The sequence below is a fragment of the Pseudomonas laurentiana genome, assembly GCF_014648275.1.
In the GTDB taxonomy this organism is placed as follows: domain Bacteria; phylum Pseudomonadota; class Gammaproteobacteria; order Pseudomonadales; family Pseudomonadaceae; genus Aquipseudomonas; species Aquipseudomonas laurentiana.
In genome coordinates this window covers 115,343-169,498 of the sequence record NZ_BMQU01000011.1, presented here as the reverse complement: position 1 = coordinate 169,498, position 54,156 = coordinate 115,343, and the positions used below count along the sequence as shown (strand labels likewise).

Genomic DNA, 54,156 nt, shown 5'->3' with positions numbered 1-54,156 from the left:
CATTCAGCCACCACAGCCAAACGGGTTGCGCTAACGCGCAACGCGCCATGCCTGGCGCACAACAAAAACGCCGGCTTTTGCGCCGGCGTTGGGGAGGATCTGCAGCAGTTGCTGCGCAGTGATAGGCATACGGTGTTCTCCAATGATGGCCGCGCTGCGGCCGATAGGGGTTAGAGCTGCACAACCTTGAGCGGCTTGGTCGCTTTCTTTTTCTTCCCGCCCTTCGCCTTGGCCTTGCCCTGTTTACCGCCGTTGCATTCGACGGTGGTGGACCAGCCGGACTGGGTAAACACCTGCTCGACCGAATCGACCAGGTACTCACCATCCAGTCCGGGCTTGAACTCCTGGGCGTTGATCATCCGCTCAGCGAACAGATCGACACGCCCCGCCATCTCTAGGCGCACACCTGCAGTACTGCGGCTGAATGCGGCCAGGCGCGCCTTGGCGGCCTGTTCGGCGGCAGACTTGTTCGGGTAGATATGCCGGTCGGTATGCACGGGCGGCAGGCCGTCAGGCGATTCATCGTTGCCCAGGTCGACCACCTGCAGCTTTCCGGTTTTCTTGTCCTGATGCTTGGTCTGCACGGCCTTGTGCGTGGTCTTGTCGCTGAAGCGGAATTGCCAACGGCTGACGTCGCTGCGCTTGATCACGACGACACCCAGCGTCTTGCCGCTCGCGCTCTGACCGCCCTGGCGGGGCATCACCATCAACTTGCCGTCAGCGACCTTGGCCGTGCAGTCATATTGCCTGGCCAGTCGGGTGATAAAGTTAAAGTCCGACTCATTGAGCTGGTCGACGCGGGGGACTTTGGTTTGCACTGAGCACACCGGCTGCCAGCCATTGCGCGCTGCAATGTCCCGCACGATCTGCTGCAGCGGCACACCTTCCCAACTGCCGCTGCGCGTGGTCTTGCCACTGCCGCGCATGTCACCGGCCTTGCCGCGTATGACAATGCTGTCAGGCGGGCCTGAAACCTCGACCTCATCGACGGTGTAACGCCCCAGGCGCGCAAGCGACTGACCGGCATAGCCCATGTAAACCTCAATGTTCGCGCCGCGTTTGGGCAGCGCCACCGCGCCGTCGCGGTCATCAATGCGCAGCTCAAACTCGTCCGACTCCATGCCGGGCTTGTCCGAGGTGCGCAGCAGCAACAGCCGGTCGTTGATCAGCGCGGTGATATCCTTGCTGTCTGCGACGATGCGGAAAACAGGTTGCATTGTTCAGGCTCCAGAAATGAAAAACCCCGCACTGGGCGGGGCTCCGTTACGCGTAACGCCGTGGCTAATCCCACAGCTGAATGACTGCCTCGGTCACCGCCTGCAGCTCAGGCAGGCGGATCAGCACCCCGGCCCGAAACGGTTGGGGCTCATCCGCCAGCCCTTGGTTGGCATCGAGCACCGCCTCGACGGAGCCGTTGAGGTGCCCGTAATAGTTCTGGCACAGGGTGTCGAGCAGATCCCCTTCAGACGTTCTGCATATCGTCGCCATAGGCTACAAACTCCAGGGAGAACCCTTGTTTACGCGGGATGCCACCCGCGAGCAGTGCGCTCTGGTCTTCGGCGACACTGAGCAGGCACCAGTTACCCAGCACCTCGCCGTAACCCGTGGTCAGGGTCAGCGGCTGCAGTTGCCGGCCAATGCTGCGCAGCGTGTCCAATTGCCTGATCCCGCCCTTGAACAGCGGATAGATCGCACCCTTGAGGCTCAGCTTGTCCTCGCCCTGCCCCACCGCCTGCTGGGCAATGCTGCGCGTCAGGCGCTCCTGACCCGCCCAGCGGAACGCGGTCTGTCGGCGCAGTTCATCAAAGGCTGCCGTGTCCAGGTTGAAGTAGTACGGCTGCGCCTCGGGCTTGAGCGGCTGAATGATCAGCAGGTGCGGGAACGGCTTCACCGCCTCAGCGGCCGGGGTCAGCTCGGTGGCAAAGCTGCCAGTCGGCAGGATGTTGGCCAGGGACGGACTGACCTTGCCGGCGATGCGGTTGATCGCCGCGCCTGCTCGGGCTGCCTGCTCCTTCATAGCCCCCATGCGCTCCTGAATCTGCGACATGGCGGTCGTAGCCCGCGAGTAGGTGGCCACCACCTGACCGACCTTGGCTTGCGCGGCGTTGATGCCGCGCATGGTCCGCTGCAATTTCTCGCCCAGTGCTGGCCCTACAAAAGGCACGTTCTCCAGCTCCGAGGCCGCGCCAGTCATGTCGCTGATGGCACCGTTCATGGGCCCAAGCATGTCGTCCATATTGCGGCGCCCTGCTTCACCTGCTGCCACCAGGGACTTGAGCGCCGACTGCATCTGCTCGGCATAGGCCATAACACCTCCTTAGCCCACATGCGGGGCATCAAACATTTGACGGGCTGCAGCCTGGCGACTGAAGTCATCGAACAGGCGCTGCAGGTGCGGCGATAGGTCACGAGCCAATTGCGCCGGGTCTTTCACATCGCCCTGAACCGTAACAGACAGCGCCGGGGAGAACGTGAACTGCTGGTCGATCTTGGGCGGCTCAGGCTTCGGCTCGGGCTTGCTCGCCTCCGGTGCCTTGAGGATCGCCGGTACCGCCTCGGCGGCAGGCTTGGTCACCGCCATCGACCGCACCACATCCCCCATGTTTGGCGTCGGTGGCCGCGATTCAGGCCGTACCGGAGCGGCGCCCGGAAACCTGACCTTGTTGTTCAGCGTGGGAAGCAGGAACGGATCTTTTGAGCCAGGGTCGCGCGGGTCATAGGACACCGGCGTTGAGGCAACGACGGGTTGTGCCACGGGCCCGACCGCATGGGCGGCAATCGGCCCGGCCTTCGGGGCAAAGGCTTGCGCCGTCGCACCAAGGCTTGGCACGGCTGGACCAACCTGAACCGGCTTGAGCAGCGAGATCGGTGCTGCAGCAGGTGCCTCAGCAGCCGGATCATCCTCGCCCCCGAACAGCTTTTTACCCAACCAGCCGCCGAGGTCCGTCCCACCCATGGAGCCCAGGATACCGCCGACAACACCGCCCACGGCGGTACCGATAACCGGCACCAGTGAGCCTACCGCAGCACCGGCAGCAGCACCCGCCAGAGTGCCTGCCAAACCGCCTGCAGCCTCGCCGTAACCCTCGGCTTTCTCGTCTCGGGTTTCGGCGTTCTGGTAGGTGTCGACGGCCTTCATGCCGGCATCAACGACCGCGACAACCCCTGCGCCCTTGACCACACTGCCGATGCTCAGACCACCGCCTGAGCGCCCCTTGCCGCCCTTGCTGCGCTTGTCACGCTTGCCGTCTGCGTCGCCAAGGTCGCCCGCACCGCTGCTGCCACCGCCCGCCGCTGGGGCGTTGGTGACGAACACCCGCTGCACGACCTTGGGGTCGCCCATCATCGAGCCACGGGCGACGTTGAGCATGCCCTTGCCGATCTTGAGCACGGCCATCGCGTTTTTCAGGGCGATGAAACCGGCGCCGAGTGCAGTAACCCCCAACACCAGCGGCGAGGCCGATTCAGTAACGCGGGTCAGCGAACGGGCCACCCACGTCAGGCCTTGGGCCGCCATGTCCGTTGCTGGGCGTATGGCATCGCCAATGGCACGCATGCTGTCATCCACCGCATGCCCCATCTCCTTCCACATCTGCGCCGAGGTTTCCCGGCGCTCGGCCAGGTTCTTGTCGAGAATGCCAGTGGCGTCTTTGGCGTCGGTTTTCAGCTTCTCGTACAAGCCCCGGTTGGCGGCGTAGGCGGTCAGCGCCGCCTTGACCTGCATGTCAGCGAAGATATCGCCAGTACGCAGAGCCTTTTCCAATGAGTCGAGCATGGCCTGTGCTTTGGCCGGATCAGTCTCCTTACTGATTTTGGCCGTCGCCTCGGCCATCTTCTTGGCCTGCTCGGGGTTGGTCGCCTCGACGTAGCGTTGCGCCAGGGCAAAGCTCGACTCCAGCGTCGACATGCCATCCTGTATGCCGGTGTTCAGCGACGCGTTGTAGTCAATGCCGGCGTCCTTGTAGGCCTTTACCACATCCCCGGAACCGATTTTCTCCATCCAGTTTTTCAGGTTGTTGGCCGCTTCATCCGAACTGCCGGCCGTCTTCATCTGCACCTGCAGCATGGCGCCAAGCTGGGCAACCGAATCAGGGCCACTGATACCCAGCTTATCCATACCGGCGAGCAGTTGCGGAAACCACTTGGCCATGTCGGCAGCTTCAAAGCTACCGGCCTGGCCCTGCAGCGCAATGCCCTCCAGGGCTTTCTCCATGACCTTGGGGTCGCTGATCTTGGCGTTCTGCTGCAGCGCCTGAATCATGTTGGCCGTGTCGACGCCGCTTGCCCCCTGGCCTATAGCGAACTTCGCCGCCACCGGCGCATAGGCCAGCGCCTTGTCCAGCTCCATACCGGCGCCGACCAGTTGGTTCACCAGGTCGGCAACGTCGTTGCGCCCCATCCCCGTATCCTGCGAGGTCTGGATAATGGCGCGGGTCATTTCCTGTTCTTGTGGCTTGTTGGCCACGTCGGCTTTGATCGCAATGTCGCGGATGATCGCCTGATAGCCCGCGCTGATCGTGGTCGGTACCGCCACTGCACCGACACCAGCCACGGCCTGGCCGATCCCCGACTTGAGGCTGGCCTTGCCCTGCTCGATCTGCTGATGACCTTTCATCTGCAGATCAACGCCCTTGGCTACCCGGCCAAGGGCTTGGTATTCCTTCGCCAGTCGCCCGACTTCCACGCCCTGCTTGCGCAGGCTATCCAGATTGGACTCCAGCTTGCGCAGCAGGCCACTGGCCGAGGCTGCACCGCTGTCATGCGCTTTCTTCCACTCATCACGCAAGCGCATGGTTTCGCCGATGGTGTTCTTCAACACCTTGGCGTTGTTGCCCTGCTGCTCCAGTTTTTTGATACGGCCTTCGACCGTGCTGAAGGCGGCGCCCACCGTCGCACTGACGGCGCCGCCGATCACCAGCCCTAACGCCAGCTTGTTCGCCATCGGAAACCCCTATGCGTGCGAAAGCAGGCTCAATCCGTGAGCCACCAGACCATGTCGGAAAACGACATGGTCATGAGTTCGGCGGCGGAAAAGTTCAGCTCCTTGGCGAGCCGCTTTGCCACCATCTTTTGCACGATCGGGTCAAAGTTCGTCGTCTTCGACCACACGAAAATAGCCTTCCTGCAGACGCTTATAGTTACGGAGGCCGATAGAATCCAGAGCGCTCTGTCCGACTTGAGTCAGCGATGAAAGCAGGTTCAGCTCGCGCACCTCGTCATCTCCGTTCGCCATCGCACTGGCTGCACGAATATCGCGCACGGTAGGCTCGCGCATGGTCAATTTGTCGACTGTGACACCATCGATCACGATTGGTTTTCGGAGCGTCACAATGACGCCGTCCTCGGTGATGTTCAGCCAGCTTGGAACGGGGACTTTCTTGCTCATGGCGTGTTTTCCTTATGTCAGATAGAGAGGGTTACAGGCCAAGGGCCGAACGTTGAGCGGCGAGCTGGTCGACGCCATTGATAACGCGCTTCATGCCAAGCGGGTCGATTTCGTACATCACGCGGCCTTCGATCTCCAGCTTGTAGTAGGTGACCGCCACGTTGTGTTTAATCTCGGCCTTGTCGCCGGCCTTCCAGTCGCCCATATCGACCTCTTTCAGCATGCCGCGCAGGGTGACCACGACCGGGGTGATCGCGCCCTTTTGGCCTTTGAAGGCCCCCCGGAACGTGCCGTTGAACGCCGTGGCATCTGCCAGGCCGAAGAACTTCAGCGACTCACGCCGAACGCCCGTGGTGACAAACCCGGCCTCCATCTTCTCCATGCCCTGGTCAAGCTCGATCCCCATATCCATGCCACCGGCACGGTGTTCCTCGGTCTTGAGGGTCAGTTTGGGCAGGGTCAGGCTGGGCACATCGCCATTGAAGCTGATGCCGTCGGCGAACAGGTTCATGTTCGCCAGGGTTTGAGGAATCATTGCCATTGGGTGCGCTCCTTAAGCGGCAGCATCGAGGACTTCGGTCAGCCATTGATTGGTGACCTCGACCCGGAAGGTTGGGTTTTCGGCAGGCGGCACGTCGGTGAAACGGATGTTCCAGAACACCTTGCCCTGCTCCAGCTGACTGGCGGTGTTCAGCTCGGTGTCCGCGAAGACCTCGAAATTGATGATCGCGCCTTGGTTCTTCAGGTCGCGCATGAAGTTCTGCAGGCCTTCTGTCACGTCCTTGACGTAGGTCGCGGTGATCGAGCGGTCGACCGCCCACTTGTGGCCGTAGAGGATCGCGTCCATAACGATGTCCATCGTCCGCACGCGGGTGACGAACGCCCATTTCGGATCACTGGACAGGGTGCGGTTGCCCCACAGGCGGTAGCCGTCATCCCGAATGATGGTGGTGATATTCGCGTTGTTGAGCAGGTTGGCCCGGCAGGTTTCGTCGCCGTCCAGAAACTCGACCGGGCGCGTGGTGCCGGTGATACCGACAAATTCCTTGTTCGATGGCGAAGCCCAAAAACCGTACTCGGCATCGGTCCAGGCGAACAGGCCAGCCACCCAGGCCGAAGCCGGCGCGTTGACCGTTGCGCTTTCCGTGGTATCCCAGTACTGCACACCGGGGTCGACCAGATAGGCACGCTTCGCGCCGAAGCTCTCGGCGTATTCCATCGCCGCTTCATCGGTAGTGTTCGGGCCGTCGAGGATGGCCAGGCCGCGCAGCTTGTCAGCCAGCGCGACCAGCGCGGTACCGACCGCCAGGGTCGAACTGTGTTTGGGGGTAACCAGCAAGCGCGGTTGCGCGTTGAAACGGCTTTTACCGTCCAGCAACGCCTGCAGGCCGGTACGGGTGCCGTCGAGTTTGACACCGCCGATGATCGCCGAGGTTTGCTGCGCGGGGTCTTCCAGCTTGGCCACGCCACAGGCGACGATCACCGCCTTGGCGCGGGTGTAGATGGCCTGGCAGGCCTTGGTGATGGCCGAGTCGGGGCCGAACGCCGCGATGGCTTCGCGCTCGCTGGTGATCAGCATCAGGTCATTGACCTTAGCGCTGAAGGCCGGAGCCTCGGTGAAAGTGTCGACCAGACCGATGATCGAGGACGACGGCTGCGCGATGGTGCGCGCCCCGGTGTCCACGTTCGTTACGGTAACGCCGTGAAAGAATCCACTCATGGATGTACTCCAGATACGAAAAAGCCCCGCAATGCAGGGCTGTAAGGGTTGAAGCCAGGAATAAAAACGCCCCGACAGTGCGGGGCGTTATGGGTGCTGCTCGGCGATCCAGGGCGGCGCCACGGGGCGGTGCTCGGCTTCGGGAAACTGCTCTGACTGGGGCCAGTCACGGAGCGCCTGCATGTAAAGCAGCAGCTCCTGGAACTGCTCAGCCGTGAGCGTGGTACTACCCCCGAGATCCTGCTGGTCACGGTGCCGGTCACGCAGCCAGACGACTGCCGCCAGCGCAGTGTCGCGCCAGGCCCGCTCGGTGACGGCCAGTTGCTCACCGCCAAAGGCGATCAGCTCGGGATCATCAGCGTCCAGCCACTCCTCGGCAAATCCCTCCTGCCGGTTGGCATACAAGCCGAAGATCCGCCCGTTCTCGTCGCGTTGTACATAAGACATCGGTCATACCTCCGTCCAGCCAACGGTGTGTAGGCTGGCAAGTATCACTTGATAGCCCGGATAGGCGTATGCCTGTACGACCACCTGGGCGCTTTGGTTGGTGAGCACTTCGCAGTAACCCGCGAGGTTTTCGCCGGCAATGCCGTCGTTGTTCAGGCCGATACCCCCCGCATAGGTTGACCCTTGGGGCCCCGCCAAAACTGCCGCGCTCGACTCGGGAGAGCGGACGAAGATCACCGCTGTCTCGCCGGCAATCGAGGCATACGTGCGAGCCCGAGCCCGAATGCCCGGCGGCACGCTGACGGCCACCGTGGTGCTACCCGGTGTAGCGTTCGTCAACTGCATGTCACGCTGCAGCGCCTTCCATTCCGTGGTGTTGCCGATATTGATGAATGGGATGATATTGCCTGCGGAATCGGTCTTGACCGCCCGTCCCTTCAGGCGCACGAACTTGCTGTAGCCCGCCGGTCTGTTGGCCGCGACCAGAGACGTGTCGAACCCGACGTCGACGCTGCCGTCACTGTCCTTACGGATCAGGAAGAAGTGATAGAAGGTGTTCGCCACCTTGGCACCGGGGAACAGCGCATTGCCGCCCGCGCCAGCAGACCAAGCGCCCGCCGCCTGAAAGCGCTTGGTCAAACCGGCAGCCAGGATCAGATCGACGGTGTCGGTCGAATCCCGCGCCCTGCCCACCTCAACATCGATATCCGTATTCGGCGTGGTCGCGTTGACGGCCAGCGACAGGCCGCTGATGAAACCCGGCGGGGCATGGCTGGCAATCGCCTGGGAAACCGCCAGCGGACTCATAAGGCGCTTGCTCGCGGTACCTTCCTCCGCCTCGGTCTTCGATGCATAGTGACCGGAGTGCTGCAGCGCACGCCATGGGTGCCACGTCGTGTTGTAACGGGAGCGGAAGTAGATTGAGTCCGCGCCCTCAAAAGACGTCGCATACGGATATGCCAGTTGCGTGAATGCCTGGCCGGCGTGATACATCACCTCTGGATAAAAATAGGAGCCAGCCGCGCCAGGGCCGCTCGGGGAGTCGCCCGGCGCAAGCTTCGGGTGTCGTCCGGCAGAAACGATCGTGTTCCAGTCCACTCCCACATCCACAGTGCCATCGGTCTTGTTGCGCACCACATCCACGATGGCCGCCTTGCCTGCCAAGATGTTGGTCATTGTGGTAGCAAAGTTCGGATCGTTGCCCAGCGCTGCTGCCAGCTCGTTAAGTGTGTCTAATGCAGCAGGTGACGAACTTACCAGTGCCGCCACAGCAGCCTGGACAAAAGCTGTTGTCGCCAGCTGAAGGGTGTTTGTACCTGGCGCAGCAGTAGGTGCAGTTGGAGTACCCGTCAACGCTGGGCTAGCCAAGTTGGCTTTTAACGCACCAAGTGCAGCCACAAACGCCGTTGTTGCCAACTGAAGAGTGTTCGTTCCAGGTGCTGCGGTCGGCCCTGTTGGGGTACCGGTCAGCGCCGGGCTGGCCAGCGGCGCTTTCAATGCCAGCGCATTGAGTATCGTGGTTGCAAAATTTGGGTCATTACCCAAGGCGTTTGCCAGTTCGCTCAGCGTATCCAGAGCCGCCGGCGAAGACGCGACCAGTGCCGCTAGTGCTGCTTGCACAAATGCAGTGCTAGCCAGCTGCAGGGTGTTGGTTCCAGGTGCAGCGGTCGGTGCCTTTGGAATACCGGAAAAATCAGGGCTGGCCAACGGCGCCTTGAGGGCCAAGGCCTGGTCAATTTGGGTCATGGTGTAAACGTCGGTCAGACCGTAACCCTCAACGGTGTTCGGGTTGGTCGCACCTACCACACGACCGCACTTATCCACGGTCACACTGCGATAGGTACCAGCCGCAACACCCGTGCGCCCAAAGGCCATTTCAAAGGCCAGTGCTGAGACGCCCAGGTTAATCGGCCCATCAGTGACCAACTGCCATCCCGCGTCACCGTTAACCGCCCCCTTCTCGACATGAACCAGCAGCCCCGGCGTGACCTTCGCGCTGGTGTCCGCATCCGCTCGACGCGCCCAGGCACCAGCCGCTACCACATAGAGGCCATTGTCCTTGGCTGCGACCTGATCCTTTACCAGCACCGCAGCACCCGCTGGCAGCACCACAGTATCAATGGTCTGCAGACCGCTAAGTACGATTGGCCCAGTGGTTGCCGCCAACACCGAGTGTTTGAAGTCCTGCTTGGCCAGCTCTTCAGTAACAAACTCTCGCGTCGCCAGCACCACGCTGGGGTCGATCTTGAGTTGAATGTTGGCGGTGCCACTGGTGGCGATGTGCATCCGCACCACTTGGTTGCGGCCAGAGCCTTGCACCAGCAGCGGCTTGTAGCTCGGTGCGCAGTTGGCCACTGCCGAGAACACGCCATCCACGTCCTCCAGGGCCAGCTCACGAATCCACCAGCCACCGACGTTGGGCGGCAGCACCAGCTCGGCCACCAGCACATTCGGATCGGTCGGTGACACATACAGATGATTCAACGGTGCGCGGTAGACCTGATTGATCAGTTTGGTCTGCCCAGGGTTCGGTACCGGATCAGCGCCATTGGCATCACCGATCAACATATGGCTTGGCTCCCACGGCACCCCGAGCGCGTCGCAGTTGGTTTTCTTGGCCGCGCCAGCCGTAGTCAGCATGCCGCCAAAGATCGAGTTTTGATTAACCATTCAGGTATACATCCTGTTCGTCGAGGGTGTAGTCATTCACACCTTGGAAGCCCTGCACCTGCACGTCGATATCAGGGTTTTCCCAGGGGTACACGTCGATCTGATCGCCGTCATACACCGCGATACCGACATAGCTGTTCACGGGCGTTTCGAGACTGATGTTCAGTCCCTTCATGTGCCGACTGACTGGCTTTGCGTCATCGATCAGCGCAGTCAGCTCGGCGTACATTTCCTCGCTGATGCCGGTATCAAGTACGCCCACATCCAAGGCAAAGGTGCCGGGCTCGTCCATGGGTTCGGTCTGCCACCACTCGGTGACCTTGAGCAGGTAGCCCAAAGGCTCGACCACACGGCGAATCGCGCCGATGGTGCCCTTTCGGGAATGCACATAGAACGCCGAGCGGCAGACGGAGCGCTTGACCGCCTCAGACCATGTTTCGTCCCAGCGGTCGACAGACCACGCCCATGCAAGCTGATGCAGCAAATGCGCTGGGCAGGTGTCTGGGTTGTACAGCGTCCGTAGTGGTATCTCGGGGCTTTCATAGGCAGCGGACTCAATCGCCCGCTCCAGTGATGTGCTGTTGGGCGGAAGAAGGCTTTTCATTTTTACCGCCCCCGCACAACATCAATGCCCGTACACCAGGCCGCTTGGGCTTTGGTGGGTTTCATATCCGCCCAGCCCGTCAACTCGACTCTCTCCACGCCATTGATGTGCAATTGCGCATCAATGGCCGAGCGCGACACTTCAACGCCCAACCGGCGCCGCGGATTGATCCACGCATTCAGGCGCTTCTTGCACTCGGCAAGAATGGCCTCGTTCTCCGAGCCGGTACCGGCCATGTAAACCACAGCATCAATGCGATACGGCAGGATCTCGGCAGACTGCACAATCACCCGATCACCCAGCGGCCTTACGTCTTCGTCACTCAGGCCGTCGCGTACAACGTCCAGCAGCTCGTCGTCGGCCACGCCATCACCGAGCAAGCCAAGCACCGTAACCACCACCGTCGCCGGTGAAGGGCTCTCAGCCGAAGCGTCGGCCACCAGGCCCGAGGCATTGCGCGCGTGCAGGATGTAGCTGTTGCGGGGCCCAGCCGTGGTCAGGCCTTCGTACACCAGCTGTATCCGCTCGCGCAGGGCGTCGTCTTCCTCCAGGACTTCGGCAACCGGTGGGACAGCCGTCAGATCCTCGGCCTGTACCACCAGCCGCTTGAGTCCAACGTTGGCGGCCAACTGATCAAGGTCGCCTCGTTTGGCATGAGCCAGCATCAGCGCCTTGGCGGCATCGTTGACCCGTGCCCGGTTGCCCAGTTTCCGGTAAGACCCGACCTCAAGCAGCTTGGTTACCGGATCGCTTTCCAGCGCCGCGCTCCAGTTATCACCCATGTGCAACCGAAACGTCGAAAGGTCCTCCTGATAGACCTCTTCAAAGTTGAGGTCTTCCAGCACCTGGGGCGCGGGCAGCGCCGACAAATCCACGGTACTCATGCCGTCACCTCCAAAATTGCACTGTCGCCCAGGTACTGCCCAGTCAGCTGGAACGTGATCTTGCCGCCCACTACTGCAATCACCCGAACGCGTTCCAACTTCAGGCGCGGCTCCCAGCGCCCCAGCGCCCGCGCCACCTCAGCCTGTACCGCGCTTTTCCAACCGTCGTTTACCGGCAGGTCGACAAAGCGCCGTAGCTTGCTGCCGTACTCCGGGCGCATGCGCCGACTGCCGAGCGGCGTGCTAAGAATGTCTTCGATGGACTGCCGCAGATGCTCGAGGCCAGACAGCGGTTGGCCTGTGCGTCGGTCCACTCCTATCATGGGATTACTCCTGCAGCGGCTTCAGGTCTGGGTGCTTGCCGAGGTATTCGAGGGCGACGGCGTCGTCAGGCTGTACCGATACCCGGCCACGGGCGACCGCCAACTGGCGACCGTCCGGCAGGATCAGCACTCGGGAGGTGTAGACCGTGTCACGGAACAGGCCGGTACTGCCTGGCTTCGGTACGCCCGCCGGAGCAGGCAGCCGCTCAACCGGCGCTGAATCTTCATCTGGTTTTGCCATGATTTCTCCAGGTAAGAAAAAGCCCGCACTTGGCGGGCTTGGGTTGATCTAGTGCTTATGGTTTGCGGTGTTGCCACCGGCGTCGATGATCTTTCCGTCGCCGTTGATGTCGCCCGTTACCCGTAACGATCCGTTGATCTGCACGGCACCGGTCAACGTGATGTTGGCGGCTGCAGCATCAATCGCGTTATCCGTAACAACCGCACTGCTGCCACCGACCTTGATGGCCACGGTGCCGCTGGGCACACTGATGGTGTAACTCTTGGCTTGCCAGTCGTAGACCAGCGAACCGCCATCATCGAAGCGCCACACCTCGACGTGGTCGCGGTTGTCCGGCGGGGGACCGGCGTTGCCGTAAAGCCCCGGCACGAAGGTGCCCTGCGCGGGTTCGCCGCTGGGACTGATCAAGGCTCCCTGCTCGCCCATACTTGGGGCTCGCCAATGGCGGGCTTTGCCAGCAGCCTGGCTGTGCCAACGCACCCAGGCACTGGTCCAGCCAGCACCATCAGAAACCCGCACCATTGCCGCAGCCAGATCAACACCGACCACACTGCACGGAATGATCAGGCCCGCGATCATGCGGTCATGGGCTGCGCCTGCGTAGCTCATTCCATCTGCTCCGGCGACTGATAGTTGCCTTCACTGCCAGGACCGGTATCAGGACTGAAGCCAATCACCAGCGAACCAGGCGGCTGATCAGGCCACGGCCAGTCCTCTTGGCCGAGCCAGATCGGCTGAGTCCACTCGACAACCCATACGGCGTAGCTATCCAGCTCCGGGCGGGTCCAGTCTTGAGTCGCACGAACGAACTCGGCATGCCCGACTTCCAGGCCCCAAGTCTGCATGCGCAATAACACAGCGAGTTGCGAGGCCGCGAAGGCAGCCTGCTGGTGGCACTGCTCACGGTCAGACCCGACAATCACCCGGGCCTCGAAACGAGCGATCAGTGCGGCTTCACCCGTGCCCTGATCCTCACCAGGCTCCAGCTCGGTCAACTCCAGCACCACTGCTGGAACAGCCACACGCTGGAGCATGTCCGGCATGGTCCCTACATAGGCCAGCCCCGCGATGGCATCGCTAATATGCTGTTCAATAGCGCCATACAGGGCCTCCAAACTAAACGGCTCATCAGACACGCTTTATCCCTCCGAGGTATTTCTGAAGCTCATAGTTCAGCTCCTGCTGCATGACCTCTAACAGCCGGTTGTGAGCGCGATTGGTCCACGATTCAAACTGGGGGCGCACGTCCTCCAACGAGACTTTGGCCTTGGCCAGAGGGAATCGACTGTCATTGCCGCCTTCAGAGATCCAACCCGTGCTAACCCCGTCCACCATCGACACATCGCTGTCGGGGTAGTCGCTGGCCCTGAAGTGTTTGCTGGCCGTACGGATCCAGATGTCAGCCTGACCGCCATAGACCTTCTTGTAGAACGCCCCTTTATAGCTGCGCCCCGCTACCGAAACCCCAGCGCGGGACTGCCTGGGACGGCCGGTACGACTGGCCTCGATGGGGTTGATCCCGAACCACAGCTTGCCCTGACCCTTGCCACTCATTGGGTATGCACGCAAACGCTGCCGCACAGCGGTGACCACAATCCGTTCCTTCTGGCTGACGGCCCGCGCAATGTGCGTACGCAGCCAGCGCAGGGTCTTGTTGATCGCTCGCCGTTGGGCTGCAGCAATCGCCTTGGGGGCAAGAACCGAGAAATCTTGGAACGTCTTGAGGTGTTCCGGATTAGCCTGCAGGGTGATCATGCCCTGGCTGGCTGACTGCTTGTAATAGCTGCCAACGCTCATGGGTTGATCCTCAGAATTAGAGCGACCAGCCCATCGCCACCGGGCTCAAGGCGGGTCAAGGTGTATTCGCCACCGCCATCATGGGCAGGCAGTTCAACGCGGACCTGCTGCCGTACCTGGACACCGGCTGAGTCTGAAACACGAATCACCAGGTGCGGCTCACGCAAGGCAGTGTTGATGCCGCCAAACTTCGGTTGCAGCCAAGGTGCCGAGAACATACCCAGCACCGCACGCCCCTCGATGTAGGCGGTATCGCCAAGCGCTTCAAACACCGCGCCATCGACACTGTCGATCAGGTCGCGAAAGCCCATGATCAGAGCGTCAGGCGAATAACTGCGCGTGGACGGGTGCAGATGTGCAACGGGTTGGACTGAGCCTCACCGGCAATACCCTTGCCGAACGGCAATGGTTCGAGCTTGCTGTAGTACGGCAGACCCTGGGTGTTGACTGTCTCCATGTAGTCAGCCGGTGCATAGGCCGAGAGGAACATCTCAGGAACGCCCTCGGGCACCAGGCGGGCCTCGTCGTCAGGAATGAACGCAATACCAGCGACCTTGCCGCGATAGCGCTCCCAGGTGATACCGCCGAACTCGAACGCTTCGCGAGCATCACCGCGCAGCGCTGCTGCCTGCTGGCTGCCTTTGTAGGTATCAACGACAGAAGGATGGGCGATCAGTTTCTTCCAGAAGGTCTTGCCGCAGAAAGCACGCGACGAGGTTGTGGTGACGTTGCCCAGCGCGTCTTCCTGCATGTCCAGCGCTTCTACGCACTGCACCTGCACGTTGGTATCGGGGACATTCAGCCCCATCGGCAAGGTCTGACGCTGGACACCAAAGCGATCGTAGATGTCCAGCAACACCGTGCTACCGTCAGCATCGAGCACTTTGCCGTTCAGCGCGCCCATCCGATGAAATTCGTGGGTGGCATCCAACTGGCGACGCGCCTTGTCGAGCCGCTTGTTGACCACATCCTGAACCGCCTGCAACTCGGTCTGGGTACCGAAAGCGCGAATACCCTGAATCTCATCTGCCTTGATGGTAAAGCGCTCGGGCAGGTGGACGGTATTGAATGGCAGCAAAATGCGCTTACTCCCGCCAACCACCAAGCCAGAGGTGCCGCGCTCACCAGCCGGTACCAGGGCCAGCTTGTCACCGTCCTTCTCGATCTGCACAGTCAGGGTGGTCACGCCCTCCTCTTCGAACAAGCCGAGGCTGGCCAGGCGACCAGGGACAAACTCCTGCTCATTGATGGCAGCGGTCAACGCAGCGACACCAAAGGCGTCGTCTTCAAAAATGGCGATATCAGCCATGGGGTACTCCAGAAAGAAGAAACCCCGCTCAGGGCGGGGTCTAGAAAAAGGTTTCGAGCGCGTCAGCGAACGATGATGAAGTTGGCGGCCAGGGCTTTCTCGGCATCCGGGTCCAGGCCTGTCAGCAAGACCTCGCTCACCTCGGCCAAGCGCACCACTGCACGACCGCGCCGCGTCACATCGGACTCACCCAGCGAGGCAAACAGGATGCAGGCGGCATTCTCGCTGCCATCCTCAGCAGCCGGGTTGTAAGGCGCGAACTCTCCCGTGGCAGCGACCATGCCGAGGACTTGACCGGCCATCACTGCAGGCCCCGCTACGACGTTGATGGCCTCGCGGGAGATCTTCCCGGCGCCTTCGCTCAGCAGGAACTCCCCGGCGTGTACCGGCTCTTGTTTGATGTTGCTCATGGACGTGCTCCTTTGCTGGGGTTGGATTTACCAGCCGTTGCCTGCCGACGGGCAGACCAGATCGAACTGGGATTGGGTAGCTGAGCCTTGACCTTCTCAGGCTCGTCATCGGCCGGTGGCAGGCTGTTGTCGATCTCGAAACCCTTACCGCCGCTGACCAGTTTGTCGAACAACCGTGCCTGCACGGCTTGCTTGTCCAAGCCAGCTTTGACGAACTCGACTGCCAACTCAGGCAATCGTGCCGCGACACACAGGTCACGCACGCTCTTGGCCTGGGTGATTGCGGCCTGAACCGTGGCTTCGTCGGCCAGCTTGGTCGAGGCAATCAATGGCTCCACCAGGTTGCTGATGCCGGCCTTGGCACAGGCCTGAGTGATCATCAGGGCAAGCTTGGCCGAGTTGGCCACGTCCGGGCTCGGCGGATCTTTGGGATCCGGTTGAGCCGGTGGGTCTGTGGGATCTGGCTCCGGCACCACAGCGTTGAGCTGGTCGAGCAACGCCTTGGGCGTCTGTCGGTAGCGCTGTATAGCGGCGCCCTGTCCAAGGCAGGCTTTGACCTCGACACCGTTACCGATCTCATCGGCCAGCCCCAAGGCCAGCGATTCCTGCGCCGTCAGCCAGGTCTCAGCGTTGACCATGCGCCGCAGCTCGGCATCGTCGATGTCAGGTGACTTCGCCTTATAGGCCGCAATGATGGCCTCCAAGGTCTGATCGAGCACATCCGCGACCTTGCGCAGGTCCTCGGCATCGCCTGCCGTATAGGTCCAGGGGTTGTGGATCATCAACATGGCGTTGGAGGCCATGACCATACGGTGTGCCCCGCACGCCGCTACGCTGCCAGCACTGGCAGCCAGCGCGTCAATGCGTGCCGTGCAACGTTCGCCCAAACGGCTCAGCGCATTATGGATGGCCAGGCCATCGAACAGATCGCCTCCGATGGTGTTGAACGCAACGACCACGGGAGATACACCGTCGTCCAGAGCCTTGAGATCCTGAATGAACTGGTTAGCCGTGATGCCCCAGCCACCGATCTCACCGTAGATGTAGATCTCGATAGTCGTTTGATCAGCCTGGGTTTCCGCCTTGATCCGGTACCAGTGTTGATCTTCGACCGGCAAGGCGGTCTTGGCCTTGTTGAAAATGCGAAACGGCATCAGCGGTTTCATGGTTTCTCCTTCTCGTCGGGATCCTCATCGAACGCCGACAAGGTGCTGTAGTTCAGGCCCAAGGCATGGGCACGCGCCGCATCGGCGGCGTTTTCTTCGTCCACGATCTCGGCATCGGTACCGGATCGCAGGCACATCTCGCTGCGAGAGGCCAAGCCGGCGTTGATTTCCATCGTCCGCGACTGCACGTCCTGAACGGGATGGATGTAGGCCCAGCCCTGTGGCACCCAGCGCGTGCGCAAGTACTCGCGCCGCCGCTGCGCGTAGTCATCCAGTGGCAGCGCGCCGGACAGCACGGCCATGTCGAGCCAGGCTGCCCGAACAGGGCGGCACAATTGATGCACATACACACTGAACTGCAGTTGCTCCAACCGGCGACGAAACTCGTTGAGCACTACGCGAATAGCCCGGTCGTTGACCTCGCGCATATCGCCGGTCATCAGTTCATAAGGCAACCCTGCCCCGGCTGCCGCAGCCATCAGTTGCTGCCGCATGAAGTCGGGATAGTTGTTGCCACCATCCGGTGGTGAGGAAAACTCGACCTCTTCCCCGGGCAGCAGCTCCTGCATGGTGCCGGGCTCCAACGCCACCATAGGCGTGAACCCATCAGCGCCTGTCTTAATCGGAGCCCCCGTGACCGGGTCCAACATCGGCGCGCCATCGGCAGAAGGCTTGCGAATGAAGCCGGCAAACAGGTTGGCCACCTCTTGGCGGAACAGCACTGCGTCGTCGTAGTTGTCCAGGCTACGCAGACGCTTGAGCACCGGCGCCAGTCGGGGCACGCCGCGCAACTGGCCGGGCTCGACGGGCTCAAAGATGTGCAGCATCTGGCTGGCCGGGATACGCACCAACAGGTTATGCCCCGCGTTGAGCGAGGCCAGGTCACTGGGGTGCGAGCGATATACCCAGTACGCCACTCGCTGTCCGAACCCGTTGAACTCGATCCCGGCGCGGATAACGTTGCCGTTGCTGGTGACCTCGAACTTATCGTGCGGCACAAACTCAGGGGCCAGACACTGCAGTTGCAGCGGTACCGCAAGACCGTCCTCTTGCCGACGTGGCCGCAGACGAATGAAACACTCACCCGACTGCTCGACAGTGCGTGCCACCAAGGCTTGCTGGCCATAGAAGTCGGTCAACTGGTCGGCATCGGACTCGTCGACCCAGTCTTCCCAAACCTCCTGCAGCAGCGTACGCAGCACCTTATCCGTCAGCCGAGGCTGAGGCGTGATACCGGTACCGATCAGGTTACTGACGCGGCGATCAATCGCGTTGGCCGCGTACGGGTCATTACGAACCGCTGCCCGAGAGCGTGAGCGCAGGTTGCGCAAGGCCGGCATGATCAGGCTGTTGACGCCCAGATCGGGCGCATCCCAGCTTGCAGAACGCCGCCCATCGGCGGCGCCTTCATAACTGGCCTTGAGACGCTCAGGCAGGAGGAACCCGGAGCGGGTCAGCGTGGGATAACGTGTCGTCACAAGCCCTTGCCTCCGTGATAGAGCCGAACCACGCGGGGGCGTGGCCCAGCGGCATTGGACAGGCTGGTACGAATGACGTCGCGGGCCTGGAGCAACTCGTCAACCGAGCGGTACTCCACGGTACGATCGGCGTAGCGCACGGTTTTTTCACCGCGTGCGATCGCCGCCTCGACGGCGTCGAGGTGCTTCTGGGTGTAGGCCATGGAATATCTCTCACAAAATTGTCCTGCACGCGACGCGAAGTCAGAGGAAATTCTGGTTCCGTGAATTGATTTCTTGACGGAAACTACCGCCTGCCAGGACGTGGGCCAGTGCTTCTGCAAGCTCGTCCGTTGACGTAGCAGGTAGCCGCAAGCCCCAATAAGTGCGTGCCCGGACCCAGTCCATCCTTCCAGTAAGCTGGTCCGCAATCACACGCCGCAGTTCACCCTGCAGTTCGGCAGCGGCTTTGATCTTTTCCATTTTTGACTCGGAGTTTTGTGACATGGCTGTCTCCAATATCGAGAAGTTCGATGACATCACCGGCAAAATTTTCGCCGCGCTGTACCAAAGTTTTCCTATCCCCCAGTACCTGATGGCGGAGGATTTCGTTGATGACGCTATGCGGTTCAGCGAGCAACACGGAATGGAAGTGTCTACCCCAGAGGCTGAGTTTTTTATCGCAACTGCGGTTTGGCTCATTGAGGCGGGCTATTTGAAAGGCAAGCCATACCCCTATCTCCGAATTGAGGATGCGGTCCTAACTGCCAAAGGCCTTGAGGTGCTCAAGGCGGTTCCAGACAGTGTCAGTTCGAAGACTTCAATCGGTGAGCAACTAGCGAACACCGCCAAAGAAGAGGGTCGCGAAGCGCTCAGAGGGCTGGTCGGCCAAGCCCTGGGGATTGGTGCACGAATCATCAGCCCAGTGTTGGGGCTGAGTTCCTGACTCAACGTCTCTTCAGATAGCCGCTGGTTGAAGCGCGGCGTTGCATGGGTTGCGATGTTTGACGTGGTGGCGGGCTAGCCGCGGCCGCCACCGGTGGCGGACTTGGAGCGGGCTGTGGTGCAGCAGGCTCGTCGTCCGGGACACGCTCCGCAGCCACTGGCTTGGCCTGGACCACGTCATCGAACAGGCTGGCCTGCGCCAGTGCCTGCCGGAGCCGGTCCCAGTCGTGCTCGCCGTAGCGGTGCAGCCCCAGGTAATGCGCCATGGCCAGGCTGTACACCATCAAGTCGAGCGCTTCGTTGCGATCCGCCTTGCCCTTGACCCACTCGATGCGCTTGTAGCCCTTCACGTACCGGGCAACTTTCCGCTCAGCCACGCATTGCGCAAAGAAGTCCTCTGGCAGGTCCTTGGCAAAGTGCAATGCACCTGGTCCCGACTCGACGACATAGCGGTTATAGATCCAGTCCTTGGCGGTGTCGGTACCGACGATCCAGAGCTCAGCGCCATTGCGTTCGGTCTGGCCCTTCCAGGTCACGTCGACCAACGACGGGCGCTGGGCAATCACCGGCTTGCCGGACTTGCTCGCGCCCTTCACCGCAAAGATGTTGCGCCAACGACGAATCCGGCAGAACTGGTACACCTCGTGGGTGTGGTGACCACCGGAGTCGACCGCCGTAGCGAGAATTGCGAGGCTGACGCCACAAGGGTGGCGATAGCGCTCCTTGAGTTTCTCGTCCAGCGCTGACCAGGTGCGTTCGTCCGAGGGGTCGCCCATGATCACCTGGTGATCGACCACCCAGCGCTCCATGCCAATGCCCCAACCAATGACGATCATCTCCAAGCGGTTGGCCTGGACGTCGACCGCAGCAGTCAGCGACAACACGCCAACAGCCAGCGTACCCAGCACGAAGTCTTCCTGCAGCGCACGGGCTTGGAGTACATCGGCTTTGGTCTGCTCTTGAGCACTGTCCCAGACCTTGGCCAGTCGGGTGTTGTAGAACACCTGCATGGGTTCAAGGTCGCCACGGTCCTGGGCTTTCTTGGCCTTCTCATACTGCTTGGCCAGCGACGCCCAATCCTGCCAGCCCAGCGGTGCGTACAAAGCATTGAGGTGAAAGCCCACCGTTTCACCATCGCCGTCGGCATGCGATCGCCACTCACCACGGGCGAGCATGTCACCCTTGTGGTGCTCTTCGATCAGCACGTCGCAATCAGGGCCTGCGCACTGGTAATGCACCGTACGAAAGTCCGGCGAGTACAACAGGCGCTCCCAATCCAGAGTCTGCATGTGCCCACAAGTTGGGCATGGCACGTAGTAGTAACGCTGGTCGCTGACCTCGAACAGGTCGGCGATCCGCGAGGCGCCCTTAATGGTTGGCGAGCTGGAGAAGTAGAACTTGGCATTGCGCCCGAAGGTACTGCCCCGGGTCTCGGCCAGCTCGATCGGGTCGCCCTCTTCATCGACGTCCACGTCCCAGCGGTCCACCTCGTCACCGTAGACATAGCGCGCCGAGAGTTCCGCGAGGTTAGCGGCTGAACCAGCCGTGGTGGCATACAGCGAGCCGCCCTCGAACTCCTTGGTGTCCATGGTGTTGCGCGAGTCACGCGAACGCGGTGAAGCAACACGTTCCCGCAACACTGGGGTGGCCTTGATGGTCTTGCCGATCCGCGCCGACACCCGCTTGGCCAGGCTCAGGCTGGGCAGCAGCGTCAGGATGTTCGACGGCGACATATGGATCAGCGCGCCGATCCAGTTCAAGGCGATCTGGGTTTTCATCAACTGCGAGGCGACCATGGTCACCACCCGCTTGCACGGGTGGGCTGGTGACAAGCAGCGCATAGGTTCACGGGCATAAGGTGTTCGCGCCGTGCGGTACTGGCCGGGCTCGGCGGCACCAGTATCACGCGGGATCCGCATGTACTCGTCCGCCCACTCATCGACCCAGAGCTCAGGGTCGGGCTGCAGCCCACGGCAATACGCATCGCGGTACACCTCTGCACCGTCTGCGTATCCAGTGGGCATAGGCTCAGCTCTGTGTCATGGCTTGTTCAAGGTCGGCGGTGATCATTCGTCCAGCGTCCTCAAAGACGCGGCGGAATGCGCCCGTCAGGTGTTTTTCGATTTGCCAGGGGTCGCTCATCGCGGCCAACTCAGGCGCCAATTGCGGTGACAACCCGAACATCAGGTCGCGTACCGTGCGCCCAGCGGTGTAAGCGGCCTGTTCGACCGCGACTCGCTCGACCAGGTTGCCCTGCACTTTGTGAAATTCGGCCTCAGCTAACTGGGCCAGGTAGTACTCGCGGTGTGCGCGGGCCTTCTGGAAGTCCGGGCCCTTGCTGGTTGCTGGCACCGCAGGTGTTTCGGCGATCGGCTGCAACTGACTGCGCACGTCACGATCAACGCGTGCCTCTTCATGCCGAGCCGTAACGGCCGCTTTGCTGGGATCGGTCGATTCAGCCAGCAGGGCTTCGGTAGCCTCCAGGTCAACCTTGCCATCAGCCGTCAGCACCAGCCGATCCTGCTTGGCCAGTTTGGAAACGTAGGATTTCGCCCAGCCGCGCCGTGCCGCAAATTCAGATTTGCTGATAACGGTCATGTTGGATAGTCCAGTTCACCCAATAAACACGGGGAGTTCACCAGTTCACCGCAGTTCACTAAGCTGGTGAACCTGCCGCTAACAAAGTCCCGCGGGTTTCCGACCCCGTACCCCCGAAAAAGCGCCAGGGTCCCCGGCCTTGGCGGGTTGCTGGCCGGCTCACTGGCCAGCGCCGCCGTTCGATGGAGGCAAATCGCAAACGCCCAGCCGCTTGGCGGCCCAGCGTTCGTAAAGCCCGATGGCGACATCGGCACCGGCCATTGCCGTCAGGCAACCAATGGATGCTGCCGCCCAAATCGACACGCCCATGGAGTACATGAGCATGATGGTCGACAGGCCGCAGACAATGCAGGCACCTGACCGCAACGCGATGCGTCGCACCAAGCCCCAGCCCCTTGCACCTGCCTTGTCAGCCCGCCACATTTCACCGGACACGCCGCCAACCAGGGACAGCACGACGACCATCCAGATTGGCATTTCGATTAACGCTTGTTGCTCATTGGTCATGAGGGCCTCATAGGTCGAATGCACGGCGCCGGAAAAAGAAAACCCCGCCAGATGGCAGGGTTCTCGATGCTCCGACAACTCGGGGCGGGTTTGCACAGCACAGTGCCTGGGGAGCGCCTAAGCGCAATTCGCATATCGTGGCGACGTTTTACCCCCTACCGGAAAAACCGAAAAGAGGCAGTTATCGGTCATTCGCTTCGACGCGACTTTGACGCAACTTTGGCGCAACTCTGACGCATATCACTCCGACGAACGGTATAGCCGCGAACCACACCTTGCCGAGCCATCAGGATCACCACGACCTGTTGGTGTAGCGCCTGAACCCAATTGCGATAAGTGCGGTCCGCCCCTTCAGCCAGGCCAATTTCTTGCATCTGTTCACGCACCGTCACGCTATGGCGGTAACGGAGTCGGGCCAGGTGCGCCAGTTTCTGCCCGCGCTCATCGCGGCGCTCCAACTCAGCAACAGCCGCATCAACCTCGGCTGCTGCGTAGTCCATTCCCGATCCGCCACCCAGGAGTGGACGAGTACCTGGCGTGCCACGCGGCGCGCTGCCCTTCCAGTCCATGATCGCGCCCATCTGGCTGCCCAGGCTGGCTTCGTGGCCGAGCCGGGCGTGCTGCTCGCCCCAATGCCGCATCAAGCTCTCGATGTCGTAAATCATCCCTGAATCCCCCATAAAACCTGTACCCGACACAAAACAGCACTACCCGACACAAACCCAACACAACCGAACACCAGTGATTTCAATGGCTTCAGAGGCTCTGTGTTTAGTGTGTTGGGTTTGTTGGGTTTTTCTTGGCTCGCATGGGGATTATTTTTCACCTGTTTATTACGCTCAAAAATAACGCGCATGCGCGTGCGCGACGACAAACCCAACACACCCACAACACCACCCCGGCAACCCGCATAAAATGCGGACTTGGCCTGTGTTGACCATAGATAATCCGCCCAACACAAACCCAACACACCCGCCACACATGCAGTCGTGATCATGCTGCCAGCCCCTTAACATGGTCCCAGCCGTCGACATTCCACCCAGCCAGTCTTGCCTTGGCGCGCCACTTAACGACCGCCTCGCCCAGGTCGGCCGCTGTCAGTGATGGGGGCAGGGAAGCCTCGGGGTCATCAGGGAAAAAGAACGCGGCAAACCTTCTGTTGTTGCCATCGGTCCAGGGAATGGGCCGCGTCTTTTCCACGACCGAGCTGATGAACAGAGAGAACTTCGTCTGACTCATCGAATGCTCCTTGTTGCGCTGACACCATTCAAGAAACAGCGCGTACAAGTCCGAAGTGGTGCAACTGCCCCACAGGCCCTGCCCCAGATCACCACACCGCCAGAGGTGCAGAAAGGTCTGCCAAGCAGCCCGGCTCAGCGCAACCAAACGCTCCCTCGCCTCAGTCTTGGGTGGCCGCGTGCGCTGGTTAAAATCGCCAATGTCGACACTCAGCAGCCAGCCATACAACGCAGCCACCCCACCATTCGCCAACTCATGCCCAATGGCTTTCTGTCGTTCGACAGGCAAGGTTTCCGTGGGCCACATCACCAGCATGCGCCGGTCGCTGTCGCTGATCGGCCAAGGCAGGATCTCATTGCTCAGAAAGACAGCGTTCATGTGGTTGGACTCTTCCCAGCCATTGATGAACTTCGATTCCATCCGCACCGTCTTGCCGGTGATCATGTGCTTGATCTTGCCGACTTGGTTGTAGCGCTGGTCGCGGCTGACAACTTCCTCGAACACAGCCCAAAGCTTGCGGCTCTGCCAGGCGTTAAAACTGCCTTCCAACTGCGTCTGTCCGACGGTCGCGGCGTATTGCCCATAAAGGGCACCAAATACATCAGCGAACAGCAGGCTCTTACCGGAGCCCTCCATGATGGAGTGCATCAATACAGCGGTGTCCATCTTGGCGCCCAAGTGCTGCAATGGGTATGCAAGCCACTTGGTCAGCCACTCGGTGGCCCGCTCGTCATTGTTACAAAGGAACGAAATCAGCCAGCGCAAGTTCTCACAGGCTGCGTCGTCTCTCACAGGTTCAAGAGGCAGCCCCTCGAAGGTATTGATGTAGAGGTTCGGGTCTTTGGTCATAGTTGGGTCGAAGACGATATGGTCGACATCCACAACCCGCCTCTCCGCACTGTTCAGCCATAGCGCATAGGCATCACCTAACGCCATCTTGACAGCACCCTCAGCGATACGGCGCTTCTTTTCTCGGTCCCAAACATCTTTGGTACCGTCGATATAGACGTACCTGTCGATCGGCGACATCTGCAGCGCACCGCCCTTCTTGGTGGTCATGCGCCGCGCCTGCTCGAACTCCTGTACCTGATCAGGCGAAATCAGTCTTTTGTCCTGCCGCTCGATCCACTCTTTGGCCAAAGCCTTACCGACCAGAGCCTCAAAGCCCGACTTCTTCATTACCTTGGCCTTATCCAGATCCCACACATGAGTGGTTCCCTCGACCAAGGCAAAGCGGCGGCGCAATTGTTCGATACCTAGAGCATCACCCTCCCCCGCGCCCCCATTGCCAGAGGAGCGGCCCGCGCCGGGTTCGCTGTCGTCAGATGGGGCGCGGGGAAGCTCGCCAACTGGTGGCTGCGCAGGCACTCGAACCGGAGCATTCAACCCGAGAATGCGAGCAGCAGCGCGGGTTGCAGCCTGCACGTCACCGCCATGCTCGAGCACGCAAAACACATCAAAAGCATCGTTTTGATGCCCGTTGGCCAGCGGGTCTGAACTGTGATGGGAGTACAGCTTTCCATCGGTAATGGTGATCCCGGGCAGACCGCTACTGCTGTGAGGACACAACCACTTGGCACCGTGGCGTGTATAGCCATGCGCAGTGATCAGCGACTCAATGTCGTGGGAACGATTGAACTCTTCGATCACTTTGGGCAGCTCACGACCGCTGCGAGGGGCTGGGCGGTGAGGCTCTGTAACTGCGGGCTTCGCCATTGACGCAGCGCTGGACACCCACGGGCAAACTGCCTCTGCGCCACGCTTGAACTCGTCCCACCCCTGCCAGATCGCCAACAGATCGGACGGCAAGTCCGGCAGCCCCTCTGGCTTTGGCGGGTTTCGCCAGGTGTAAGGCTTACCGGTACCAGGATGAATTGAGGGCGGCATGACATCTTGAACTAGGCCTGCCCGCAGCTCGAGCACAGTGAACTTTTTAAAAGGATCCGCAGCTGCCCGCATTACAGCTTCGCGCTCAAGATCACCAGCATCCTTCGCGGCCTTAGCCTGGGCCATCAGCCCTTTCCATATCGACCCATCGGGATCACTCTGATTGGGCCAACTCAAGGAATGACGGTTGAGATCAATGCCGTCGGGTACTCGGAACAACACACGAAAACGCGCCGGGTTGCCCACCACCGTAGGGTGAGCCTCCGCAAGCGCATCCAGATCCATCCCCAGCTGTTCACGCAATACAAAGCGGGTCCATTCAACGTCGTCGACGTCTAGGGAACAGACCCGACTCGGCCCCAGTACGACACCAAGATTATGCGAAGGGTTGTCTTGCCAGAATGCCTCAGCGGCCTGAGCATCGGTGATGTAGCCACCTGGCTGGTTCCAACCTTTGCCTTTAGGTCCCTTCTCGCCTGGTTCGATCGGTACCAACGCAAGACCGAATGTTTCAATGTAACGACGAGCCCAAGCAGATACAGGCATTCCATTGCGCTCAGTCATCTGCAACGCTCCCGCAGTTCCTGGCAACTGATGCAGGTTTCACAGCCAGGCACAGACTGTTGACGACGCAACGGAATGGAATCATCGCAATCCACACAGAAATCTGCACTTGGCTTGGCGCCCTGGCGCTTGTGGCGCCCCAGCGCGACCTGCAAGTGGTAGTCGGCCTGTTCATTGGCCAGATCAGCGATGTCAGCCATTGAGACGGTCCTCCATCGATTTGCGTGCACCGGCCATGATGCCAAGCACCTCGCGAATCACATCCATACCGCGCTGCTCAAGGTCGAGCACTTCGTGCTGCTCCCATCGTTTGTCGGCTGCACCATCGTGCATGCTGGCAACAAACTCACCTGCCTCTTCCAGCAGTCTGCCTACGGCCTTCAGAGCCTCATGGGTCGCAGGCACTGGTACCGGGCGGTACCACACAGCACCAGCCGGGCGCACAAGTGCATCCAGCAGTCGCGGATCAGCCGTCAGGCGAATGACCTCTTCCAGTTCATCTGGGGTGAGCCACCGGCGCTCCTCATCGAGCTTCAGCTTTTTCTGCAAGGCGTCGTTGTCGATCACCATTTGAAAGGCAAGAGCGGTAACACCGCCCTTGAAGTCGCGCCCGGCACGATAAAGCGCCTGACGCAAAGACAGGACCGGACCAGCGTCCGGCAGTAGGTCTGTGCGACTCATAACCGTAAATCCCCTGTTTACGGTGTAGCCATAAAAGCGGGCACGCCCTATCCTATGACTACGACCGATGTGCATGTGCTGTGTGTCGTCGTAGCTGGGCCGGGATGATCTTGTGGTGAGAGGGTCCCGGCCCGGCGTCTTTTAAACAGCATTTGTTTTTTTGCGATTTCCAATGGGCCGTATTTCCACGGCCGTACACTCCCCAGCATCGTTGACTCTGATCCGTATGTCGCGAGCCGAGTTAATCATCTGTGATACCGCGCTTTGCGATACACACAGGAGTGCAGCAAGCTCTGGCTGCGTTCTACCCTTGGCGAACTCGCAAAGGGGAATACCAATCTCGTTGCTCATACCTACGTCCTCGAAAGGCTGCCAGCAATAGATATTAGTGTTACTTCTTTCTTGTCGCAAGCGAAAAATCAGCCCTACTGTTTGGTTAAAATAAGCTTCGCTTATAAATTTGATGGTATGACCTACGACCTGCTTACTCCGACACCAGAAATAAGAAGCGCTGAAGCTGCGCGCCTCAAGGCGATCTATCAGGCTAAAAAGCGTGAGGATCCCTCTCTAACCCAAGAGAAGCTTGCAGATGCCTGTGGTTGGGCTGGTCAGAGCGTGGTGAGCCAGTACATGAATGGCAAAATCCCACTGAACATTAGCGCCCTGTATCGACTCGCCGCATATCTAAATTTCCAGATTGACGAAGTCAGCCCACGCCTGGCAAAGCTCGCACGCATGCCAGTACTGGGAGCCCCACACGATAGTTTTGCCCCAAGTATCGGTGAAGCATCCAACCCCCAGATCGGACCAGAACTCATTCCAATCGAGGTTTGGGACGACAGCACGCCGCTCGGTAGCGACGAAGTAGAGCTGCCATTTTTCAAGGAAGTCGAGCTGTCAGCTGGTAAGGGTTCAGAGGTTATGCTGGAGACAAATGGCCGTAAGTTGCGCTTTGGTAAACGGACGCTGCAAAGAAAGCAGATCGACCCTGCATCTGCCGGTTGCGTCCCGGTTACCGGCAATAGCATGGAGCCCGTCTTGCCTGACGGAAGTACTGTGGGAGTAGATACCGCAGCGACTCAGGTTCAGGACGGCAAAATGTACGCTATCAATCATGACGGCCAATTGCGCGTGAAGCTGCTCTATAGGATGCCTGGTGGTGGCCTACGTCTGCGGAGTTACAACTCCGATGAGCATCCAGACGAGCGTTACGATGGCGACTATGTGGAGTCTCACATTCAGGTAATCGGCAAGGTTTTCTGGTATTCCGTACTACTGTAACCATAGGGCGCCGAGCAGCGCCCTAATTTTTGCACCAAAATATAAGTATCACTGTTGACATAATAAAGCAGTGGCACTAATTTTGTCGCGTACCCCCTCACCACAGAGTACGTGACATGAATTCCACACAGCACAGCACACCCTGCCAGGTGTACCTGCATCCAGCCGCCTGCAGCTCCCGCGCAGCGGTTGAGGCTATCCAGCGCCGCACCGGCCTGATGATCATCACCTCCCCCAAGGGCCGCGCCCAAGCCGTAAAAACCAGCAATGCCACCGGCGCCCCATTCGGGGGTGACGCAGCATGACCAAACTTCTGATTGGCCTGGCTGGCCGCGCCCGTTCCGGCAAAGACACCGCAGCAAAGCACCTGGTCAACACTCACAATCTCCAGGCATACGCGTTCGCCGACCCATTGCGTGACGGCCTGATGAACATTTTCAACCTGAGCCCATGCGACTTTGATGGTGATCGCAAGGAGCAGTCGATTGGCTGGCTCGGCAAATCGCCACGCGAGCTGATGCAATCCATCGGCACAGAGTGGGGCCGCAACTTGGTCCACCCGGAACTCTGGCTCTTGGTCGCAGAACAAAATCTCGCATTCCTGGCTGAAACGTATGACACCGCATCGGGCTTCGTCATCAGCGATCTGCGTTTCGAGAATGAAGCCGAGTTTGTCCGCAAGCGTGGAGGCGTAGTTATTCACCTGATCCGCCCTGACGCTCCAGAGGTCAATCCTCACAGCAGCGAACTGGGTATCGGCATTCAGGACAACGACCTGGTGCTACACAACATCGGTTCGCTGGAGGACCTGTACGGCCAGATCGACGAGTTCGTGCATGTGCTGGCTAAACGCGCTCAGCGCTTTGCAGCGTGAGGAACAGCCATGAACCGAACCCTCGACGCGACCGCCTCCCTGCTCGGCCTGAAGCCACGGACATTCCGTAAACGTCTGCGTGAAATCGGCATCCTGACCCAATCCGGCGAGCTTGCAAGCAAGCACCGGGATCGGGGTTACCTGTACGTCGACGCACGCAGCCGCTGGAACCCCAGCATCAACACCTTCAGCCACTACAGCGTGGTCATCGTGAAAGAGAAAGGCGTTGCCTGGCTCGCCAAGCAACTCGGCCTCGAAGTGACCCAACAGAGCAAGGACAACGTGGCATGAGCCAAAACGCTATCACCTCTGCAGTCGGTGCCCTGAAGCTGGTACCCATGTTCCTCAATCACCCTACGGTGATCAGTCGCGCCACTCTGACCGGCGCCGCTGCTGAGGCCCTAACACTGCTGGAGGGTATTCCCCCAGCAGCGGTAGAGCTGATCGAAGCCTTTCGCTGCGTCGAACAGGTGATCGCTGAAGGCCAGGTTGCCTACGTCACCCCAACCAACTCGCCAGAGTTCCCTCTGGGCGCAGTGGTAGCAGATGCCAATGGGCAAGTCTGCGCAGCCGCATCAGGAAAGACCAAAGAGGGGCTGGCAGAACTGATCCGCCTCAAGTTGCTGCCGCCCACTGAGGGGCGTGGGGAGACCCCATGAGCGACACGCTTAATCAGCTACGCCGCCAATGGACAACGCCCTGCCCAACTCTGACCGCTATTCGGGAGCACTACTTTCCGCACATCCGAACCGATCGCCATCTGCGGGACGAGATCAGGGCAGGCCGGATCAAACTCAAGCTCACCAAGCTGCACGGCTCGGCACGCGCCAAGCCTGTGGTTTATCTGCATGACCTTGCCGCCTACCTAGATGCACAGGCACAGCAAGCAGCATGACGGCGGCCCCGGCCTACAGGGGCATTCACCAGGAGCACAGCACATGAAAGCAACTGATACCAACGACTTTTTCAACTCACTCAATGCTGGCGTATTCAGCCAGCAGATTGGCCGCGCCCTCTCGGACGTTGCCGCCGGCGTTGTTGACCATAGCAAAGTCGGGGAAGTGACCATCAAGCTCAAGATCAAACAGATCGGCCAGAGCAACCAAGTCGCCATCAGCCACACCCTGGACTTTGTCGAGCCCACCAAGCGTGGTAAACGCCGCGAAGACACCACCCTGGACACCCCGCTTTACGTAACTGCTCAAGGGCTGACCCTGTTCCAGACAGACCCGACCGCGCAGCTGTTTACCCGCGACGAAGCCCCGGTCAAGGCCCGCGAAGTTTAAGCCCCGAGCTGCACCAAAACCTCTCACCAAAAAGGAAATACCCGATGTCCCTGAACAAAGACACCCTTGAACTGATCATCGACAACGCAGCAGCAGCGCGAGAATTGCCGATGACTTATGTGCCCGTAGTCGCCCTACCGGATAACGTTCAGGTCCGCAGCCTGGAACACCTCCAACTGAATCGGTCGCGTTTCCGCGGAATGCTGAACACCAATAGCCTTCACGACTTCGCAGACTACGTGCTGGCGCAATCCTCGGAGACCACCGCTCGAGGCTTTGTCGATCAGGACAGCATGAGCTGCACTGTCTTCTTCAACCTGGGTGATTCAACCCTGCCGGGCCATGGCGACGACTTGGCCAAACTGGCGCTGAAGCCAACCGCCGCTTACCAGGCGCTGACTGCCATCGCCGGCAAGCAGCTCACTCAGCGCGAGCTGGCCGAATGGATGGAAGACTGGCACGCCAGCCTGACCGCGATCCAAGATACCGGCACCCAGCTCGCCATCGGCGCGGCTGTGAACGCTGTGCGCAACATCACCATCAAGGCAAGTTCCGCCGCGAACCACTCCGAACACAACTTCGGAGCCTCACGCAGCGCCATGGACAGCATCGAAGCGGCCAGCGATGACATCCGCATCGACGCCCTGCATTTCACCTTCGCTCCTTATGAAGGCCTGGGCGAGCGCACCTTTACCCTCAAGCTCAGCATCCTGACTGGCGGCGACAAACCCGCGCTCAAGCTCCGCTGGGTCGGCAAGGAAGTGCAGCAGGAAGAAATCGCCCAAGAGTTCAAAGCAGTCCTCAGCCAGGAAGTCGGCGGCGCAGCCACCCTCACCCTGGGCACCTTCAGCGTAGGCAAATAACACCATCGCCCGCCGCCGACCTCTCACCAAAGATCACGGCGGCGGGCACCCTAAACGGAGCACAGCACATGCAACAAAATTACATCCTCGCACTGGCCACCCTGTGGCTCTTCACGCTTGCGATCCTGCCGTTCCTGTTCAGTGTCGCCCGACGCCGCGCCTTCGAGAACGGCCTGACAGCTGGAAAGGTCTCATGGCAAGCAGTGAACAATCACCACATCAAAGCACTAGAAAAGACCCTGGCCGACAAAGTCACGGAGCTTGAGGACGCGAAGCAGAATTTCACCCAGGCCATGAACGCCCGCCGCGATGTGATCGCCGAGCTGGAAGCCCGGATCATGTCTTACACCGGGCTCGCGGTGACCAAACTCGACCATGAGCAACTGACCAAAGCAGCAGAGACCCTGCAGCTCGCACAACGTACATGGGAAACGGCAAAGGGGACTGAACCTTGGTGCGTCAGGGCCCACAACGAACGCCTCAGCATCCAGGCCCTTGCTCGGCGCATTCACGAACAGCTTCGCACTACCCCGGCCAGCGCCGCGAAGGCAGGGGAAGCAGCATGACGGTAGCCCAACAGATCAATTTGGCGGGAGCACAGCAACACGCCCTGCCCTTCCAGCGCGAGCTTTATGTGGACCTGTTTGCCGGTGCCGGCGGGGCCAGCAGTGGCGGGGCCCGCGTCTACCGCGATCCCGACGTGGCCATCAACCACAACCCAGTCGCTATCGCAGTCCATCGAGCGAACCATCGCAACACCCGCCACTACATCAGCGACATCTACGAGGTCGACCCACTGCAGGCGACCGGCGGTCAACCTGTCGGCATCCTGTGGGCCTCGCCAGACTGCCGCCATTTCAGCAAGGCGAAAGGCGGCGCCCCACGCAGTAAGAGCGTGCGCTCGCTACCTTGGGTCGTGGTTCGCTGGGTCTACGCGACCCGCCCACGCCTGTTCCTGATGGAAAACGTCGAAGAGTTCCAGGCCTGGGGCCCACTGGACGACCAGGGCAAGCCGATCAAGTCGGACATGGGCCGCACCTTCAAGGCTTTCGTCGCCTGCCTCACCACCGGCCTCGCAGCCGATCACCCGGACATGGGCGAGATCATCGATTGCATCGGCCAGTGGGTGCCAACAGACGCCTTGGTGCGCGGACTGGGTTGCGAAGTGCAATGGCGTGAGCGCCGCGCTTCGAACGCAGGATCACCCACCATCCGTAAGCGTCTGTTTCTCATCGGCCGCACCGATGGCCGTCCCATCGTGTGGACGAAACCGAAACGACACGAGAACCCCAAGCCGGGCCAACTGCCGTGGCGAACCGCCGCCGAGTGCATTGACTTCACCGACCTGGGCAAAAGCCTGTTCACCCGAAAACGACCGCTGGTGGACAACACATGCCGCCGCGTAGCCAAGGGCTTCTGGCGCCATACCGTCATGGCTGAGCAGCCATTCGTGCTCCAACTGGACGAGCAACAGCTGGCAGCGGCGAGCCTTACCGAATTTGCTAACGCGAGCACTCAGCGGACGTTCAGTGCCACCGAGCCGCTGCGCACTCAGGTTGCGCAGATCAAGGGCGGCCACTTCGCCCTGGCTGCAGCACACCTCACTCACCTGACCCATCACGGGGACCGTTCGGGCTACCCAATGACCGAGGCGACCCGCACGATCACCGGCGCCAACCGAGGCGAGCAGGCTCTGGTCACCGCCTCCATGATCACCCTGCGCAAAGGCTCCATCGGCAACGGCATGGGCCAGCCCGTCAATGCCCTTACCACCAACAGCGGTCACCACGCGGTCGCAGCATGCCACTTCGAGCAGGCGAACGGCGGATTCTACAAGGGTGATGGCCGAGCAGCCAAAGCGCCACTGAGCACGATTCTCGGACGCGGCACCAATCAACGCCTGGCCTCTGCGTACCTGGTGAAGTACTACGGAACGGGCGGCCAATGGCAAGGCATGGGCGAACCTATGCACACCCTGCCGACCAAGGAACGCATGGCATTGGTCACCATAATCCAGGTGCCCGCCGCGATCCTGCCGCCCGAACTGATGGAGAAAGCCCGCAAGTGCGCCCGCTTCCTGCACAAGTACCTGCCGGAACACTTCCCCGAGCCGGTCGACGTGGTGTTGCTGGGCGAACACGCCCTGGTCGACTTCACCCTGCGCATGCTCAAGGCCCCCGAGCTAAAGCTCGCCCAGGGCTTCAGCCCCGACTACATCCTTGATCGCGGCCTGTTCGAGAACCCGGAAACCGGGCAGCTGGAGTGGCGCCCCATCAAGAACACTGACCAGATCCGCTTGATCGGCAACAGCGTCTGCCCCGACGAAGCGGAAGACCTGATCGCCGCCAACGCGAAAGACCTGATCGATCTTTATCAGCAGGAGGCCGCATGACCAACAACGCTCATCGCTGGGAGTGCGTCGAGCTGGACGGCGATGAACTGCACAGCTGCAAGAAGTGCCGCCGACAGACCCAAGCCCCCCGCCCAGAAACCAACGACTGCCCGGTTTCCGACGCAGAACACAGCGCCGCCGCTTGGCTCGGCCAGGCCGGGCTGTACGCGAGTCGCTTGGAAGCCATGCGTAATGGCGAGCAACTACTGCGCCCCGTCTCTCAAAAGGAACTGCTGCAGCATGCCCGACACTCGCTGTTCCCGAGCCGCGAGGGCAATGGAGGGGTGACACCATGATCAACCCGGTACGCACCTGGCAACTGATCAGCCTGCTGTTGGCTGCTGTACTTGCCGCCTCCCTCATAGCCCTGCATCAGCACGCGACAACCGGCCAGCGCGCAACTGGCACGTTACCGACTGCTAACAGCCTCAGCGATGCACCGACTCTTGTACTGAGCCCTACAGCCCGCCGCCCCCATGAGAGGTATTCGCTGTGAACACCACGACGACCTATCAACCGGCAGTCCGGACAGCAAAGGGAATGCAGCCGCTGGTACGACCAGCCATGTCCATCATCTGCGACGTGTGCGGCAAAGCACGGACTCGCAAGGGCGGCCACGACAAATGCTCCAAGATCCGCCAAGCAGCGGGCTTCATCATCAAGCGGGAGACCAAGGCATGAGCGTCGATATCCTAAAGCTGAAGGCGCTCGCCACAGCGGCGAAACGCGATCAGTACGACTACGTAGCACTCAACGACTACGGCATGGCGATGCCGCCAGCGGTGACTTTGGAGTTGATCGCAGAAATCGAGCGCCACCGCCAGGTAAACGCCGAGGGCGGTTCGCCCGACAACAACATCCTGCCGGTAGTGGCGGTCGAGGGCGACCAACTGGTGATCCGTATTACCACCGAGTGCTTGCTCCATGCTGTCACATGCTCCTCGCAGTGGCCAGCCAACGAAGCCGGCTCGCCGATCAGCGTCATCAACGGGCCGCTGATGGTAAAGGAAATCATCCACGAGCTGCAGCGCGAGGACGAACAGGGCACAAACTCGATGCACCGCATGCTTGACGAGGCCGCCCTAGCCGCTTTGGACAATGGTAGTGAAGCAGTGAGTTATGACGACGAGGCGCACCCATGACCAACCAGCAAACCACTCGCACCCGTCCGCCCATGGCCTCGCACAGCCTCGACTTGCCTGCCATCTGCGATGTTTGCGGCCAGGGCAGGTCGACCCGACGACACACAAAATGCAGCCAGATCCGCCAACAGCGCGAGAGCGAAAAATGGGCCGCCTACATGGCCAACGTGAACGCGAAACGAGCATTGGGGAGACACGCATGAGCCTTCCGCGCTGGGTAATGATCAAACGAGCAGCCGAACTCACCGGGTACAGCGAGGATGCCATCAGGCACAAGGTCAAAGACGGCACCTGGGCACAGGGCCGGATCTGGCGCAAAGCCCCCGATGGACGCATTGCAATCAACATGACGGAGTACGACAAGTGGGCAGAGAGCGCACCGCAGGAAGCGGCTTAGAGATCGAGCTGGCAAAGCATAAAGGCATCGAGATACACGGCGGCAATTTACGCGTCGTGTTCATGTGGCGCCGCATTCGTTGCCGGGAGTCCTTAGGACTCCCTATCACCAAAGCCAACATCAAGCATGCCGCCCTACTCAGGGCGGCGATTCTTCATGAAATCAAAATAGGGACGTTCGACTATGGCCGGCACTTCCCAAACTCCAAGCACGCCAATAACTACAGCACAGCAAAGGATGAACGCCTATCCGCACTCGTGGCCCGATACAAGCCGCTGAAAGCTGTGGATATCACGCCGATGACAGAAGAGAAGTACGGCTATGCACTGGACATCTGCGTGGACCTGATCGGCGCAGACCGCCTCGCCGGAGTACTGCTACCCGAGGATATCCAGTTACTGCGAACGAAGCTGATCGCTGACCGTGCACCGTCAACGAGCAACCACTACCTCGCAACTTTCGCCGGGTTCCTCACCTGGTGCGAGAGCAACCGCTACTGCAAAGCAGGCCTAGCCGCTGCCTGTACTCGCTTCGCAATGAGTGACAAAGATCCAGATCCGCTGACACAGGATGAGTTTGAACAGCTGATCAGTAAGGGGTGCCTACACCCACAGGATGTTGCAGCAGTCACGCTAGCCGTTTACACCGGGATTCGACCCGGGGAAATGTGCGCGCTAGCTGCAGAAGATGTCGACCTTACCACCGGGCAGATCCACATATCCCGTGCAATCACCGCCGACAAAACCTTCAAAGTACCCAAGACCGGTAAACCACGCTCAGTCTTGCTGATGCCCCCGGCGCTGGAAGCATGCCGCACTTTGCTGGGACTGGTAGCTGATCACCCGAAACAGCATATCAAGGTCTACCACAACCGACATGAGAGCAGAGACGAGTTGGTCACCCCCCTACTATCACCAACAACCCAGGCCAGGAAGAAGCTCATCAACCACTGGTTTGTGTCGACGGCATGGAACACTAAGTGGGCCACGATCCAGCGCCGAGCGGGAATCCGACCGCGCCGACCATACCAAACCCGACATACCTATGCGTGCTGGTGCCTTACTGCTGGAGGAAACTTAGCTTTCATTGCCAAACAGATGGGGCACAAGGACTTCACAATGCTTGTAGAGGTATACGCCAAGTGGATAGACAGCGAATCCTCATTTGAGCTAGAACGAATCTGGAAGAGTTTGAAGGCAGAATTCAAGCAGCCGCAGATGAAAGCAACTCTTCAAACTCCTTAAGCCGCGATTCACAGCGCGCGAGATGGTCTCGCGCTGTTAACTGGCTTATGGTTTCATCGATTTCGTAATCAGCATCACAGCGGCCTTGATGCAATTGCTTCAGGGAATAACCAAGCCTGCGAAGCTTCAGACGAAGTGGCTTATCAGCCTGCATGTTATCTTCGAAGAACTTAGAAAGCTTCCTATGAGTAGGCCCCGAAAAGTCACTTACCGGTGGAACACTTACAGAATCGCCATACTCCAAGGCAGCATGATACACAGCATAGTAGGAGCGCGACATCGAGTTGCGACGGCTAAATTCACAATCTTCGATCTTGATTGCGCCATCGGCGTAGACGAGAAAGTCCTTGTAACTAATAGTCATGAGCTAGACTAGTCCTTAAGCCACATTATGTTCTTCTGGGGTTCCGTGCCAATCACATACCGTGAAGACCAACCTATTCCAGGCCTCAATGTGCTCAGCACCGGCCATAGCTTCAGCTATACCTTCATTGATTTCAAACAATGCATCGCAAGACCGGGTTTTCAATTTAATACTGACATCAACGTGCGGAACATCATCGAAGCTTCCAGTATCAAAATTTATGGCCTCGATGGCATTCCTGTAACCCTTGCGCCAAATTAGATCCTGTACGAGATCCATACTCAACTTTAAGTCTTGATAAGAAACCTTGGCTCTAGCCAATTTCCCCTGAAGGCTAACGATATAACTCACCGAGCTTGAGCTGGCCGGATCTTTATCTGGGTTAGCTCTTGCAAAACGTTGTAACGTCCGCTCAAACTCATTTAAATCGCCAGTATAAATCATTGCATGCGCAACCTCTTCAAGGACCTCTTCCGTGGGGGCCGCATCAAATGCCCGAAGAAGTATTTGCAATGCCTCAGGACCTGCACCTAACCGCTTAAGTGAAAAAGCATAGTTTTCGAGAAAAATCGTTTCCGAAGAAAGTTTCAATGATTTTTCATGATTACTTATCGACTCTGCTTTATCACCCACAACGGAGTAAAACATGCCCATTATCATATAGTACTGACAGGCATCAACACCTTTGAGCTGCTCAATCTCTCGTCTGATGCGCCGCAATTCGAACTCAGAATGCTCCTCGCGACTCGCGAGCAGATTAATCTGGTCGGTAATATTGTGAGCAATCGTGAGCTGAACAGGCATCAATCCCCCTGAAGCTGATCATCCTGATCAGCGCGGTCAACCCTTCACCGAGACGCACATCTGAGGTGAAGTGTAAACGAAATCTAGAAACAAGCCATAAAGTGCATCGGCGTGCAGGATAACCACCCACTGCCTTCTCTAAGAAGGCAGTGGGTGGTTATCCTGCAGCGAGCAAGAGAGAGGCATAGGTCGGCATTAAGCCAGTAGTCAAGCCTCAGGTCAATCAGGAGATCCTGTCTTCTGTAGCCCCAGAGGGTGCTTCGACTTCTCACAAGAAGCCACGCCTCGTGGTACCCTGCACAGCTCAAGACTGCTGCCTGGCAGAAATATCAGCAAAGGGCAGACTAATGGTTGAAATGCCCCAAAATTGCCCCAGCGCCGAAGCCAACTATCAGCTAACCTATTGATGAATAAAGCAATTTCCGATTTTTCCGCACACACCCCGATGATGCAGCAATACTGGAAGCTGAAGAACCAGCACCCAGACCAGCTGATGTTCTACCGCATGGGCGATTTCTACGAAATCTTCTACGAAGATGCGAAGAAAGCCGCAAAACTCCTGGACATTACCCTGACTGCCCGCGGGCAGTCAGCGGGCCAGTCAATCCCCATGTGCGGTATCCCCTTCCATGCAGCAGAAGGCTACCTGGCCAAGCTAGTGAAGCTGGGCGAGTCGGTGGTGATCTGCGAGCAGATCGGTGATCCGGCAACCAGCAAAGGCCCGGTCGAGCGCCAGGTCGTGCGCATCATCACACCGGGCACGGTCAGCGATGAAGCGCTGCTCGATGAACGCCGTGACAACCTGATCGCTGCCGTGCTGGGCGATGAGCGCCTGTTCGGCCTGGCTGTCCTGGATATCACCAGCGGCAACTTCACCGTCCAGGAACTCAAAGGCTGGGAGAACCTGCTGGCTGAGCTGGAACGGATCAACCCGGTGGAGCTGCTGATCCCGGACGACTGGCCACAGGGTTTGCCTGCCGAGAAGCGTCGTGGCGCCAGGCGCCGCGCGCCCTGGGACTTTGACCGTGATTCCGCCCGCAAGAGCCTGTGCCAGCAGTTCGCAACCCAAGACCTCAAAGGTTTTGGCTGCGAGAAGCTGACCCTGGCCATCGGTGCCGCCGGTTGCCTGCTCGGCTACGCCAAGGAAACCCAGCGTACCGCCCTGCCCCATCTGCGCAGCCTCAAACATGAACGGCTGGACGATACCGTCGTGCTTGACGGCGCCAGCCGCCGCAACCTTGAACTGGACGTCAACCTTGCGGGCGGGCGCGACAATACCCTGCAGTCGGTCATCGACCGCTGCCAGACCGCCATGGGCAGCCGCTTGCTGACCCGTTGGTTGAACCGCCCCCTGCGCGACCTGAAGGTACTGCTGGCACGCCAGAGCTCCATTCGCTGCCTGCTCGATGGCTACCGCTTTGAAAAGCTGCAACCGCAGTTGAAGGAAATCGGTGATATCGAGCGGATCCTGGCCCGGATCGGCTTGCGTAATGCCCGCCCTCGTGACCTGGCTCGCCTGCGCGATGCGCTGGGTGCATTGCCTGAGCTGCAAAACGCAATGGCCGAGCTGGAGGCACCGCACCTGGCACGTCTGGCGGCTATCGCCGGCACCTACCCGGAGCTGGCTGACCTGCTGCAAAAAGCGATCATCGACAATCCACCTGCGGTAATCCGCGACGGCGGCGTCCTCAAGACGGGCTATGACAGCGAGCTCGACGAACTGCTGTCGATGAGCGAGAACGCCGGCCAGTTCCTGATTGACCTGGAAGCCCGCGAGAAGGCTCGTACCGGCCTGGCCAACCTCAAGGTCGGCTACAACCGTGTCCATGGTTACTTCATCGAACTGCCCAGCAAGCAAGCTGAACAGGCGCCTGCCGACTACATCCGTCGCCAGACCCTCAAAGGTGCCGAGCGTTTTATCACGCCCGAGCTGAAAACCTTTGAAGACAAGGCGCTGTCAGCCAAAAGCCGCGCCTTGGCGCGAGAGAAAATGCTCTATGAGGCACTGCTGGAAAACCTGATCAGCCATCTACCCCCCCTGCAGGACACCGCAGCGGCACTGGCCGAACTGGACGTGCTGAGCAACCTTGCAGAGCGCGCGCTGAACCTCGATCTGAACTGCCCAACGTTCGTTGACGAACCCTGCATGCGGATCAATCAGGGGCGCCACCCGGTGGTCGAGCAGGTACTGACCACGCCGTTCGTGGCAAACGATCTGGCACTCGATGACAACACCCGCATGCTGGTGATTACCGGTCCGAACATGGGCGGTAAATCCACCTACATGCGCCAGACCGCACTAATCGTGCTCATGGCGCACATCGGCAGCTTCGTACCAGCCGCCAGCTGCGAGCTGTCACTGGTTGACCGTATCTTCACCCGAATTGGCTCAAGTGACGACCTGGCGGGTGGCCGCTCGACCTTTATGGTCGAGATGAGCGAAACCGCCAATATCCTGCACAACGCCACCGAACGCAGCCTGGTGCTGATGGATGAAGTCGGGCGCGGTACCAGCACCTTCGACGGCCTGTCGCTGGCCTGGGCTGCGGCCGAACGTCTGGCGCAACTGCGTGCCTATACGCTGTTCGCCACGCACTACTTCGAGTTGACCGTACTGCCGGAAAGCGAACCGCTGGTAGCCAACGTGCACCTCAATGCCACTGAACACAACGAACGCATCGTGTTCCTGCACCATGTACTGCCTGGCCCTGCCAGCCAGAGCTATGGCCTCGCGGTTGCCCAACTGGCCGGTGTACCTGGCCCGGTCATTCAGCGTGCCCGCGAACACCTGAGCCGCCTGGAAACCGCAAGCCTGCCGCATGACGCAGCGCCTGTAGCCAGTAGAGGCGCGCCAGCAGTGCCGCACCAGAGCGATCTGTTCGCCAGCCTGCCGCACCCGGTGCTGGAGGAAATCAGCAAAACCGATATTGATAACCTGACACCTCGTCAGGCGCTCGAAATGCTCTATACACTAAAGACTCTGATCTAACGCACTGCCCCACAAGCTGATAGAATCCCGCGCGGTTTGGCGACACTGCAGATTATTAGCCTGGTCTGCAGCCATCTACCAAACCTCGCGACCCTGTCTGGAAGGGCCGTGCTGCCGTCGCCTGAGGAGAAAATTAGAAATGACCTTCGTCGTCACCGACAACTGCATCAAGTGCAAGTACACCGACTGCGTAGAAGTCTGTCCGGTGGACTGCTTCTACGAAGGCCCGAACTTCCTGGTCATTCACCCGGATGAGTGCATCGACTGTGCACTGTGCGAGCCTGAATGCCCGGCACAAGCCATTTTCTCTGAGGACGAAGTGCCTGAGGATATGCAGGAGTTCATCCAACTGAACGTTGAGCTGGCTGAGATCTGGCCAAACATCACCGAGAAGAAAGAAGCACTGCCCGATGCCGAGGAATTCGACGGCGTCAAAGGCAAGATCAAGGATCTGGAGCGCTAAACGCTCTCGCTCTATGCAAAAGGCCCCTACAGGGGCCTTTTTCTTTTTTGCGGACAAAAAAAGGGGCGGTTTAACCCGCCCACATTTTTTCCGTAGTCCCTTTATTCCTTTTCATCATCCTGATGAATCGCATCCTGCGATGTCCTTGACCCTCATCCTTGAAGGCCTGTGTCCAAATCCGTGGACACAGGGAAGATAGTAATCGCTGGGGCGCCCGGAGCAACTGGCAAAACCTCTCAAAAAAAGACTTAAGGGTTGTCCAAGCAAAAATAAAATTCCTTATTTATCAATAAGATAAATAAAAGCCGACTGAGAAATCGACAACCATTTACTCGCGCCTACAGCTTTAACTTACGCACACTGTAAGCGATCACTTACAACAACACGCACAGTACCAACACACTGGTAGGCTCTGGCTCATACCAACATGTTTCAACGCTGAGCAGCCCTGTGTTATCCCAACACGAACAAAAACGCCCCGAACCAGTCGGGGCGTTTTTCAATGCATCACACTTACTGGAACAGCGACTCACTGGACAGACCATTTTTCTCCAGGATCTCGCGCAAGCGCTTCAACCCCTCAACCTGGATCTGACGAACCCGCTCACGGGTCAGGCCAATCTCCAGGCCGACATCTTCAAGGGTACTGCTCTCGTGACCACGCAAGCCAAAACGGCGAATCACTACTTCACGTTGCTTGTCAGTCAACTCACTGAGCCACTGATCGATACTCTGGGACAAATCGTCATCCTGAAGCAGCTCACAGGGGTCGGTAGGTCGATCGTCAGTCAGCGTATCAAGCAGGGTCTTGTCGGAATCAGGCCCCAGCGAAACATCCACCGAGGACACTCGCTCGTTAAGGCCAAGCATGCGCTTGACCTCTCCAACGGGTTTCTCCAGCAAGCCGGCAATCTCTTCCGGCGACGGTTCGTGATCGAGCTTCTGGGTTAGCTCCCGAGCGGCACGCAGGTAGACGTTCAGTTCCTTGACCACGTGAATCGGCAAGCGAATGGTACGGGTCTGGTTCATGATCGCCCGTTCGATGGTCTGCCGGATCCACCAGGTGGCGTAGGTAGAGAAACGGAAACCACGTTCAGGGTCGAACTTCTCGACAGCACGGATCAAACCCAGGTTGCCTTCCTCGATGAGGTCAAGCAGCGAAAGCCCCCGATTGACATAACGCCGGGCGATTTTTACCACCAGACGCAGGTTGCTTTCGATCATGCGCTTACGCCCGGCAGGGTCACCACTTTGCGACAGACGTGCAAAATGAACTTCTTCCTCGGGCGAAAGCAGGGGTGAGAATCCGATTTCATTCAGGTAAAGCTGAGTAGCATCAAGTGCTCGGGTGTAGTCGATGTACTTGTGCTGTTTGAGAGACGTTCCTTGTTTAGCTTTGGTCCGAACCGAAGATACAGCAGGTTCGTCTGACACCACATCCGTTTCCAAAACGATACCGGTCTCCATCAGGAGGACCTCATCGTCGATGTCAAACTCCGGCACTTCTTTACTGAGAGCCATTGTTATAATCCTTTGCTGAGTTCGAACTCAGACTCGAGCGTCACCTCATCCTTGGCAGCGCTGGAGCCTGTCCCCACTACGCGAAGGAACAGGCAAGGCACAATAGGTCAACGACGCGGCAGGAATTGCAACGGATCTACAGGTTTCCCCTGACGGCGAATCTCAAAATGAAGCTTGACCCGGTCAGTACCCGTGGACCCCATTTCGGCAATTGTCTGCCCTGCCTTGACCTGCTGCCCCTCCCGAACCAACAGCCTACGGTTATGACCGTAAGCACTGACGTAGGTATCGCTGTGCTTGATGATTACTAACTCACCGTAGCCCCGCAAGCCACTTCCGGCGTACACCACCGAACCATCAGACGCAGCAAAAACAGGCTGTCCCAAATCACCGGCGATATCAATGCCTTTATTCAAACTACCGTTTGAAGCAAATTTTCCAATCAACACGCCGTTTGCTGGCCATGCCCAACCGCCAACTGCACGCTCCGATGCCGGCACCTGGACAGGCGCAGGCGTGCTACTGGCAACGTTCGATTGCGTGCTGGTGGATGGTGCCGGGGTACCCACCGGACGGCGCGTAACCGTAGTCTTGCTTGACGACGACGAACTGCTGACCACTGTCTGGGATGCCGAACCCGAGGCACCACCGGAACGGCCATCAAACCGAATCGTCTGCCCAGGGCGAATGGTATAGGGCGGCGCGATACTGTTGCGCGCGGCCAACGCCTTGTAGTCCCAACCATAACGAAAGGCGATGGAGAACAGTGTATCGCCCGGGCGGACAACATACTGACCAGTGGTCACTACCGGGCGTTTGGGTGCCGCATTATTGCGGTCTACCACGCCAACGCTGCTTGAAGAAGTGCTGGTACAACCCGTAACCAGCGTACCAAAGGCAAGTGCAATCACCAGAAGCCTGAAGCTCGATAGACCCATACGCTGCCGAATGACTGTGTGACTCACCCGCCGCTCCCTCTAATGGTGACCGATAAGAAAAATGAAATAATGTTGCAATTATAACTGAGCGTGCCCCGGTTGCGGCGGACACACACAGCACAAATTTACTCAGAATGTTTGCAACGGACCGGCCAGTAGACTCGAAACCTGCGAGAGAATTCGTTCATGCCGAAAAAAGCCTGGCTCAGGCCACCGGGCCGTTCAGCAATGGCACGAAACGCACCGCCCCCAGCGCACGCTGGGAGAAACCGTTCTCTTCACGAACGATCAACATCAGTTGTTGCAGCTCCCCTGTGGCCCCCACCGGTATCACCATGCGCCCGCCTGGAGCGAGCTGATCAAGCAAGGCTTGCGGAACTTCAGGGGCAACTGCGGTCACAATAATGCCATTGTAAGGCGCCAAGGCTGGCCAGCCTTCACAGCCATCTCCCCAACGGAACACCACGTTACGCAGGTTCAGCTCAAGCAAACGCTCCTTGGCCCGGTCCTGCAGCACCTTGATGCGCTCAACCGAAAATACCCGCTCAACCAGTTGGGACAGAATAGCGGTCTGGTAGCCAGAGCCGGTGCCAATTTCCAGCACTTTGTCCAACGGGCCGGCCTCAAGCAACAACTCACTCATGTGCGCCACAATGAAGGGCTGAGAGATGGTCTGGTTGTTGCCAATCGGCAGCGCGGTGTCCTCATAGGCGCGGTGCGCCAACGCTTCATCGACGAACAGATGACGTGGCGTACGGCGAATGACCTCCAACACCTGCGGGTTGGAGATACCCTCTTCACACAGCCGTTGGATCAGCCGTTCACGGGTCCTCTGAGAGGTCATGCCTATACCGCGGCGCGCCAGATCGTCCTCACGCATCAGAGCACGCCCTCCAGCCAACCATCGAGGTGCTCAAACGCCTCATTGAAGGTGCGATCGAGCTGCAACGGAGTGATCGATACATAACCCTGCATCACCGCGTGGAAATCAGTGCCCGGCCCACCATCCTCCGCATCACCGGCTACCGCGATCCAGTAACCTTCCTTGCCTCGAGGATTGACCACCTTGGTCGGTGCCGCAGCTCGCGCACGATGACCGAGGCGTGTCAGCTGGATACCGCGGATATGCTCCAGCGGCAAGTTCGGAATATTGACGTTGAGCACCGTACGCGCAGGCAGCGTCAAGCGGCTCTGCGCCTCCACCAACCGGCGTGCAATATAGGCTGCCGCGGGAAGATTATCGGGCAGACGTGACAACAGCGAGAATGCGAACGAGGTGCCACCGAGAAAACGCCCTTCCAGGGCTGCGGCGACCGTGCCCGAATACAACACGTCATCGCCCAGATTGGCGCCCAGGTTGATGCCCGAAACCACCATGTCGGGGGTATGCGGCAACAGACCATTAAGGCCCAGGTGCACGCAGTCGGTTGGTGTGCCATTAAGGCTGATGTAACCGTTGGCCAGGGTTTGCGGGTGCAGCGGACGGTCAAGGGTCAATGAGCTGCTCGCGCCGCTTTTGTCTTGATCCGGGGCAATCACCACACAATCGGCATAATCCGCCAACGCAGCATGCAGCGCGGCAAGTCCGGGGGCCGTAACCCCATCATCGTTTGAGATCAGAATACGCATGGGCTGTCCGTCTGCCCTGCCGGCGCCAGATCGATGAGTTCACGCACCACAACGGTGGCGAAACATCCGGCCGGAAGGACGAATTCCAGTTGCAGGATATCAGGCTCGGGATAATGCCACGTCAGACCGCCAATGGGCAGTCGCAGAATGCGTCGCTCATGACTCATACCGGCCTTGCTCAACCATTCGCATAACACGGCCTCTTCTTCACCGATGCGCCGCTCCAACTCACCAACAGCCCCCCCTGTGGCAGAAAGACCCTCGCCCCACAGTGGACCGGTTGGATGCAGGTCAAGAATCGAAAGACGTGGATCTTGGCACTCAGCCTCCCCTGCCGGGAAAAAACTGCGGCTGTCGGTGAAGGCCAGCAAGTCGCCGACCTGCGCCTGGTTCCAGGTGCCGTTGGCAACGCGTGCGGCCAGCACCCGGTTGAACAGGTAGCTACGCGCACTCGAAAGCAGCCGCGAACGCACATTACGTTGCTCCGGCAGTGCCTGACGGGCGGCCCAACCACGGGCATCGACAATGTTCCCACCGTTATGGCCGAAGCGCTGCGTGCCAAAGTAGTTGGGAACACCCTCACTGCGCAAACGCTCCAGGCGGGCCTGAATAGCCACGGGGTCAGCCGACAGTTGAGTCAGGCGCAAGGTGAAGCCGTTGGCCGAGTGCGCACCGCGCTGCAGTTTGCGCTTATGTCGGGCACGCTTGAGGATTCGCAGGGTTTCGTTTTCTGCGGCAGACAGGTCAGGATCGGCTTTGCCCGGCAGGTGCAGGCTGAACCACTGACGCGTCAGGGCCTGACGATCCTTGAGGCCGGCATAACTGATGTTACGCACCGGCACACCGGCTGCACGAGCCAGGCGGCGGGCTGCCTCCTCGGTGTTGAGGTCGCGTTTCTCGACCCACAACCACAGGTGCTCGCCGTCACCGGAGAGGGGTATGTCGAGTACTTCGTCGACCTGAAAATCTTCTGCGGTTGCCTTGAGCACGGCATGCCCCAAGGATGGACCCGATGCGCACGGGCCAAGCAATTCAAGTTCGGTCATGCTGACAGCAACAAGGCAACAGCGTGAACGGCAATGCCTTCTTCACGCCCGGTGAAACCGAGCTTCTCGGTGGTGGTGGCCTTGACGTTGACCTGATCGATATCGACCAGCAGGTCTTGCGCAATCAGGGCGCGCATGGCTTCGATATGGGGCGCCATTTTCGGTGCCTGGGCAACGATGGTTGCGTCGACATTGCCGACCTTCCAACCCTTGGCCTGAACCTTGGCCAGCACATGGCGCAACAGCACGCGGCTGTCTGCACCCTTGAACTGCGGGTCCGTGTCGGGAAAGTGCCGGCCGATATCGCCCAATGCTGCCGCACCAAGCAAGGCATCGCTCAGGGCGTGCAAAAGCACATCGCCATCAGAGTGAGCCAACAGCCCGGAAGAGTGCGCAATGCGCACACCGCCCAAGGTAATAAAATCGCCCTGTGCGAAGCGATGTACATCGTAGCCGTGGCCAATACGCATAGAAAAACGCCCTGATTGAGTCAGGGCGTGATTCTACCTGCTTTACCCGGGCTTGGGCTTGATTTGTCCGAAGCCCTAGCGCAACGCAGCGGCGTGATGACGCAGATGGTCATCGATGAAGCTGGCAATGAAGTAGTAGCTGTGGTCATACCCCGGCTGCAGGCGCAATTCCAGGGGATGACCAGCAACGCGCGCCGCCTGGGCCAGGACTTCCGGCTTCAACTGAGTGACCAGAAAATCGTCGCGATCACCCTGATCAACCAGTAATGGCAGCCGCTCGCTCGCCTCGGCAATCAGGACACTGGCATCCCATTCACGCCAACGCGCACGGTCCTCTCCCAGATAACGGGAAAAGGCCTTCTGCCCCCAAGGGCAATCCATCGGGTTGGTGATCGGGGCAAATGCCGAGACGGAGCGGTAACGACCCGGATTGCGCAAGGCGCAAACCAATGCCCCATGCCCCCCCATGGAGTGACCACTGACACCGCGCTTGTCTGAGGCCGGAAAGTGCGCCTCGACCAGTGCGGGCAGTTCCTCGACGACATAGTCGTGCATGCGGTAGTGCTCTGCCCATGGCCGCTCTGTGGCGTTGAGGTAGAAGCCGGCGCCGAGACCGAAGTCCCAGGCACCTTCCGGATCACCCGGCACCTGGGCACCGCGCGGGCTGGTGTCAGGAGCAACGATGATCAACCCCAGCTCTGCAGCCAGCTTGTGCGCACCGGCTTTCTGCATGAAGTTCTCGTCCGTGCAGGTCAAGCCACTCAGCCAGTACAGTACGGGCAGCTTGCCGCCTTGCTCCGCTTGCGGCGGCAGGTAGACAGCAAAAACCATGTCACACCCCAGCACCTTGGAACGGTGCCGATATCGCTTGTGCCAACCACCGAAGCTCTTTTGGCAGGAAAGGTTTTCCAGGCTCATGGCGGACCTCAGAAATGGATGACGCTGCGAATGCTCTTACCTTCATGCATCAGGTCGAAGGCCTTGTTGATATCTTCAAGCCCCATGGTATGGGTGATGAAGGTATCGAGCGGAATTTCGCCCTTTTCAGCCATCTCGACATAGCTTGGCAGTTCGCTGCGGCCACGTACGCCGCCGAAGGCCGAGCCACGCCACACGCGCCCCGTGACCAGTTGGAACGGACGAGTAGAGATTTCCTGACCGGCACCGGCAACACCAATGATCACCGATTCACCCCACCCCTTGTGGCAACACTCCAGCGCTGCACGCATCAGTTGCACGTTGCCAACGCACTCGAAGGAGAAGTCCACACCACCATCGGTCAGGTCAACGATGACCTCCTGAATCGGGCGGTCGTAGTCTTTCGGGTTGACGCAATCGGTCGCGCCCAATTGACGAGCGATCTCGAACTTGGCCGGGTTGATGTCCACTGCAATGATGCGTGAAGCCTTGGCCTTGACTGCACCGATGATCGCCGACAGGCCGATGCCACCGAGGCCAAAAATCGCGACAGTATCACCTGGCTTGACCTTGGCCGTATTGAGCACTGCACCAATACCGGTAGTGACACCGCAGCCCAGCAGGCAGACTTTTTCCAGCGGCGCTTCTTTCTGGATTTTGGCCACGGAGATTTCCGGCAGTACGGTGTACTCGGAAAAGGTCGAGGTGCCCATGTAGTGGAACAGCTGCTGGCCCTTGTAGGAGAAGCGCGTGGTGCCGTCAGGCATCAGGCCCTTGCCCTGCGTGGCACGAATGGCCTGACAGAGATTGGTCTTGCCGGAGAGGCAGAACTTGCACTTGCCGCACTCTGGGGTATACAGCGGGATCACGTGATCACCCACGGCGACCGAGGTGACACCCTCACCGATGGCTTCGACGATAGCGCCACCTTCATGACCAAGAATCGAGGGGAAGATACCTTCCGGGTCTGCACCGGAAAGGGTGTAGGCGTCCGTATGACAAACACCACTGGCAACAACGCGCAACAGTACTTCGCCCGCCTTGGGCATGGCCACATCGACCTCAACGATCTCCAGCGGTTTCTTGGCCTCGAAGGCGACGGCGGCACGGGACTTGATCATGAATCTTCTCCAGCAAAGAGGTTCGGTTTCCAGCCTTGAAGTGTAATTCATCAACATTTGATGAATAATCCAGTCAAACGCAAAACATTAATGCTGAACAGGGATAATAGATGGCAAGCAGTCACTGGGAAGGCTTCGATGAGTTCGTCGCCGTCGCCGAATCAGGACAGTTCACTGCAGCAGCTGAGCGCCTTGGGGTTTCGTCTTCCCATATCAGCCGCCAAATTGCCCGCCTCGAAGAGCGCCTGCAGACCCGCCTGCTGTATCGCAGCACCCGAAGGGTCAGCCTGACGGAGGCAGGACAGACGTTCCTGCAACATTGCCAGCGTCTGCAAGATGGTCGTGACGAAGCACTGCGGGCCATGGGCGACCTTGGCAGCGAACCCAAGGGGCTGCTGCGCATGACCTGCGCGGTGGCGTACGGCGAACGTTTCATTGTGCCGTTGGTGACCCGGTTCATGGCCCTTTACCCGCAATTGCGGGTGGATATCGAACTGACCAACCGTACACTGGACCTGCTGCATGAGGGCATGGACATGGCCATTCGACTGGGACGCCTGCAGGACTCGCGACTGGTGGCCAGCCGCCTGGCGCCCCGGCGAATGTACCTCTGCGCCTCACCTGCGTATCTGGAGCGCTATGGCCGCCCGCACAGCCTCTCGGAACTGGCGCGACACAACTGCCTGATTGGCAGTTCGGACAACTGGCCGCTGCAACAGGATGGGCGCGAAATTGCACAGCGCGTACAAGGTAACTGGCGCTGTAACAGCGGCCAGGCAGTGCTCGATGCAGCACTGCTAGGCGTCGGCTTGTGCCAACTGCCGGATTACTATGTGCAGGAGCACCTGCGCAGTGGTGCACTGGTATCACTGCTGGAAGCGCACCAGCCACCTAACACCGCTGTATGGGCGCTGTACCCACAACAACGACATCTGTCGCCCAAAGTGCGCCAATTGGTGGACTACTTGCGAGAAGGATTGGCAGGCCTTCCGGAGTACCGAACGCCGCAGGAACCCGCCTGACCGACAATCAGCCGCGCATTGCCCTGCGCTGACGCAGCCACTCAAGGTCTTCCGGGCGGGTGACCTTGATGTTGTCACTGCGCCCCTCGATCAATTTAGGGGCCTGACCAGACCATTCGATGGCAGAAGCCTCATCGGTGATCGCTACATCCGCCACCAGGCTATCGGCCAATGCACGGTGCAGGGCGCCCAGGCGAAACATCTGCGGTGTATAGGCTTGCCAGACCGTGCTGCGGTCAATGGTAGCGGCTACCCGCCCCTGGGCATCAGCACGCTTGAGCGTGTCTCGCGCCGGCACTGCCAGCAACCCACCCACCGGATCATCGGCAAGCTCGGCCAGCAGACGATCCAGGTCCGTGCGCGCCAGGTTCGGTCGCGCCGCATCATGCACCAGCACCCAGTCAGCGTCATCAGCTCCCTGAGCGTGCAGCAGCAACAACGCATTGAGCACCGAATCGGCTCGCTCACGACCACCGGCGGCTCGCCGGATGCGTGGATCGGCCGCGCAACCAAGGCCCGGCCAGTAGGGATCGTCAGCAGCAAGGCTGACCACCACCCCTTTGAGGCAGGGATGGTCAAGAAAACAGTCGAGGCTATGCTCGAGGATTGTCCGGCCACCCAATTGCAGGTACTGCTTGGGACGGTCGGCTGCCATTCGGGCGCCAACGCCCGCAGCAGGGATCACTGCCCAGAAGGCAGGCAGGGACTGGGTCATTGCGGCAACTGGTAGAGGGTTTCGCCCTCTTTGACCATGCCCAATTCGTGGCGCGCCCGTTCTTCGACGGTCTCCATACCTTTTTTCAACTCCAGCACTTCAGCATCGAGCACACGATTACGCTCCAGCAGCCGTTCATTTTCGGCGTGCTGATCAGCGATCTGCTGCTTGAGCTCGGTGACCTGCGCCAGGCTGCCATTACCCACCCACAGACGATACTGCAGGCCGGCAAGCAACAAGAGCAGAACGAGGAACAACCAATAGGGACTGCGCATCGAGGTATCCAGTGGAAAAGACCGCTGCTTGTGCAGGTCGCTGATGGCACGAAGCCTGGCCGAAGCCAGGCTTTGTGGGCAATTGCCTGCAGCAAGCATGTTGCTAACGATCAGTATGACCGATCAGCGGCACACTGCTGTCTTTTTACCATTTCTTGCTTAGCCACGAAACTCGGCACGGCCACGGTATACCGCCTTGGCGCCCAGTTGCTCTTCGATACGCAGCAGTTGGTTGTACTTGGAGACGCGATCGGAACGGCACAGCGAACCGGTCTTGATCTGACCTGCAGCAGTACCGACAGCCAGGTCGGCAATGGTCGAGTCTTCAGTTTCACCGGAGCGGTGCGAAATCACGGCAGTGTAACCGGCAGCCTTGGCCATCTGGATAGCTTCCAGAGTCTCGGTCAGGGTACCGATCTGGTTGAACTTGATCAGGATGGAGTTGGCGATCTTCTTGTCGATGCCTTCCTTCAGGATCTTGGTGTTGGTAACGAACAGGTCATCACCGACCAGTTGTACCTTCTCGCCAATCTTGTCGGTCAGGGCTTTCCAGCCAGCCCAGTCGGACTCGTCCATGCCGTCTTCGATGGAGATGATCGGGAAGCGCTCGGTCAGGCCTTTCAGGTAGTCGGCGAAACCGTTGGCATCGAACGTCTTGCCTTCACCCGACAGGTCGTACTTGCCGTCTTCAAAGAACTCGCTGGAAGCGCAGTCCAGCGCCAGGGTCACGTCGGTGCCCAGTTTGTAGCCAGCATTGGCCACAGCTTCGGCGATGGCCGACAGTGCATCTTCGTTGGACGCCAGGTTCGGCGCGAAACCACCTTCGTCACCTACTGCAGTGTTCAGGCCACGGGCCTTCAGAACGGCTTTGAGGTGGTGGAAGATCTCGGTGCCCATGCGCAGAGCGTCGGAGAAGGTCTTGGCGCCAACCGGCTGAACCATGAACTCCTGGATGTCGACGTTGTTATCCGCGTGCTCGCCACCGTTGATGATGTTCATCATTGGCACAGGCATCGAGTACTGGCCTGGGGTGCCGTTCAGGTTGGCGATGTGCGCGTACAGCGGCAGATCCTGGTCCTGAGCAGCGGCCTTGGCGGCAGCCAGGGAGACAGCCAGGATGGCGTTGGCGCCCAGCTTGGCCTTGTTCTCGGTACCGTCCAGCTCGATCATGGCGTGGTCGAGGGCTTTCTGGTCGATTGGGTCTTTGCCCAGCAGCAGGTCGCGGATCGGGCCGTTGATGTTGGCAACGGCTTTCAGTACGCCCTTGCCCATGTAACGGCTCTTGTCGCCATCACGCAGCTCGAGCGCTTCACGCGAGCCAGTGGAAGCACCGGACGGCGCACAGGCACTGCCGATGATGCCGTTGTCGAGCAGTACATCCGCTTCGACGGTGGGGTTGCCACGCGAATCGAGAACTTCACGACCTTTGATGTCGACGATCTTTGCCATTGTTGTAAGCACTCCAAAATTGACGAAAACAACGCAGCTGAGAAAAATCTTTGCCCGCCGCCAGGCAAGGAAAAACAGGCAAGGCAAGCCTGGCGGGGATAGAACCCTGACCGGTTGGTCAGGGGTTGAGCGTGCGGTACTTTACCGGAGAAATGAGGATTACGCGGTTTCTACCGTCGGAAAACTCTTAACCAGGTCATCCAATTGCTTGAGCTGGGCCAGGAATGGCTCCAGTTTGTCCAGGCGCAGGGCGCATGGACCATCGCACTTGGCGTTGTCCGGGTCCGGATGGGCCTCCAGGAACAGACCCGCCAGGCCTTGGCTGATGCCAGCCTTGGCGAGATCGGTTACCTGGGCACGACGACCACCAGCCGAATCGGCACGGCCGCCCGGCATTTGCAGGGCGTGGGTGACGTCGAAAAACACCGGGTATTCAAACTGCTTCATGATACCGAAGCCCAGCATGTCCACCACGAGGTTGTTGTAGCCGAAGCTGGAACCACGCTCGCAGAGGATCAACTGATCGTTACCGGCCTCCTCGCACTTGGTCAGGATGTGCTTCATCTCCTGCGGTGCGAGGAACTGGGCTTTCTTGATATTGATCACAGCGCCGGTCTTGGCCATGGCCACGACCAGGTCGGTCTGACGCGACAGGAAGGCCGGCAACTGGATGATGTCGCAGACCTTGGCGACCGCAGCCGCCTGCGCCGGCTCATGCACGTCAGTGATGACGGGCACGCCGAACGCTTTCTTCACGTCCTCGAAAATCCGCATGCCCTCTTCCAGGCCCGGCCCACGATACGAATTGATCGAGGAGCGGTTGGCCTTGTCGAAGCTGGCCTTGAACACGTAAGGGATACCGAGCTTCTCGGTCACCCGCACGTATTCTTCGCAGACCTTGAGCGCCAGGTCACGACTTTCCAGTACGTTCATGCCACCGAACAGCACCATTGGCTTGTCGTTGGCGATCTCGATGTTACCGACGCGAATGATCTTCTGGGTCATGGATCAGCCTTTGTTCCGTTGTGCCAGGGCCGCTTTCACGAAACCACTGAACAGCGGGTGGCCATCACGTGGCGTGGAAGTGAACTCCGGGTGGAACTGGCAAGCGACGAACCACGGATGATCCTTGGCCTCGACAACTTCAACCAGTGCGCCGTCGCCGGAACGACCGGAAACCTTCAGGCCGGCTTCGATCAACTGTGGCAACAGGTTGTTGTTCACTTCATAGCGGTGGCGATGACGCTCGACGATGACGTCCTTGCCATAGCAGTCATGAACCTTGGAGCCGCCCTCCAGCTGGCACTCTTGAGCGCCGAGGCGCATGGTGCCACCCAGATCGGAGGTTTCGGTACGGGTTTCGACTGCGCCGGTAGCGTCAGCCCACTCGGTGATCAAGCCTACAACCGGGTGACCGCTGTTGCGATCGAACTCGGTGGAGTTGGCGTCTTTCCAGCCCATGACGTTACGCGCGAACTCGATCACGGCAACCTGCATGCCCAGGCAGATACCCAGGTAAGGCACCTTGTTCTCACGGGCGTATTGAACGGCAGTGATCTTGCCTTCGACACCGCGCAGACCGAAACCACCGGGTACCAGAATGGCGTCGGCACCTTCGAGCAGGCCAGTGCCCTGGTTCTCGATGTCTTCGGAGTCGATGTAACGCAAGTTGACCTTGGTGCGATTCTGGATGCCAGCGTGGCTCATCGCTTCGATCAGCGACTTGTACGCGTCCAGCAGTTCCATGTACTTGCCGACCATGGCGATGGTGACTTCATGCTCAGGGTTGAGCTTGGCGTCGACGACCTTTTCCCACTCGGACAAGTCGGCACCGTTGCACTGCAGGCCGAAACGCTCGACGACGAAATCGTCCAGGCCCTGGGCGTGCAATACGGCCGGGATCTTGTAGATGGTGTCGACGTCTTCCAGGGAGATCACCGCACGCTCTTCAACGTTGGTGAACAGGGCAATCTTGCGGCGGGAAGACACATCGACCGGGTGGTCGGAGCGGCAAATCAGCACGTCTGGCTGCAGGCCAATGGAGCGCAGCTCCTTGACCGAATGCTGAGTCGGCTTGGTTTTGGTCTCACCTGCAGTGGCGATGTATGGAACCAGCGT

The 54,156-nt window shown here is 59.5% G+C and carries 67 protein-coding genes and 1 pseudogene (1 of these 68 running past the window's edge); 20 read left to right on the top strand and 48 right to left on the bottom strand.

Features of this window, described 5'->3' with window-relative positions; all coding sequences use genetic code 11:
* Positions 1–63: 63 nt before the first annotated feature.
* From IE038_RS13700 to IE038_RS13585, 24 genes and pseudogenes are all read right to left on the bottom strand, one after another.
* Positions 64–129, bottom strand: a pseudogene (locus IE038_RS13700) (glycoside hydrolase family 19 protein); the annotation flags it as partial.
* A gap of 41 nt (positions 130–170) precedes the next feature.
* Positions 171–1,217 (bottom strand): phage late control D family protein, encoded by a 1,047-nt coding sequence (locus IE038_RS13695; protein WP_163938753.1) that lies wholly within the window; start codon positions 1,215–1,217, stop codon positions 171–173.
* Positions 1,218–1,281: 64 nt separating this feature from the next.
* Positions 1,282–1,488 (bottom strand): tail protein X, encoded by a 207-nt coding sequence (locus IE038_RS13690; protein ID WP_163938750.1) that lies wholly within the window; start codon positions 1,486–1,488, stop codon positions 1,282–1,284.
* Positions 1,463–2,308: a phage tail protein gene (locus IE038_RS13685; protein ID WP_163938747.1), complete on the bottom strand. Its 846-nt coding sequence runs from the start codon at positions 2,306–2,308 to the stop codon at positions 1,463–1,465. Before IE038_RS13685 ends, IE038_RS13690 begins: the two co-directional genes overlap by 26 nt.
* A gap of 9 nt (positions 2,309–2,317) precedes the next feature.
* A complete protein-coding gene (locus IE038_RS13680; RefSeq protein ID WP_189395775.1) occupies positions 2,318–4,942 on the bottom strand; it encodes a phage tail tape measure protein in 2,625 nt (874 codons plus the stop codon).
* Positions 4,943–5,083: 141 nt separating this feature from the next.
* Positions 5,084–5,386 carry a phage tail assembly protein gene (locus IE038_RS13675; protein ID WP_163938745.1) on the bottom strand — a complete coding sequence of 101 codons (303 nt, stop codon included), beginning with the start codon at positions 5,384–5,386 and terminating at the stop codon, positions 5,084–5,086.
* 31 nt (positions 5,387–5,417) lie between these two features.
* Positions 5,418–5,927 carry a phage major tail tube protein gene (locus IE038_RS13670; RefSeq protein WP_163938742.1) on the bottom strand — a complete coding sequence of 170 codons (510 nt, stop codon included), beginning with the start codon at positions 5,925–5,927 and terminating at the stop codon, positions 5,418–5,420.
* A 12-nt stretch (positions 5,928–5,939) separates the two neighbouring features.
* Complete coding sequence (locus tag IE038_RS13665; protein WP_163938739.1) at positions 5,940–7,106, bottom strand: phage tail sheath subtilisin-like domain-containing protein; 1,167 nt, start codon at positions 7,104–7,106, stop codon at positions 5,940–5,942.
* A gap of 87 nt (positions 7,107–7,193) precedes the next feature.
* Positions 7,194–7,553 (bottom strand): phage tail assembly chaperone, encoded by a 360-nt coding sequence (locus IE038_RS13660; protein WP_163938736.1) that lies wholly within the window; start codon positions 7,551–7,553, stop codon positions 7,194–7,196.
* A 3-nt stretch (positions 7,554–7,556) separates the two neighbouring features.
* Positions 7,557–10,223, bottom strand: a complete 2,667-nt coding sequence (locus IE038_RS13655; RefSeq protein ID WP_189395774.1) for a phage tail-collar fiber domain-containing protein — start codon at positions 10,221–10,223, stop codon at positions 7,557–7,559.
* Entirely contained in the window at positions 10,216–10,827 is a 612-nt protein-coding gene (locus tag IE038_RS13650; protein WP_163938730.1) for a phage tail protein I, read from the bottom strand. The genes IE038_RS13655 and IE038_RS13650 overlap by 8 nt, the downstream gene beginning before the upstream one ends.
* A gap of 2 nt (positions 10,828–10,829) precedes the next feature.
* Complete coding sequence (locus IE038_RS13645; protein WP_163938727.1) at positions 10,830–11,711, bottom strand: baseplate assembly protein; 882 nt, start codon at positions 11,709–11,711, stop codon at positions 10,830–10,832.
* Positions 11,708–12,034, bottom strand: a complete 327-nt coding sequence (locus IE038_RS13640; RefSeq protein ID WP_163938725.1) for a GPW/gp25 family protein — start codon at positions 12,032–12,034, stop codon at positions 11,708–11,710. The genes IE038_RS13645 and IE038_RS13640 overlap by 4 nt, the downstream gene beginning before the upstream one ends.
* 4 nt (positions 12,035–12,038) lie before the next feature.
* On the bottom strand, positions 12,039–12,275 hold the full coding sequence (locus tag IE038_RS13635) for a hypothetical protein (protein ID WP_163938717.1): 237 nt from the start codon (positions 12,273–12,275) through the stop codon (positions 12,039–12,041).
* Positions 12,276–12,323: 48 nt separating this feature from the next.
* Positions 12,324–12,884, bottom strand: a complete 561-nt coding sequence (locus IE038_RS13630; RefSeq protein WP_189395773.1) for a phage baseplate assembly protein V — start codon at positions 12,882–12,884, stop codon at positions 12,324–12,326.
* The gene (locus tag IE038_RS13625) at positions 12,881–13,411 is read right to left on the bottom strand and encodes a hypothetical protein (RefSeq protein ID WP_163931467.1); all 531 of its coding nucleotides are present in this window, start codon (positions 13,409–13,411) and stop codon (positions 12,881–12,883) included. The genes IE038_RS13630 and IE038_RS13625 overlap by 4 nt, the downstream gene beginning before the upstream one ends.
* Complete coding sequence (locus tag IE038_RS13620) at positions 13,404–14,072, bottom strand: hypothetical protein (protein WP_163931470.1); 669 nt, start codon at positions 14,070–14,072, stop codon at positions 13,404–13,406. Before IE038_RS13620 ends, IE038_RS13625 begins: the two co-directional genes overlap by 8 nt.
* Complete coding sequence (locus tag IE038_RS13615; protein ID WP_163931473.1) at positions 14,069–14,383, bottom strand: head-tail joining protein; 315 nt, start codon at positions 14,381–14,383, stop codon at positions 14,069–14,071. Before IE038_RS13615 ends, IE038_RS13620 begins: the two co-directional genes overlap by 4 nt.
* A gap of 2 nt (positions 14,384–14,385) precedes the next feature.
* Complete coding sequence (locus IE038_RS13610) at positions 14,386–15,381, bottom strand: major capsid protein (RefSeq protein ID WP_189395772.1); 996 nt, start codon at positions 15,379–15,381, stop codon at positions 14,386–14,388.
* A 62-nt stretch (positions 15,382–15,443) separates the two neighbouring features.
* Positions 15,444–15,791, bottom strand: coding sequence for a head decoration protein (locus tag IE038_RS13605; RefSeq protein ID WP_099774338.1), 348 nt, complete (start codon positions 15,789–15,791; stop codon positions 15,444–15,446).
* The gene (locus tag IE038_RS13600; RefSeq protein WP_189395771.1) at positions 15,788–16,957 is read right to left on the bottom strand and encodes a head maturation protease, ClpP-related; all 1,170 of its coding nucleotides are present in this window, start codon (positions 16,955–16,957) and stop codon (positions 15,788–15,790) included. The genes IE038_RS13605 and IE038_RS13600 overlap by 4 nt, the downstream gene beginning before the upstream one ends.
* Positions 16,954–18,435, bottom strand: a complete 1,482-nt coding sequence (locus tag IE038_RS13595; RefSeq protein ID WP_163931475.1) for a phage portal protein — start codon at positions 18,433–18,435, stop codon at positions 16,954–16,956. Before IE038_RS13595 ends, IE038_RS13600 begins: the two co-directional genes overlap by 4 nt.
* Positions 18,432–18,638 carry a phage head-tail joining protein gene (locus tag IE038_RS13590; protein ID WP_163931478.1) on the bottom strand — a complete coding sequence of 69 codons (207 nt, stop codon included), beginning with the start codon at positions 18,636–18,638 and terminating at the stop codon, positions 18,432–18,434. The genes IE038_RS13595 and IE038_RS13590 overlap by 4 nt, the downstream gene beginning before the upstream one ends.
* A gap of 40 nt (positions 18,639–18,678) precedes the next feature.
* Positions 18,679–18,921, bottom strand: coding sequence for a hypothetical protein (locus IE038_RS13585; protein WP_163931481.1), 243 nt, complete (start codon positions 18,919–18,921; stop codon positions 18,679–18,681).
* Here IE038_RS13585 and IE038_RS13580 point away from each other — a divergent pair.
* Positions 18,920–19,360: a hypothetical protein gene (locus IE038_RS13580; RefSeq protein WP_189395770.1), complete on the top strand. Its 441-nt coding sequence runs from the start codon at positions 18,920–18,922 to the stop codon at positions 19,358–19,360. The genes IE038_RS13585 and IE038_RS13580 overlap by 2 nt on opposite strands.
* A gap of 1 nt (position 19,361) precedes the next feature.
* Here IE038_RS13580 and IE038_RS13575 read toward each other — a convergent pair whose 3' ends face one another.
* From IE038_RS13575 to IE038_RS25480, 9 genes are all read right to left on the bottom strand, one after another.
* Positions 19,362–21,383 (bottom strand): phage terminase large subunit family protein, encoded by a 2,022-nt coding sequence (locus IE038_RS13575; RefSeq protein WP_163931486.1) that lies wholly within the window; start codon positions 21,381–21,383, stop codon positions 19,362–19,364.
* 4 nt (positions 21,384–21,387) lie between these two features.
* Entirely contained in the window at positions 21,388–21,957 is a 570-nt protein-coding gene (locus IE038_RS13570) for a terminase small subunit (protein ID WP_163931489.1), read from the bottom strand.
* A 159-nt stretch (positions 21,958–22,116) separates the two neighbouring features.
* Positions 22,117–22,464, bottom strand: a complete 348-nt coding sequence (locus tag IE038_RS13565; protein WP_163931498.1) for a phage holin family protein — start codon at positions 22,462–22,464, stop codon at positions 22,117–22,119.
* Between the two features lie 188 nt (positions 22,465–22,652).
* Positions 22,653–23,129, bottom strand: a complete 477-nt coding sequence (locus IE038_RS13560) for a hypothetical protein (protein WP_229775663.1) — start codon at positions 23,127–23,129, stop codon at positions 22,653–22,655.
* On the bottom strand, positions 23,126–23,461 hold the full coding sequence (locus IE038_RS13555; RefSeq protein ID WP_163931495.1) for a hypothetical protein: 336 nt from the start codon (positions 23,459–23,461) through the stop codon (positions 23,126–23,128). The genes IE038_RS13560 and IE038_RS13555 overlap by 4 nt, the downstream gene beginning before the upstream one ends.
* A complete protein-coding gene (locus IE038_RS13550; RefSeq protein ID WP_189395769.1) occupies positions 23,458–26,154 on the bottom strand; it encodes a bifunctional DNA primase/polymerase in 2,697 nt (898 codons plus the stop codon). Before IE038_RS13550 ends, IE038_RS13555 begins: the two co-directional genes overlap by 4 nt.
* Positions 26,151–26,354, bottom strand: a complete 204-nt coding sequence (locus IE038_RS13545; protein WP_163934021.1) for a TraR/DksA C4-type zinc finger protein — start codon at positions 26,352–26,354, stop codon at positions 26,151–26,153. Before IE038_RS13545 ends, IE038_RS13550 begins: the two co-directional genes overlap by 4 nt.
* Positions 26,347–26,835 (bottom strand): phage regulatory CII family protein, encoded by a 489-nt coding sequence (locus tag IE038_RS13540; RefSeq protein WP_163934018.1) that lies wholly within the window; start codon positions 26,833–26,835, stop codon positions 26,347–26,349. The genes IE038_RS13545 and IE038_RS13540 overlap by 8 nt, the downstream gene beginning before the upstream one ends.
* Positions 26,836–26,976: 141 nt before the next feature.
* Positions 26,977–27,186, bottom strand: coding sequence for a helix-turn-helix domain-containing protein (locus tag IE038_RS25480; protein ID WP_163934014.1), 210 nt, complete (start codon positions 27,184–27,186; stop codon positions 26,977–26,979).
* Positions 27,187–27,303: 117 nt separating this feature from the next.
* On the opposite strand from IE038_RS25480, the gene IE038_RS13530 reads away from it, so the two are divergent.
* The 16 genes from IE038_RS13530 to IE038_RS13455 all read left to right on the top strand — a co-directional run bounded on the left by IE038_RS13530 (position 27,304) and on the right by IE038_RS13455 (position 36,314).
* Complete coding sequence (locus IE038_RS13530) at positions 27,304–28,116, top strand: LexA family transcriptional regulator (protein WP_189395768.1); 813 nt, start codon at positions 27,304–27,306, stop codon at positions 28,114–28,116.
* Between the two features lie 116 nt (positions 28,117–28,232).
* Positions 28,233–28,421 (top strand): hypothetical protein, encoded by a 189-nt coding sequence (locus IE038_RS13525; protein WP_163938157.1) that lies wholly within the window; start codon positions 28,233–28,235, stop codon positions 28,419–28,421.
* Positions 28,418–28,990, top strand: coding sequence for a deoxynucleotide monophosphate kinase family protein (locus IE038_RS13520; protein WP_163938160.1), 573 nt, complete (start codon positions 28,418–28,420; stop codon positions 28,988–28,990). The genes IE038_RS13525 and IE038_RS13520 overlap by 4 nt, the downstream gene beginning before the upstream one ends.
* A 48-nt stretch (positions 28,991–29,038) precedes the next feature.
* A complete protein-coding gene (locus tag IE038_RS13515; RefSeq protein WP_163938181.1) occupies positions 29,039–29,281 on the top strand; it encodes a hypothetical protein in 243 nt (80 codons plus the stop codon).
* Positions 29,278–29,649: a hypothetical protein gene (locus IE038_RS13510; RefSeq protein ID WP_163938163.1), complete on the top strand. Its 372-nt coding sequence runs from the start codon at positions 29,278–29,280 to the stop codon at positions 29,647–29,649. Before IE038_RS13515 ends, IE038_RS13510 begins: the two co-directional genes overlap by 4 nt.
* Positions 29,646–29,885 (top strand): pyocin activator PrtN family protein, encoded by a 240-nt coding sequence (locus IE038_RS13505; RefSeq protein WP_099774321.1) that lies wholly within the window; start codon positions 29,646–29,648, stop codon positions 29,883–29,885. Before IE038_RS13510 ends, IE038_RS13505 begins: the two co-directional genes overlap by 4 nt.
* Positions 29,886–29,928: 43 nt before the next feature.
* Positions 29,929–30,276 (top strand): YfdP family phage-associated protein, encoded by a 348-nt coding sequence (locus tag IE038_RS13500; protein WP_099774320.1) that lies wholly within the window; start codon positions 29,929–29,931, stop codon positions 30,274–30,276.
* A 44-nt stretch (positions 30,277–30,320) separates the two neighbouring features.
* Entirely contained in the window at positions 30,321–31,139 is an 819-nt protein-coding gene (locus IE038_RS13495) for a DUF2303 family protein (protein WP_163938165.1), read from the top strand.
* Between the two features lie 68 nt (positions 31,140–31,207).
* Positions 31,208–31,705 (top strand): hypothetical protein, encoded by a 498-nt coding sequence (locus IE038_RS13490; protein ID WP_163938168.1) that lies wholly within the window; start codon positions 31,208–31,210, stop codon positions 31,703–31,705.
* Complete coding sequence (locus IE038_RS13485) at positions 31,702–33,531, top strand: DNA cytosine methyltransferase (protein WP_163938170.1); 1,830 nt, start codon at positions 31,702–31,704, stop codon at positions 33,529–33,531. The genes IE038_RS13490 and IE038_RS13485 overlap by 4 nt, the downstream gene beginning before the upstream one ends.
* Positions 33,528–33,827, top strand: coding sequence for a hypothetical protein (locus IE038_RS13480; protein WP_229775661.1), 300 nt, complete (start codon positions 33,528–33,530; stop codon positions 33,825–33,827). Before IE038_RS13485 ends, IE038_RS13480 begins: the two co-directional genes overlap by 4 nt.
* Complete coding sequence (locus IE038_RS13475) at positions 33,824–34,027, top strand: hypothetical protein (protein WP_189395767.1); 204 nt, start codon at positions 33,824–33,826, stop codon at positions 34,025–34,027. Before IE038_RS13480 ends, IE038_RS13475 begins: the two co-directional genes overlap by 4 nt.
* Positions 34,024–34,212: a hypothetical protein gene (locus IE038_RS13470; protein ID WP_163938151.1), complete on the top strand. Its 189-nt coding sequence runs from the start codon at positions 34,024–34,026 to the stop codon at positions 34,210–34,212. The genes IE038_RS13475 and IE038_RS13470 overlap by 4 nt, the downstream gene beginning before the upstream one ends.
* Positions 34,209–34,673, top strand: a complete 465-nt coding sequence (locus IE038_RS13465; RefSeq protein WP_163938173.1) for a hypothetical protein — start codon at positions 34,209–34,211, stop codon at positions 34,671–34,673. The genes IE038_RS13470 and IE038_RS13465 overlap by 4 nt, the downstream gene beginning before the upstream one ends.
* Positions 34,674–34,872: 199 nt before the next feature.
* Positions 34,873–35,070 (top strand): excisionase family protein, encoded by a 198-nt coding sequence (xisR, locus tag IE038_RS13460; protein WP_099773751.1) that lies wholly within the window; start codon positions 34,873–34,875, stop codon positions 35,068–35,070.
* A complete protein-coding gene (locus tag IE038_RS13455; protein WP_189395766.1) occupies positions 35,037–36,314 on the top strand; it encodes a site-specific integrase in 1,278 nt (425 codons plus the stop codon). The genes xisR and IE038_RS13455 overlap by 34 nt, the downstream gene beginning before the upstream one ends.
* Here the strand turns inward: IE038_RS13455 and IE038_RS13450 are convergent.
* A complete protein-coding gene (locus IE038_RS13450) occupies positions 36,274–36,678 on the bottom strand; it encodes a hypothetical protein (RefSeq protein ID WP_163938175.1) in 405 nt (134 codons plus the stop codon). The genes IE038_RS13455 and IE038_RS13450 overlap by 41 nt on opposite strands.
* A 15-nt stretch (positions 36,679–36,693) precedes the next feature.
* A complete protein-coding gene (locus IE038_RS13445) occupies positions 36,694–37,482 on the bottom strand; it encodes a hypothetical protein (RefSeq protein ID WP_189395765.1) in 789 nt (262 codons plus the stop codon).
* A gap of 418 nt (positions 37,483–37,900) precedes the next feature.
* Here IE038_RS13445 and mutS point away from each other — a divergent pair, with 418 nt between their 5' ends.
* Together mutS and fdxA are read left to right on the top strand one after the other, a co-directional pair.
* Positions 37,901–40,471: a DNA mismatch repair protein MutS gene (gene mutS / locus IE038_RS13440; RefSeq protein WP_189395780.1), complete on the top strand. Its 2,571-nt coding sequence runs from the start codon at positions 37,901–37,903 to the stop codon at positions 40,469–40,471.
* A 139-nt stretch (positions 40,472–40,610) separates the two neighbouring features.
* Positions 40,611–40,934 carry a ferredoxin FdxA gene (gene fdxA / locus IE038_RS13435; RefSeq protein ID WP_163939625.1) on the top strand — a complete coding sequence of 108 codons (324 nt, stop codon included), beginning with the start codon at positions 40,611–40,613 and terminating at the stop codon, positions 40,932–40,934.
* 513 nt (positions 40,935–41,447) lie between these two features.
* On the opposite strand, the gene rpoS is transcribed toward fdxA, so the two are convergent.
* The 8 genes from rpoS to IE038_RS13395 form a co-directional block, all read right to left on the bottom strand.
* Positions 41,448–42,455, bottom strand: coding sequence for an RNA polymerase sigma factor RpoS (gene rpoS, locus IE038_RS13430; RefSeq protein WP_189395764.1), 1,008 nt, complete (start codon positions 42,453–42,455; stop codon positions 41,448–41,450).
* 107 nt (positions 42,456–42,562) lie between these two features.
* Complete coding sequence (locus IE038_RS13425; protein ID WP_163939863.1) at positions 42,563–43,420, bottom strand: peptidoglycan DD-metalloendopeptidase family protein; 858 nt, start codon at positions 43,418–43,420, stop codon at positions 42,563–42,565.
* A 178-nt stretch (positions 43,421–43,598) separates the two neighbouring features.
* Positions 43,599–44,237, bottom strand: a complete 639-nt coding sequence (locus IE038_RS13420; protein WP_189395779.1) for a protein-L-isoaspartate(D-aspartate) O-methyltransferase — start codon at positions 44,235–44,237, stop codon at positions 43,599–43,601.
* Between the two features lie 35 nt (positions 44,238–44,272).
* Positions 44,273–45,022, bottom strand: coding sequence for a 5'/3'-nucleotidase SurE (surE, locus tag IE038_RS13415; RefSeq protein ID WP_163937989.1), 750 nt, complete (start codon positions 45,020–45,022; stop codon positions 44,273–44,275).
* On the bottom strand, positions 45,010–46,068 hold the full coding sequence (gene truD / locus IE038_RS13410; RefSeq protein ID WP_163937992.1) for a tRNA pseudouridine(13) synthase TruD: 1,059 nt from the start codon (positions 46,066–46,068) through the stop codon (positions 45,010–45,012). Before truD ends, surE begins: the two co-directional genes overlap by 13 nt.
* Entirely contained in the window at positions 46,065–46,538 is a 474-nt protein-coding gene (gene ispF / locus IE038_RS13405; protein WP_163937995.1) for a 2-C-methyl-D-erythritol 2,4-cyclodiphosphate synthase, read from the bottom strand. The genes truD and ispF overlap by 4 nt, the downstream gene beginning before the upstream one ends.
* A 75-nt stretch (positions 46,539–46,613) precedes the next feature.
* Complete coding sequence (gene fghA / locus IE038_RS13400) at positions 46,614–47,456, bottom strand: S-formylglutathione hydrolase (protein ID WP_163937998.1); 843 nt, start codon at positions 47,454–47,456, stop codon at positions 46,614–46,616.
* An 8-nt stretch (positions 47,457–47,464) separates the two neighbouring features.
* Positions 47,465–48,577, bottom strand: a complete 1,113-nt coding sequence (locus IE038_RS13395; RefSeq protein ID WP_163938001.1) for an S-(hydroxymethyl)glutathione dehydrogenase/class III alcohol dehydrogenase — start codon at positions 48,575–48,577, stop codon at positions 47,465–47,467.
* 110 nt (positions 48,578–48,687) lie between these two features.
* Here IE038_RS13395 and IE038_RS13390 point away from each other — a divergent pair, with 110 nt between their 5' ends.
* Positions 48,688–49,599, top strand: a complete 912-nt coding sequence (locus IE038_RS13390; RefSeq protein ID WP_163938004.1) for a LysR substrate-binding domain-containing protein — start codon at positions 48,688–48,690, stop codon at positions 49,597–49,599.
* A gap of 7 nt (positions 49,600–49,606) precedes the next feature.
* Here the strand turns inward: IE038_RS13390 and ispD are convergent, their stop codons facing one another.
* The 5 genes from ispD to pyrG all read right to left on the bottom strand — a co-directional run.
* The gene (gene ispD / locus IE038_RS13385) at positions 49,607–50,314 is read right to left on the bottom strand and encodes a 2-C-methyl-D-erythritol 4-phosphate cytidylyltransferase (RefSeq protein WP_189395763.1); all 708 of its coding nucleotides are present in this window, start codon (positions 50,312–50,314) and stop codon (positions 49,607–49,609) included.
* Positions 50,311–50,589 carry a cell division protein FtsB gene (ftsB, locus tag IE038_RS13380; RefSeq protein ID WP_099773735.1) on the bottom strand — a complete coding sequence of 93 codons (279 nt, stop codon included), beginning with the start codon at positions 50,587–50,589 and terminating at the stop codon, positions 50,311–50,313. The genes ispD and ftsB overlap by 4 nt, the downstream gene beginning before the upstream one ends.
* A 159-nt stretch (positions 50,590–50,748) precedes the next feature.
* Positions 50,749–52,038, bottom strand: a complete 1,290-nt coding sequence (gene eno, locus IE038_RS13375; protein ID WP_163938007.1) for a phosphopyruvate hydratase — start codon at positions 52,036–52,038, stop codon at positions 50,749–50,751.
* Between the two features lie 159 nt (positions 52,039–52,197).
* Entirely contained in the window at positions 52,198–53,043 is an 846-nt protein-coding gene (gene kdsA, locus IE038_RS13370; RefSeq protein WP_163938010.1) for a 3-deoxy-8-phosphooctulonate synthase, read from the bottom strand.
* Between the two features lie 3 nt (positions 53,044–53,046).
* A protein-coding gene (gene pyrG / locus IE038_RS13365) for a CTP synthase (RefSeq protein WP_099773732.1) crosses the window boundary here: on the bottom strand, positions 53,047–54,156 show its 3' portion. Its footprint extends 519 nt past the window's final position; only the last 1,110 of its 1,629 coding nucleotides appear in the window; its start codon lies beyond the right edge, outside the window; its stop codon occupies positions 53,047–53,049.

Coding starts and splice junctions, on each gene's coding strand:
- IE038_RS13695 (WP_163938753.1), bottom strand. CDS start 1,217: ATGCAACCTGTTTTCCGCATCGTCGCAGACAGCAAGGATATCACCGCG.
- IE038_RS13690 (WP_163938750.1), bottom strand. CDS start 1,488: ATGGCGACGATATGCAGAACGTCTGAAGGGGATCTGCTCGACACCCTG.
- IE038_RS13685 (WP_163938747.1), bottom strand. CDS start 2,308: ATGGCCTATGCCGAGCAGATGCAGTCGGCGCTCAAGTCCCTGGTGGCA.
- IE038_RS13680 (WP_189395775.1), bottom strand. CDS start 4,942: ATGGCGAACAAGCTGGCGTTAGGGCTGGTGATCGGCGGCGCCGTCAGT.
- IE038_RS13675 (WP_163938745.1), bottom strand. CDS start 5,386: ATGAGCAAGAAAGTCCCCGTTCCAAGCTGGCTGAACATCACCGAGGAC.
- IE038_RS13670 (WP_163938742.1), bottom strand. CDS start 5,927: ATGGCAATGATTCCTCAAACCCTGGCGAACATGAACCTGTTCGCCGAC.
- IE038_RS13665 (WP_163938739.1), bottom strand. CDS start 7,106: ATGAGTGGATTCTTTCACGGCGTTACCGTAACGAACGTGGACACCGGG.
- IE038_RS13660 (WP_163938736.1), bottom strand. CDS start 7,553: ATGTCTTATGTACAACGCGACGAGAACGGGCGGATCTTCGGCTTGTAT.
- IE038_RS13655 (WP_189395774.1), bottom strand. CDS start 10,223: ATGGTTAATCAAAACTCGATCTTTGGCGGCATGCTGACTACGGCTGGC.
- IE038_RS13650 (WP_163938730.1), bottom strand. CDS start 10,827: ATGAAAAGCCTTCTTCCGCCCAACAGCACATCACTGGAGCGGGCGATT.
- IE038_RS13645 (WP_163938727.1), bottom strand. CDS start 11,711: ATGAGTACCGTGGATTTGTCGGCGCTGCCCGCGCCCCAGGTGCTGGAA.
- IE038_RS13640 (WP_163938725.1), bottom strand. CDS start 12,034: ATGATAGGAGTGGACCGACGCACAGGCCAACCGCTGTCTGGCCTCGAG.
- IE038_RS13635 (WP_163938717.1), bottom strand. CDS start 12,275: ATGGCAAAACCAGATGAAGATTCAGCGCCGGTTGAGCGGCTGCCTGCT.
- IE038_RS13630 (WP_189395773.1), bottom strand. CDS start 12,884: ATGAGCTACGCAGGCGCAGCCCATGACCGCATGATCGCGGGCCTGATC.
- IE038_RS13620 (WP_163931470.1), bottom strand. CDS start 14,072: ATGAGCGTTGGCAGCTATTACAAGCAGTCAGCCAGCCAGGGCATGATC.
- IE038_RS13615 (WP_163931473.1), bottom strand. CDS start 14,383: ATGGGCTTTCGCGACCTGATCGACAGTGTCGATGGCGCGGTGTTTGAA.
- IE038_RS13610 (WP_189395772.1), bottom strand. CDS start 15,381: ATGGCTGATATCGCCATTTTTGAAGACGACGCCTTTGGTGTCGCTGCG.
- IE038_RS13605 (WP_099774338.1), bottom strand. CDS start 15,791: ATGAGCAACATCAAACAAGAGCCGGTACACGCCGGGGAGTTCCTGCTG.
- IE038_RS13600 (WP_189395771.1), bottom strand. CDS start 16,957: ATGAAACCGCTGATGCCGTTTCGCATTTTCAACAAGGCCAAGACCGCC.
- IE038_RS13590 (WP_163931478.1), bottom strand. CDS start 18,638: ATGGCCTACACCCAGAAGCACCTCGACGCCGTCGAGGCGGCGATCGCA.
- IE038_RS13580 (WP_189395770.1), top strand. CDS start 18,920: ATGGCTGTCTCCAATATCGAGAAGTTCGATGACATCACCGGCAAAATT.
- IE038_RS13585 (WP_163931481.1), bottom strand. CDS start 18,921: ATGTCACAAAACTCCGAGTCAAAAATGGAAAAGATCAAAGCCGCTGCC.
- IE038_RS13575 (WP_163931486.1), bottom strand. CDS start 21,383: ATGCCCACTGGATACGCAGACGGTGCAGAGGTGTACCGCGATGCGTAT.
- IE038_RS13570 (WP_163931489.1), bottom strand. CDS start 21,957: ATGACCGTTATCAGCAAATCTGAATTTGCGGCACGGCGCGGCTGGGCG.
- IE038_RS13565 (WP_163931498.1), bottom strand. CDS start 22,464: ATGACCAATGAGCAACAAGCGTTAATCGAAATGCCAATCTGGATGGTC.
- IE038_RS13560 (WP_229775663.1), bottom strand. CDS start 23,129: ATGATTTACGACATCGAGAGCTTGATGCGGCATTGGGGCGAGCAGCAC.
- IE038_RS13555 (WP_163931495.1), bottom strand. CDS start 23,461: ATGATCACGACTGCATGTGTGGCGGGTGTGTTGGGTTTGTGTTGGGCG.
- IE038_RS13550 (WP_189395769.1), bottom strand. CDS start 26,154: ATGACTGAGCGCAATGGAATGCCTGTATCTGCTTGGGCTCGTCGTTAC.
- IE038_RS13545 (WP_163934021.1), bottom strand. CDS start 26,354: ATGGCTGACATCGCTGATCTGGCCAATGAACAGGCCGACTACCACTTG.
- IE038_RS13540 (WP_163934018.1), bottom strand. CDS start 26,835: ATGAGTCGCACAGACCTACTGCCGGACGCTGGTCCGGTCCTGTCTTTG.
- IE038_RS25480 (WP_163934014.1), bottom strand. CDS start 27,186: ATGAGCAACGAGATTGGTATTCCCCTTTGCGAGTTCGCCAAGGGTAGA.
- IE038_RS13530 (WP_189395768.1), top strand. CDS start 27,304: ATGACCTACGACCTGCTTACTCCGACACCAGAAATAAGAAGCGCTGAA.
- IE038_RS13525 (WP_163938157.1), top strand. CDS start 28,233: ATGAATTCCACACAGCACAGCACACCCTGCCAGGTGTACCTGCATCCA.
- IE038_RS13520 (WP_163938160.1), top strand. CDS start 28,418: ATGACCAAACTTCTGATTGGCCTGGCTGGCCGCGCCCGTTCCGGCAAA.
- IE038_RS13510 (WP_163938163.1), top strand. CDS start 29,278: ATGAGCCAAAACGCTATCACCTCTGCAGTCGGTGCCCTGAAGCTGGTA.
- IE038_RS13505 (WP_099774321.1), top strand. CDS start 29,646: ATGAGCGACACGCTTAATCAGCTACGCCGCCAATGGACAACGCCCTGC.
- IE038_RS13500 (WP_099774320.1), top strand. CDS start 29,929: ATGAAAGCAACTGATACCAACGACTTTTTCAACTCACTCAATGCTGGC.
- IE038_RS13495 (WP_163938165.1), top strand. CDS start 30,321: ATGTCCCTGAACAAAGACACCCTTGAACTGATCATCGACAACGCAGCA.
- IE038_RS13490 (WP_163938168.1), top strand. CDS start 31,208: ATGCAACAAAATTACATCCTCGCACTGGCCACCCTGTGGCTCTTCACG.
- IE038_RS13485 (WP_163938170.1), top strand. CDS start 31,702: ATGACGGTAGCCCAACAGATCAATTTGGCGGGAGCACAGCAACACGCC.
- IE038_RS13480 (WP_229775661.1), top strand. CDS start 33,528: ATGACCAACAACGCTCATCGCTGGGAGTGCGTCGAGCTGGACGGCGAT.
- IE038_RS13475 (WP_189395767.1), top strand. CDS start 33,824: ATGATCAACCCGGTACGCACCTGGCAACTGATCAGCCTGCTGTTGGCT.
- IE038_RS13465 (WP_163938173.1), top strand. CDS start 34,209: ATGAGCGTCGATATCCTAAAGCTGAAGGCGCTCGCCACAGCGGCGAAA.
- xisR (WP_099773751.1), top strand. CDS start 34,873: ATGAGCCTTCCGCGCTGGGTAATGATCAAACGAGCAGCCGAACTCACC.
- IE038_RS13450 (WP_163938175.1), bottom strand. CDS start 36,678: ATGACTATTAGTTACAAGGACTTTCTCGTCTACGCCGATGGCGCAATC.
- IE038_RS13445 (WP_189395765.1), bottom strand. CDS start 37,482: ATGCCTGTTCAGCTCACGATTGCTCACAATATTACCGACCAGATTAAT.
- fdxA (WP_163939625.1), top strand. CDS start 40,611: ATGACCTTCGTCGTCACCGACAACTGCATCAAGTGCAAGTACACCGAC.
- rpoS (WP_189395764.1), bottom strand. CDS start 42,455: ATGGCTCTCAGTAAAGAAGTGCCGGAGTTTGACATCGACGATGAGGTC.
- IE038_RS13420 (WP_189395779.1), bottom strand. CDS start 44,237: ATGACCTCTCAGAGGACCCGTGAACGGCTGATCCAACGGCTGTGTGAA.
- surE (WP_163937989.1), bottom strand. CDS start 45,022: ATGCGTATTCTGATCTCAAACGATGATGGGGTTACGGCCCCCGGACTT.
- truD (WP_163937992.1), bottom strand. CDS start 46,068: ATGACCGAACTTGAATTGCTTGGCCCGTGCGCATCGGGTCCATCCTTG.
- ispF (WP_163937995.1), bottom strand. CDS start 46,538: ATGCGTATTGGCCACGGCTACGATGTACATCGCTTCGCACAGGGCGAT.
- fghA (WP_163937998.1), bottom strand. CDS start 47,456: ATGAGCCTGGAAAACCTTTCCTGCCAAAAGAGCTTCGGTGGTTGGCAC.
- IE038_RS13395 (WP_163938001.1), bottom strand. CDS start 48,577: ATGATCAAGTCCCGTGCCGCCGTCGCCTTCGAGGCCAAGAAACCGCTG.
- IE038_RS13390 (WP_163938004.1), top strand. CDS start 48,688: ATGGCAAGCAGTCACTGGGAAGGCTTCGATGAGTTCGTCGCCGTCGCC.
- ispD (WP_189395763.1), bottom strand. CDS start 50,314: ATGACCCAGTCCCTGCCTGCCTTCTGGGCAGTGATCCCTGCTGCGGGC.
- ftsB (WP_099773735.1), bottom strand. CDS start 50,589: ATGCGCAGTCCCTATTGGTTGTTCCTCGTTCTGCTCTTGTTGCTTGCC.
- eno (WP_163938007.1), bottom strand. CDS start 52,038: ATGGCAAAGATCGTCGACATCAAAGGTCGTGAAGTTCTCGATTCGCGT.
- kdsA (WP_163938010.1), bottom strand. CDS start 53,043: ATGACCCAGAAGATCATTCGCGTCGGTAACATCGAGATCGCCAACGAC.